The 55,911-nt window shown below is 69.9% G+C and carries 55 protein-coding genes (2 of these 55 only partly in view); 28 read left to right on the top strand and 27 right to left on the bottom strand.

Going from position 1 to position 55,911, the window contains the following annotated elements:
- Positions 1-147, top strand: the 3' end of a protein-coding gene (locus VGJ24_RS11380) for a sugar kinase (RefSeq protein WP_331500705.1). Its footprint begins 786 nt before the window's first position; 147 of the gene's 933 nt are visible here — the last part of the coding sequence; its start codon lies off the left edge, out of view; it ends in the stop codon at positions 145-147.
- Between the two features lie 46 nt (positions 148-193).
- Positions 194-268, top strand: coding sequence for a 50S ribosomal protein bL37 (locus VGJ24_RS19605; RefSeq protein ID WP_396408713.1), 75 nt, complete (start codon positions 194-196; stop codon positions 266-268).
- Positions 269-286: 18 nt separating this feature from the next.
- On the opposite strand, the gene rsrA is transcribed toward VGJ24_RS19605, so the two are convergent.
- From rsrA to VGJ24_RS11355, 5 genes are all read right to left on the bottom strand, one after another.
- Entirely contained in the window at positions 287-541 is a 255-nt protein-coding gene (gene rsrA, locus VGJ24_RS11375) for a mycothiol system anti-sigma-R factor (protein WP_331500703.1), read from the bottom strand.
- On the bottom strand, positions 538-1,203 hold the full coding sequence (locus tag VGJ24_RS11370; RefSeq protein ID WP_331500702.1) for a sigma-70 family RNA polymerase sigma factor: 666 nt from the start codon (positions 1,201-1,203) through the stop codon (positions 538-540). The genes rsrA and VGJ24_RS11370 overlap by 4 nt, the downstream gene beginning before the upstream one ends.
- A 71-nt stretch (positions 1,204-1,274) precedes the next feature.
- Positions 1,275-1,913: an alpha/beta family hydrolase gene (locus VGJ24_RS11365; protein ID WP_331500701.1), complete on the bottom strand. Its 639-nt coding sequence runs from the start codon at positions 1,911-1,913 to the stop codon at positions 1,275-1,277.
- Between the two features lie 7 nt (positions 1,914-1,920).
- Positions 1,921-2,694 (bottom strand): SOS response-associated peptidase, encoded by a 774-nt coding sequence (locus tag VGJ24_RS11360; protein WP_331500700.1) that lies wholly within the window; start codon positions 2,692-2,694, stop codon positions 1,921-1,923.
- A 92-nt stretch (positions 2,695-2,786) separates the two neighbouring features.
- Positions 2,787-3,521 carry a hypothetical protein gene (locus VGJ24_RS11355; RefSeq protein ID WP_331500699.1) on the bottom strand — a complete coding sequence of 245 codons (735 nt, stop codon included), beginning with the start codon at positions 3,519-3,521 and terminating at the stop codon, positions 2,787-2,789.
- 175 nt (positions 3,522-3,696) lie between these two features.
- On the opposite strand from VGJ24_RS11355, the gene VGJ24_RS11350 reads away from it, so the two are divergent.
- The 4 genes from VGJ24_RS11350 to rsgA all read left to right on the top strand — a co-directional run bounded on the left by VGJ24_RS11350 (position 3,697) and on the right by rsgA (position 9,026).
- On the top strand, positions 3,697-6,039 hold the full coding sequence (locus tag VGJ24_RS11350) for a sigma-70 family RNA polymerase sigma factor (protein WP_331500698.1): 2,343 nt from the start codon (positions 3,697-3,699) through the stop codon (positions 6,037-6,039).
- 155 nt (positions 6,040-6,194) lie between these two features.
- On the top strand, positions 6,195-6,725 hold the full coding sequence (locus VGJ24_RS11345; protein WP_331500697.1) for a DoxX family protein: 531 nt from the start codon (positions 6,195-6,197) through the stop codon (positions 6,723-6,725).
- A 34-nt stretch (positions 6,726-6,759) separates the two neighbouring features.
- Positions 6,760-8,040 carry a 3-phosphoshikimate 1-carboxyvinyltransferase gene (aroA, locus tag VGJ24_RS11340; protein ID WP_331500696.1) on the top strand — a complete coding sequence of 427 codons (1,281 nt, stop codon included), beginning with the start codon at positions 6,760-6,762 and terminating at the stop codon, positions 8,038-8,040.
- Positions 8,037-9,026: a ribosome small subunit-dependent GTPase A gene (rsgA, locus tag VGJ24_RS11335; RefSeq protein WP_331500695.1), complete on the top strand. Its 990-nt coding sequence runs from the start codon at positions 8,037-8,039 to the stop codon at positions 9,024-9,026. Before aroA ends, rsgA begins: the two co-directional genes overlap by 4 nt.
- A gap of 14 nt (positions 9,027-9,040) precedes the next feature.
- On the opposite strand, the gene VGJ24_RS11330 is transcribed toward rsgA, so the two are convergent.
- Positions 9,041-9,517, bottom strand: a complete 477-nt coding sequence (locus VGJ24_RS11330) for a DUF2231 domain-containing protein (RefSeq protein WP_331500694.1) — start codon at positions 9,515-9,517, stop codon at positions 9,041-9,043.
- 70 nt (positions 9,518-9,587) lie between these two features.
- Between VGJ24_RS11330 and hisN the strand changes: the two genes are divergently transcribed.
- Complete coding sequence (gene hisN / locus VGJ24_RS11325) at positions 9,588-10,478, top strand: histidinol-phosphatase (protein WP_331500693.1); 891 nt, start codon at positions 9,588-9,590, stop codon at positions 10,476-10,478.
- Positions 10,479-10,514: 36 nt separating this feature from the next.
- Positions 10,515-10,946 carry a CBS domain-containing protein gene (locus tag VGJ24_RS11320; protein WP_331500692.1) on the top strand — a complete coding sequence of 144 codons (432 nt, stop codon included), beginning with the start codon at positions 10,515-10,517 and terminating at the stop codon, positions 10,944-10,946.
- Positions 10,947-10,955: 9 nt separating this feature from the next.
- Here VGJ24_RS11320 and VGJ24_RS11315 read toward each other — a convergent pair whose 3' ends face one another.
- Positions 10,956-11,129: a hypothetical protein gene (locus VGJ24_RS11315; RefSeq protein WP_331500691.1), complete on the bottom strand. Its 174-nt coding sequence runs from the start codon at positions 11,127-11,129 to the stop codon at positions 10,956-10,958.
- A 63-nt stretch (positions 11,130-11,192) separates the two neighbouring features.
- Here VGJ24_RS11315 and VGJ24_RS11310 point away from each other — a divergent pair, with 63 nt between their 5' ends.
- Together VGJ24_RS11310 and VGJ24_RS11305 are read left to right on the top strand one after the other, a co-directional pair.
- On the top strand, positions 11,193-11,561 hold the full coding sequence (locus VGJ24_RS11310) for an FKBP-type peptidyl-prolyl cis-trans isomerase (RefSeq protein WP_331500690.1): 369 nt from the start codon (positions 11,193-11,195) through the stop codon (positions 11,559-11,561).
- A 51-nt stretch (positions 11,562-11,612) separates the two neighbouring features.
- Positions 11,613-12,107, top strand: coding sequence for a heavy metal-responsive transcriptional regulator (locus tag VGJ24_RS11305; RefSeq protein ID WP_331500689.1), 495 nt, complete (start codon positions 11,613-11,615; stop codon positions 12,105-12,107).
- 31 nt (positions 12,108-12,138) lie between these two features.
- Here the strand turns inward: VGJ24_RS11305 and VGJ24_RS11300 are convergent, their stop codons facing one another.
- Positions 12,139-12,372 (bottom strand): RNA-binding S4 domain-containing protein, encoded by a 234-nt coding sequence (locus VGJ24_RS11300; RefSeq protein WP_414691058.1) that lies wholly within the window; start codon positions 12,370-12,372, stop codon positions 12,139-12,141.
- Positions 12,372-13,655 (bottom strand): DUF445 domain-containing protein, encoded by a 1,284-nt coding sequence (locus tag VGJ24_RS11295; protein ID WP_331500688.1) that lies wholly within the window; start codon positions 13,653-13,655, stop codon positions 12,372-12,374. Before VGJ24_RS11295 ends, VGJ24_RS11300 begins: the two co-directional genes overlap by 1 nt.
- A 42-nt stretch (positions 13,656-13,697) precedes the next feature.
- Here VGJ24_RS11295 and VGJ24_RS11290 point away from each other — a divergent pair, with 42 nt between their 5' ends.
- From VGJ24_RS11290 to VGJ24_RS11280, 3 genes are all read left to right on the top strand, one after another.
- Entirely contained in the window at positions 13,698-14,096 is a 399-nt protein-coding gene (locus VGJ24_RS11290) for an adenylyltransferase/cytidyltransferase family protein (RefSeq protein WP_331500687.1), read from the top strand.
- Positions 14,097-14,192: 96 nt separating this feature from the next.
- Positions 14,193-15,731: an MXAN_6640 family putative metalloprotease gene (locus tag VGJ24_RS11285; RefSeq protein WP_331500686.1), complete on the top strand. Its 1,539-nt coding sequence runs from the start codon at positions 14,193-14,195 to the stop codon at positions 15,729-15,731.
- 269 nt (positions 15,732-16,000) lie between these two features.
- On the top strand, positions 16,001-17,770 hold the full coding sequence (locus tag VGJ24_RS11280) for an ABC transporter substrate-binding protein (protein WP_331500685.1): 1,770 nt from the start codon (positions 16,001-16,003) through the stop codon (positions 17,768-17,770).
- A gap of 136 nt (positions 17,771-17,906) precedes the next feature.
- Here the strand turns inward: VGJ24_RS11280 and VGJ24_RS11275 are convergent, their stop codons facing one another.
- Positions 17,907-18,308 (bottom strand): VOC family protein, encoded by a 402-nt coding sequence (locus VGJ24_RS11275; RefSeq protein ID WP_331500684.1) that lies wholly within the window; start codon positions 18,306-18,308, stop codon positions 17,907-17,909.
- Positions 18,309-18,424: 116 nt separating this feature from the next.
- Here VGJ24_RS11275 and VGJ24_RS11270 point away from each other — a divergent pair, with 116 nt between their 5' ends.
- The gene (locus tag VGJ24_RS11270) at positions 18,425-19,435 is read left to right on the top strand and encodes an ABC transporter permease (protein ID WP_331500683.1); all 1,011 of its coding nucleotides are present in this window, start codon (positions 18,425-18,427) and stop codon (positions 19,433-19,435) included.
- Positions 19,436-19,506: 71 nt separating this feature from the next.
- Here VGJ24_RS11270 and VGJ24_RS11265 read toward each other — a convergent pair whose 3' ends face one another.
- Positions 19,507-21,102 carry an HD domain-containing phosphohydrolase gene (locus VGJ24_RS11265; protein ID WP_331500682.1) on the bottom strand — a complete coding sequence of 532 codons (1,596 nt, stop codon included), beginning with the start codon at positions 21,100-21,102 and terminating at the stop codon, positions 19,507-19,509.
- A 130-nt stretch (positions 21,103-21,232) separates the two neighbouring features.
- Between VGJ24_RS11265 and VGJ24_RS11260 the strand changes: the two genes are divergently transcribed.
- The gene (locus tag VGJ24_RS11260) at positions 21,233-22,828 is read left to right on the top strand and encodes a hypothetical protein (RefSeq protein WP_331500680.1); all 1,596 of its coding nucleotides are present in this window, start codon (positions 21,233-21,235) and stop codon (positions 22,826-22,828) included.
- A 7-nt stretch (positions 22,829-22,835) separates the two neighbouring features.
- Here the strand turns inward: VGJ24_RS11260 and VGJ24_RS11255 are convergent, their stop codons facing one another.
- Positions 22,836-24,281, bottom strand: coding sequence for an LCP family protein (locus VGJ24_RS11255; protein WP_331500679.1), 1,446 nt, complete (start codon positions 24,279-24,281; stop codon positions 22,836-22,838).
- Between the two features lie 774 nt (positions 24,282-25,055).
- On the opposite strand from VGJ24_RS11255, the gene VGJ24_RS11250 reads away from it, so the two are divergent.
- The 3 genes from VGJ24_RS11250 to VGJ24_RS11240 all read left to right on the top strand — a co-directional run bounded on the left by VGJ24_RS11250 (position 25,056) and on the right by VGJ24_RS11240 (position 27,640).
- Entirely contained in the window at positions 25,056-25,556 is a 501-nt protein-coding gene (locus VGJ24_RS11250; protein ID WP_331500678.1) for a SigE family RNA polymerase sigma factor, read from the top strand.
- A complete protein-coding gene (locus VGJ24_RS11245) occupies positions 25,553-26,155 on the top strand; it encodes an META domain-containing protein (protein WP_331500677.1) in 603 nt (200 codons plus the stop codon). The genes VGJ24_RS11250 and VGJ24_RS11245 overlap by 4 nt, the downstream gene beginning before the upstream one ends.
- Positions 26,156-26,221: 66 nt before the next feature.
- Entirely contained in the window at positions 26,222-27,640 is a 1,419-nt protein-coding gene (locus tag VGJ24_RS11240; RefSeq protein ID WP_331500676.1) for a hypothetical protein, read from the top strand.
- Here VGJ24_RS11240 and VGJ24_RS11235 read toward each other — a convergent pair.
- Genes VGJ24_RS11235 through VGJ24_RS11205 form a run of 7 tightly spaced genes read right to left on the bottom strand, consistent with a single transcriptional unit; the run spans position 27,625 to position 35,818 of the window.
- Positions 27,625-28,581 (bottom strand): LD-carboxypeptidase, encoded by a 957-nt coding sequence (locus VGJ24_RS11235; RefSeq protein WP_331500675.1) that lies wholly within the window; start codon positions 28,579-28,581, stop codon positions 27,625-27,627. The two genes, VGJ24_RS11240 and VGJ24_RS11235, sit on opposite strands and share 16 nt — an antisense overlap.
- The gene (locus VGJ24_RS11230; protein WP_331500674.1) at positions 28,578-29,600 is read right to left on the bottom strand and encodes an ABC transporter ATP-binding protein; all 1,023 of its coding nucleotides are present in this window, start codon (positions 29,598-29,600) and stop codon (positions 28,578-28,580) included. Before VGJ24_RS11230 ends, VGJ24_RS11235 begins: the two co-directional genes overlap by 4 nt.
- Positions 29,593-30,633 carry an ABC transporter ATP-binding protein gene (locus VGJ24_RS11225; protein ID WP_331500673.1) on the bottom strand — a complete coding sequence of 347 codons (1,041 nt, stop codon included), beginning with the start codon at positions 30,631-30,633 and terminating at the stop codon, positions 29,593-29,595. Before VGJ24_RS11225 ends, VGJ24_RS11230 begins: the two co-directional genes overlap by 8 nt.
- On the bottom strand, positions 30,630-31,547 hold the full coding sequence (locus VGJ24_RS11220; RefSeq protein ID WP_331500672.1) for an ABC transporter permease: 918 nt from the start codon (positions 31,545-31,547) through the stop codon (positions 30,630-30,632). Before VGJ24_RS11220 ends, VGJ24_RS11225 begins: the two co-directional genes overlap by 4 nt.
- Complete coding sequence (locus VGJ24_RS11215; protein ID WP_331500671.1) at positions 31,544-32,590, bottom strand: ABC transporter permease; 1,047 nt, start codon at positions 32,588-32,590, stop codon at positions 31,544-31,546. The genes VGJ24_RS11220 and VGJ24_RS11215 overlap by 4 nt, the downstream gene beginning before the upstream one ends.
- Before the next feature lie 7 nt (positions 32,591-32,597).
- Positions 32,598-34,469 (bottom strand): peptide ABC transporter substrate-binding protein, encoded by a 1,872-nt coding sequence (locus tag VGJ24_RS11210; RefSeq protein WP_331500670.1) that lies wholly within the window; start codon positions 34,467-34,469, stop codon positions 32,598-32,600.
- Positions 34,466-35,818, bottom strand: a complete 1,353-nt coding sequence (locus tag VGJ24_RS11205; protein ID WP_331500669.1) for a hypothetical protein — start codon at positions 35,816-35,818, stop codon at positions 34,466-34,468. Before VGJ24_RS11205 ends, VGJ24_RS11210 begins: the two co-directional genes overlap by 4 nt.
- A 77-nt stretch (positions 35,819-35,895) precedes the next feature.
- Between VGJ24_RS11205 and VGJ24_RS11200 the strand changes: the two genes are divergently transcribed.
- The 4 genes from VGJ24_RS11200 to VGJ24_RS11185 all read left to right on the top strand — a co-directional run bounded on the left by VGJ24_RS11200 (position 35,896) and on the right by VGJ24_RS11185 (position 39,907).
- Positions 35,896-36,828: a MurR/RpiR family transcriptional regulator gene (locus tag VGJ24_RS11200; protein WP_331500668.1), complete on the top strand. Its 933-nt coding sequence runs from the start codon at positions 35,896-35,898 to the stop codon at positions 36,826-36,828.
- Positions 36,825-37,844, top strand: coding sequence for a hypothetical protein (locus VGJ24_RS11195; protein WP_331500667.1), 1,020 nt, complete (start codon positions 36,825-36,827; stop codon positions 37,842-37,844). Before VGJ24_RS11200 ends, VGJ24_RS11195 begins: the two co-directional genes overlap by 4 nt.
- Positions 37,845-37,901: 57 nt before the next feature.
- A complete protein-coding gene (locus tag VGJ24_RS11190; protein ID WP_331500666.1) occupies positions 37,902-39,500 on the top strand; it encodes an N-acyl-D-amino-acid deacylase family protein in 1,599 nt (532 codons plus the stop codon).
- 107 nt (positions 39,501-39,607) lie between these two features.
- Entirely contained in the window at positions 39,608-39,907 is a 300-nt protein-coding gene (locus tag VGJ24_RS11185; RefSeq protein WP_331500665.1) for a hypothetical protein, read from the top strand.
- On the opposite strand, the gene VGJ24_RS11180 is transcribed toward VGJ24_RS11185, so the two are convergent.
- On the bottom strand, positions 39,891-41,198 hold the full coding sequence (locus tag VGJ24_RS11180; RefSeq protein WP_331500664.1) for a phage holin family protein: 1,308 nt from the start codon (positions 41,196-41,198) through the stop codon (positions 39,891-39,893). The two genes, VGJ24_RS11185 and VGJ24_RS11180, sit on opposite strands and share 17 nt — an antisense overlap.
- 200 nt (positions 41,199-41,398) lie before the next feature.
- On the opposite strand from VGJ24_RS11180, the gene VGJ24_RS11175 reads away from it, so the two are divergent.
- Entirely contained in the window at positions 41,399-41,836 is a 438-nt protein-coding gene (locus tag VGJ24_RS11175) for a DUF6325 family protein (RefSeq protein WP_331500663.1), read from the top strand.
- A 164-nt stretch (positions 41,837-42,000) separates the two neighbouring features.
- Positions 42,001-42,153: an SHOCT domain-containing protein gene (locus tag VGJ24_RS11170; RefSeq protein ID WP_331500662.1), complete on the top strand. Its 153-nt coding sequence runs from the start codon at positions 42,001-42,003 to the stop codon at positions 42,151-42,153.
- A gap of 2 nt (positions 42,154-42,155) precedes the next feature.
- Here the strand turns inward: VGJ24_RS11170 and VGJ24_RS11165 are convergent, their stop codons facing one another.
- The 4 genes from VGJ24_RS11165 to VGJ24_RS11150 all read right to left on the bottom strand — a co-directional run bounded on the left by VGJ24_RS11165 (position 42,156) and on the right by VGJ24_RS11150 (position 47,481).
- Positions 42,156-42,473, bottom strand: a complete 318-nt coding sequence (locus tag VGJ24_RS11165) for an STAS domain-containing protein (RefSeq protein WP_331500661.1) — start codon at positions 42,471-42,473, stop codon at positions 42,156-42,158.
- A gap of 127 nt (positions 42,474-42,600) precedes the next feature.
- Positions 42,601-44,109 (bottom strand): cardiolipin synthase, encoded by a 1,509-nt coding sequence (gene cls, locus VGJ24_RS11160; RefSeq protein ID WP_331500660.1) that lies wholly within the window; start codon positions 44,107-44,109, stop codon positions 42,601-42,603.
- Between the two features lie 239 nt (positions 44,110-44,348).
- Positions 44,349-44,654, bottom strand: a complete 306-nt coding sequence (locus VGJ24_RS11155) for a hypothetical protein (RefSeq protein WP_331500659.1) — start codon at positions 44,652-44,654, stop codon at positions 44,349-44,351.
- Between the two features lie 136 nt (positions 44,655-44,790).
- On the bottom strand, positions 44,791-47,481 hold the full coding sequence (locus VGJ24_RS11150; RefSeq protein WP_331500658.1) for a LuxR C-terminal-related transcriptional regulator: 2,691 nt from the start codon (positions 47,479-47,481) through the stop codon (positions 44,791-44,793).
- Between the two features lie 232 nt (positions 47,482-47,713).
- Here VGJ24_RS11150 and VGJ24_RS11145 point away from each other — a divergent pair, with 232 nt between their 5' ends.
- Together VGJ24_RS11145 and VGJ24_RS11140 are read left to right on the top strand one after the other, a co-directional pair.
- Positions 47,714-48,499 (top strand): MBL fold metallo-hydrolase, encoded by a 786-nt coding sequence (locus VGJ24_RS11145; protein WP_331500657.1) that lies wholly within the window; start codon positions 47,714-47,716, stop codon positions 48,497-48,499.
- A 35-nt stretch (positions 48,500-48,534) separates the two neighbouring features.
- Entirely contained in the window at positions 48,535-49,527 is a 993-nt protein-coding gene (locus VGJ24_RS11140; protein ID WP_331500656.1) for a cation diffusion facilitator family transporter, read from the top strand.
- On the opposite strand, the gene VGJ24_RS11135 is transcribed toward VGJ24_RS11140, so the two are convergent.
- Together VGJ24_RS11135 and VGJ24_RS11130 are read right to left on the bottom strand one after the other, a co-directional pair.
- On the bottom strand, positions 49,487-50,530 hold the full coding sequence (locus VGJ24_RS11135; protein WP_331500654.1) for an AI-2E family transporter: 1,044 nt from the start codon (positions 50,528-50,530) through the stop codon (positions 49,487-49,489). The two genes, VGJ24_RS11140 and VGJ24_RS11135, sit on opposite strands and share 41 nt — an antisense overlap.
- Entirely contained in the window at positions 50,527-52,584 is a 2,058-nt protein-coding gene (locus VGJ24_RS11130) for a phage holin family protein (protein ID WP_331500653.1), read from the bottom strand. The genes VGJ24_RS11135 and VGJ24_RS11130 overlap by 4 nt, the downstream gene beginning before the upstream one ends.
- A gap of 234 nt (positions 52,585-52,818) precedes the next feature.
- On the opposite strand from VGJ24_RS11130, the gene VGJ24_RS11125 reads away from it, so the two are divergent.
- Complete coding sequence (locus VGJ24_RS11125) at positions 52,819-54,129, top strand: hypothetical protein (protein ID WP_331500652.1); 1,311 nt, start codon at positions 52,819-52,821, stop codon at positions 54,127-54,129.
- Positions 54,130-54,150: 21 nt separating this feature from the next.
- Positions 54,151-55,173: an RDD family protein gene (locus tag VGJ24_RS11120; RefSeq protein WP_331500651.1), complete on the top strand. Its 1,023-nt coding sequence runs from the start codon at positions 54,151-54,153 to the stop codon at positions 55,171-55,173.
- On the opposite strand, the gene VGJ24_RS11115 is transcribed toward VGJ24_RS11120, so the two are convergent.
- A protein-coding gene (locus VGJ24_RS11115; RefSeq protein ID WP_331500649.1) for an arylsulfatase crosses the window boundary here: on the bottom strand, positions 55,127-55,911 show its end. Its footprint extends 1,582 nt past the window's final position; the window shows 785 of its 2,367 coding nt (coding positions 1,583-2,367); its start codon lies off the right edge, out of view — the gene reads right to left on this strand; the stop codon is at positions 55,127-55,129. The two genes, VGJ24_RS11120 and VGJ24_RS11115, sit on opposite strands and share 47 nt — an antisense overlap.

Here is a 55,911-nt window from a genome sequence, read left to right as displayed (position 1 = left end):
GCACTGATGGCAGGGTTGCCCCCCGAGGAGTGCCTGGTCCGTGCCGTGGCCTGCGGGAGTCTCTCCACGCGAGCCGTCGGTGGGACCGCCGGTCAGCCGACCCTCCAGGAGCTACCGGCCGGATTTCGTGCGGCGCCGCCCACCTGAGACGATGGAGGTCTGCCCCGCTGGGGCCGACGACCAGGAGGACACCATGGGCAAGACCGGACGCAAGCGCCGGGGCCGCAAGAAGAAGGCCGCGAACCACGGCAAGCGCCCCAACGCATAAGCGAGGACGGGTCCGGGGCTAACTCTCGGTGTAGGACACCTGGATCTGCTGGATCTGCACGCGGACCCGCTGTCGCAGGCTCTCGGGGGCATGCTCCATGCACGATCGCTGGACCAGCGCCTTCACCGTGCGCTGCAGGTCGTAGCTGTGCAGGCAGGGCGCGCACTCCTCGAGGTGGGCCTTGACCTCGGCCACCTCTCCCTTGTCCAGCTCGTTGTCGAGCAAGCAGACGATGCGCTCCAGGAAGTTGGCGCAGGTCTCGTCGCTGGTCATGACTCCGATCCCCCTCCGGTGGCGTCGTGCCCGACCGGCAGGAGCGGCTGGGCCCGCGCGTAGTCCGAGAGCATGTCTCGCAGCTGACGGCGACCGCGGTGGAGCCGAGACATCACGGTGCCGATCGGCGTCCCCATGATCTCAGCGATCTCCTTGTACGCGAACCCCTCCACGTCGGCGAGGTAGACCGCGAGGCGGAACTCCTCGGGCAGCCGCTGGAGGGCGTCCTTCACCTGCGAGTCGGGCAGATGCTCCAGCGCCTCGCTCTCGGCGGACTTCAGGCCGGCGGAGGTGTGCGATTCGGCGCGCGCGAGCTGCCAGTCCTCGACGTCCTCGGACATGGCCTGCTGCGGCTGGCGCTGCTTCTTGCGGTAGTTGTTGATGAAGGTGTTGGTGAGGATCCGGTACAGCCAGGCCTTGAGATTGGTGCCCGGCCGGAACTGGTGGAAGGAGGCGTAGGCCTTCGCGAAGGTCTCCTGGACCAGGTCCTCGGCGTCGGACGGGTTGCGGGTCATCCGCATCGCCGCGCCGTACAGCTGGTCGAGGAAGGGCAGGGCGTCGCGCTCGAAACGGGCGACGCGCTCGGCGTCGGTCTCGGTCTCGACATCGACCTCGGGCGCCTCGTCGGGGGCGAGGGAGGAAGGATCAGAGTGTTCGGTCATTGACTCCCAGGTTACCGGGGCGTGGGCACGATCCATGAGGGCAAGCACGTTGAATGAACACGTCCGTGAGGTCAGGGATTCCCCATGACCTCACGCACGAGCCACTCCAGCACTGCCTCCACCACCACGGCGAGGGCCTCGGGCTGCGACAGGGGGCCGCTCGCGGGCACTCTCAGCCCATGGTCGGCGGCGGGCACGACGGTCAGGTCGGTGCCTTCGGGGAACTCATCGGGCCGCCCCATGGAGTCGCGTTCGCCCTGCACGACGAGGGTGGGGACGCCTGCCCCGGTCAGCTCATCGACGCGCGACTTCTCGGGCCGGCCGGGCGGGTGGAGCGGGAACGCGAGCGCCAGGCAGCCCACCGCTCCGAGATGCGTGGCGCAGCGGGCGGCGGACCGGGCCCCGGCCGAGCGGCCGCCGACCACGAGCGGAGACCTCGGCCGCAGGGCGCGTACGGCGGACGTGAGGCCGACGTCGAGCGTGGGAGGCGCGGACGCGACCTTCTTGCCGGCCACCCGCCACGGTTGCTCGAACAGGGCCACCGTGACGCCGTGGTGTGGCAGTGCGGCCGCGAGCGCCACCAGGTCGCGCGCCTCGACGCCGTTCCCGGCGCCGTGGCTGAGGACCAGGGTCGCCGTCGCGGCGCGGGCGGGGTGCAGGTCGAGCCGCCCCTCGCCGTACGGCGTGGAGACCGGCCGGGAGCGGGTCACGCCCCGCTCACAGCAGGGCGTCCTCGGCCGGGATGGGCTCGACCAGCTCGGGACCGTTGTTGCGCACATTGTTGACGTCGGTCGAGACCGGGAAGGCCTCGAGCCGTCCGGGTGACGCCGGCACGAGCAGCGAGAGCAGGTCGTCGCGTGCGGAGACGCTCGGGTCGAGCCAGGCCGACCACCGGTCGCGCTCGACCATCAGCGGCATCCGGTCGTGGATGTGGCCGACGGCGTCCTCGGCCTCCGTGGTCAGCACGGTGCAGGTCCAGCGGAACCGGTCGGGGTCGTCCTCGGCCCGGTCGGGGTCGCGCCAGATCTCGTACAGCCCGGCCATGGCCAGCACCCCGCCGTCCTGCGGATGGATGTAGAACGGCTGCTTGAGGGGCCGGCCGGACTTCCCCTTCACCTGGGTGGGGTACCACTCGAAGTACCCGTCGGCCGGGAGCAGGCAGCGACGCGAGGCGAACGCCCGCTTGTACGCCGGCTTCTCGGCGACCGTCTCCATTCGCGCGTTGATCATCCGGTTGCCGATGGCGGGGTCCTTCGCCCATGAGGGGATCAGGCCCCAGCTGAGCACCCGGAGCTGGCGCTCGGGAGGCTCGGGCTCGGGGTCGTCACGGGAGGACGGCGACCGCTCCATCACGGCGTACACGGGCTTGGTCGGGGCGACGTTGAAGTCGGGTGCGAGGGCCTCGTCGACCCGGTTGCCGCTCGCGGTGGAGATCTCGAACTCCTCGACGAGGTCCTCCGGCTTCCGGCTCGAGGCGTAGCGACCGCACATGCCGTCAGCCTAGAGCGAGGACGTCGGGGCCCGGCGAAGCCGGGACGCGACGGCCACCGGGATCGCCGCAGCGAGCTTGTTCGCCTGACGTCTCAGAGTGCCTGGTCGCGGGACAGCTCGTCGAGCAGGCTGGACGCCTGGTCGGCCGCCAGGGGCAGGCTCTCGCCCCAGATACGTACGCCGCCGTGGGCGCGCTCCCCTACGTCGAGCAGGCTGCGCAGCAAGGACATGCGACGCGGCAGGCCCTGGTCGCGGGCCGCAAGGATCACGATCCGGCGTGGGCCGATCCGGCAGACCGTCTCGTCGGTGGCGAACACCGAGCGGGCGGACTCCCCGATCCGCGACATCCGCAGGTCGAGGCCGAACACTTCGTCGGCGATCCCGGAGAAACGCGGGGCCGCTGCCTCCACCACGACGAGCGCGTAGCGCTCGCGGAGGGTGGCCGGCCCGCGGGTGTCCCCCCGGTACAGCTCCGTGAGCCGGCCACGGAGATGGGCCATGCTGGCCAGCCCGGTGAGCGGGTCGGCGCACGAGAGCTGGTGCAAGTAGGCGAGCGTCGCCTCGCTCCAGCCGAGCGCCACCGCACACGCATCGGTGAACGCGGGCTCGGTGCCGAGCACCACCTCATAGGTCGTCCTCAGATCCGCCAGGGTCTCCTCGAGTGAGACGCCTTGGCTGCCCTGCAACCTGCCCACGACTTCACAGGCATCCGTGGCTGTGCGACCGGCGATCAGGGCCTCACCCACGGCCTCGAACCGCGCCGGCACATCCGCGCGTACCTGCTCGAAGAGCTCCGGATGGTCCGACGCGGAGGAAGGCCCAGGCACGACTTTGTCCCGAAATGCCCAGAACCCCATGTCGCCTCCCTCCGCATCGTCGTCCAGCGCTCTCCGCCCATTGAGACGGCGCGCGGGTATCAGCATGATGGCGATTTGAAGGAATTTTCTCGGAGTTCCGCCCATACTGTCGTCACAGGTCTCGGTTTTACCCGTTGGAGTTGGTGTGAGCGTCTCGCTGCAGGTCGAGGGACCCGGCGACGCCGAACTCATCTCGGCGGTGCGGGGCGGGGACGTCGACGCCTACGGCGAGCTGTTCGCGCGCCACGTCGACGCCGCGCGGCGGTTGGCCCGGCAGCTAACCGGTCCGGCCGATGCCGACGACCTCGTCTCGGACGCGTTCACCAAGGTCCTGACCGTCCTCCAGCGCGGTGGAGGCCCCGACCTGGCCTTCCGCGCGTACCTGCTGACCGCCGTACGCCGCCTCCACGTCGACAAGATCCGCGCCGGCTCACGGCTGCGCCCGGTCGACGACCTCACGCCGTTCGACCCGGGCCTGCCGTTCCACGACACCGCCGTGGCCGGCTTCGAGAACGCCGCCGCCGCGAAGGCCTTCGCCTCGCTCCCGGAGCGCTGGCAGATGGTGCTGTGGCACACCGAGGTCGAGCAGCAGAAGCCCGCGGACATCGCCCCCCTGCTCGGGATGAGTGCCAACTCCGTCTCTGCCCTGGCCTACCGGGCCCGCGAGGGACTGCGGCAGGCGTTCCTCAGCCAGCACGCGACCGACCCGGACGACGTCGACTGCGCCTGGACCCGGGACCACCTCGGCGCCTATGTCCGCTCCGGGCTGTCCCGCCGCGACGCGAGTCGCGTCGACGACCACCTGGCGTCGTGCCGCGCCTGCGCCGCGGTCTACCTCGAGCTCACCGAGGTCAACTCCGGCCTGGCCGGGATCCTGGCGCCGCTGCTCCTGGGGTCCGCGGGTGCCGGGTACGTCTCGTCGGGTGGCGCCGGCACGGGCTTCCTGTCGACCGGGTTCAGCGCCGCGCGGACCTGGGCCGTCTCGCACGCGTCGGTCACCGCCATCGGCGGCATTCTCGTAACGGCGACCGCGGTCCTCTCGATCTACGGGGCGACCCACTTCCACAGCAAGGACGCCGCCGACCTGGGCTCGCCACAGGGGCTGAACCAGCCCCCCGCCGCGTCGACCCTGCCGACCAACGGTGGGGACGGCAAGTCGGGCCAGCACAACGGCCAGTCGCGCGGCCCCGACGCCGCCAAGACGACGCTTCCGCCCCCGACCAGCCAGGCGCCGTCCGTGACCCCCACGTCGACGCCGCCGTCGACCGAGCCCACCGACACGACGTCCAGCCCCAGCGAGCCGACCACCGGCCCGACCAGCCCGACGACCGGCCCGACCAGCCCGACGACCGGGCCGACCGGGCCGACTGACCCCGGTGGCGACCAGATCACATTCACCTCGACGCCGCCGACGAACCCGAAGTTCGGCGACACGTACGACGTGAGCGCGACCAGCGGCTCGGGACATAAGGTCTCGTTCTCGGTCGACCCCACCGTCAACCACCTCGGACCCGCCTGCTCGATCTCCGGCTCCACCGTCACGTTCAAGCATGCCGGTAAGTGCGCGATCTCCGCGGAAACGGGATCGAGCAAGATCGCGCGGGCACAGGCGACACAGTCGGTCAACGTGCCCAGGCAGGCGCAGCAGGTGACGATCACCTCGTCCGCACCCACCTCACCGACCTTCGGTGACACCTACCGGGTGTCCGCCTCCAGCGACTCAGGTGCCCCGGTCGCCGTCTCGGTCGAGACCACCACCAACAAGCTCGGCCCGGCCTGCACCGTCACCGGCTCCACCGTCAGCTTCGACCACGCCGGGAAGTGCACCATCACCGCCAACGCCGGCAACGACGACTACCTGCCCGCCAGCGACACCCAGGGCGTCGGCGTCCCGCAGGAGGCGCAGCAGGTGACGATCACCTCGACCGCCCCCGCCGACGCCGTGGTCGGCGGACCCAGCTACACCGCCACCGCCGACGGCGGTGCCTCCGGCAACGACGTGGTCTTCAGCCCCGGCTCACCCCTGGTGTGCTCCGTCGCCGTCGACGGCACCGTCACCTTCGACCACCCCGGCACCTGCATCGTCGATGCCGATCAGTCGGGTGACGACGACTACGACGTCGCCGCGCAGCAACAGCAGAAGTTCGACGTCGGCAAGGGCACCCCCCACCTGGACTTCACCCTGCCTGCCAGCGGCAAGGTCGGCGGCAGCGACCTGCTCACCGCCAAGAGCAGCGACTCGGACGGCACAATCACGTACTCCGTCGACCACCAGAGCCAGGTCTGCACCCTGAACCAGGCGCACACCACGGTTCGGTACCACCAGGTCGGCGCCTGCACCGTCACCGCCACCTTGGCTCCCACGGACGACTACACCGGCGCCACCGCCGTCCAGACCGTCAACGTCACGGGGGTGCTTTCGGTGAGCGCGGTCGTGGACGCGAACCCCACCATCGGCGCTCTCTTCGGAACCATCATGTCGTGGTGACGGTGGGCGCACTGGCGACCGACTCAACCGAGCCCCGAGTGCGGGCGTGACGTTCACGGCGACATCCACGGACGGGGAGACGGCCTCCGACCAGGTTCGCATCGACTCCTGGCCCTGGGAGTCATAGCGCGACTCGGATCGGGTAAGAAGGTCACATGACCGTGATCCGGCTGATCGCCCGCCCCATGCTTGCCTCCATGTTCGTGGTGGGTGGGATCGACTCCCTCACCCATGCGTCGGCCAAGGTGTCGAAGGCGGAGAAGGTCACCGACCGGGTGCCCACCCTCGCGGACAAGATCGCCCCCGGCCTGCCGGTGCCGACCGACCCCGCGACGCTCGTGCGGATCAATGGGGCCGTGCAGATATTGGCCGGGCTCACGCTGGCGACGGGGCGGATGCCGCGGCTCTCCGCGCTGGTGCTGGCTGCCTCGCTGGCCCCCACGACGTACGCCGGTCACCCGTTCTGGGAGGAGAAGGACAAGGCCGCCCGGGCGGCCCAGCGGACCCAGTTCTTCAAGAACGCCTCGATCATGGGCGGACTCCTGCTGGCGAGCGTCGACACCGCCGGCAAGCCCGGGGTCGCCTGGCGGGCCCGCCGTGCGGCGCACGACGTACGCCGTGAGGCCCGGCAGCTGGCCAAGCAGGCACACGCCGAGGCCCGGGTCGCCAAGGCCCACCTGAGCTGACCTCGCGTTCGCGGCTGCTCGGTACGCTGCGCCGGTGACCAGCGCGCCGCCGACGACCGAGCCGTGGGCCGCGCCGCATGCCCGCGGACCGGTGCAGGCGGCGGTCTCGCTGCCCGGGAGCAAGTCGCTGACCAACCGCGCCCTGGTGCTCGCGGCGCTGGCCGAAGGCCCCTCGGTCGTACGTCGCGCGCTGCGGTCCCGGGACACCCTGCTGATGGCCGGAGCGCTCACCGCTCTCGGTGCCCGGGTCGAGACGGCCACCGACGACTGGACGGTCGAGCCCGCCCCGCTCGTCGGCGGTGGGTCGGTGGACTGCGGCCTCGCCGGGACCGTGACCAGGTTCGTCCCGCCGGTGGCCGGACTGGCGGACGGACCGGTCGCCTTCGACGGCGACCCGGGCATGCGAACCCGCCCGGTCGGAGAGGTGCTGACCGCGCTGCGCGCTCTCGGCGTCCGGATCGACGGCGACCGTCTGCCGTTCACCGTCCACGGCACGGGCAGCCTGCGCGGCGGCCGGGTAGTGCTCGACGCCTCCGGGTCCAGCCAGTTCGTCTCGGCCCTCCTCCTGGCCGGCGCGCGCTTCGAGGAGGGCCTGGACCTCCTGCACGACGGCAAGGCATTGCCGTCCCAGCCCCACATCGACATGACGGTCGCGATGCTGCGCGGGCACGGCGTCGAGGTCGACGACGGCGAGCCCGCGCGGTGGCGGGTGGCGCCCGGGCCGATCCTTGCGGTCGACCAGTCGATCGAGCCCGACCTGTCGAACGCCGCCGCGTTCCTGGCCCTGGCGGCGACCACCGGGGGCCGGGTCACGGTCCGCGACTGGCCGGCGCAGACCACCCAGGCCGGCGACGCGATCCGCGACCTGCTCGGTCGGATGGGCTGCAGCGTCTTGCGCGACGAGCTCGGACTGACGGTCACCGGGTCCGATCGGATCAAGGGCATCGACGTCGACCTCCACGAGGTCGGGGAGCTGACCCCGGTGGTCGCTGCGCTCTGCGCCCTGGCCGACGGACCGTCGTACCTCCGGGGGATCGCGCACATCCGCGGGCACGAGACCGACCGGATCGCGGCTCTGGCCACCGAGCTTCGTGGGCTGGGCGCGGACGTGACGGAGCTAGCCGACGGCCTCGAGCTGCGCCCGGCGACGTTGCACGGGGGGCTGTTCCGGAGCTACGCAGACCACCGGATGGCCCATGCCGCGGCCGTCCTGGGCTCGGCGGTCGAGGGCGTGCGGGTCGACGACGTGGCGGCAACGAGCAAGACGTTCCCCGACTTCCCCGCGGTCTGGTCGGCCCTGCTGGACGCCCGATGAGCGGCCGGTACGACGAGAACGACCACGAGCACTACGAGCGCCCGCGCCGTCACACCCGCCCACGCACCAAGGAACGACCGCGGTACGACGACGCCGTCGACGGGGTGGTCACGACGGTCGACCGCGGGCGGCTCACGCTCCAGGTCGACGGGGTCACCGTGTGGGCGGTCAAGGCACGGCCGCTGGGCCGTAAGGGCGTCGTCGTCGGCGACCGGGTGCGGGTCGTGGGCGACGTCTCCGGCGTCGACGGCGCCCTGGCCCGGATCGTCGAGGTGCAGGACCGGGCGACCGTGCTCCGCCGTACCGCCGACGACGACGACCCGGTCGAGCGGGTCGTGGTCGCGAACGCCGATCAGCTCGTCGTCGTCACGGCCCTTGCCGATCCGGAGCCCCGGCCACGGCTGATCGACCGGGCGCTGGTGGCGGCGTACGACGCGGGCATGAAGCCGCTCCTGTGCCTGACCAAGTCCGACCTGGCCGACCCCGAGACGCTGCTGGTGACCTACCGCTCGCTCGGCGTGCCCTGGGTGGTGACCCAGCGCGGTGCCGACCTGACCGAGCTGCGCGAGCGACTCGCCGAGCGGACGAGCGTGCTGATCGGGCACAGCGGGGTCGGGAAGTCGACCCTGGTGAACGCGCTGGTGCCGGACGCCGACCGGGAGATCGGACAGGTGAACGCGGTGACCGGACGCGGGCGGCACACCTCGACCTCGGCGATCATGCTGGCCCTGCCGGACAACGACGGGTGGATCATCGACACACCCGGGATCCGGTCGTTCGGGCTCGCGCACGTGCGGCCCGAGGACCTGATCGAGGCGTTCCCCGACCTCGACGAGATGACCGAGGACTGTCCGCGCGGGTGTACCCACGGGGCCGACGAGCCCGAGTGCGGACTGGACGAGGCGGTCGCCCGGGGCGAGGCGGACCCGGAGCGGGTCGAGTCGTTCCGTCGGCTGCTCGAGGCGCGGTCGGGTCCGGAGTACTGAACGGGTGCGGCGGGTCAGCCGCCCCAGACGGTCTTCGCGCCGGAGTCGCCGGTCAGGAAGACGCAGACCAGGACGGTGATCGCGCCGGCCACGAGGAGCAACTGGATCGCCCAGGCGACGACGCCGGTGCGCCCGTCCCGGGTCTTGCCGTCGGCGGAGACCGGCGACGGCCCGCCGAGCTGCCAGGCGGCGAGGGCGGTCGGGACCAGGAACGCCAGCATGACCCAGCGCAGGAACCGGCCCCGCGCGGCGTGGGTCGCCAGCTCGGGGAGCGTCTGCAGGTGCCGCTGGTTCTCCAGGTCCTGACCGGACCGGACGGCGATGATCCCCGCGAGGGCGGCGATCACCGCGCTGGCCACGAGCGGCCAGCGGAGCCACCAGCGCCATTGCGGGACCGCGGCGTACAGGATGCCGACGATGCCGGCGAGCGGGGCGAAGACCACCACGACGTGGATGATGAGGGGGTGCAGCGGGAGACCGTTGAACTCCATGCCCTAGATATACGCCATCAGGCACGGTTCGGTTCGGGGCCGTCCGGTGGGATCGGTTTAGCCTGTGCCCATGCCGCCAGGTCAACCAGCGCCCGACTACACCGACGACCTCCGCCTCGCTCACGTGCTGGCCGACGACGCGGACTCCATCACCACCTCCCGCTTCAAGGCGCTCGACCTGCACGTGATGAACAAGCCCGACCTGACGCCGGTCACCGACGCGGACCAGGCCGTCGAGGAGTCGATCCGACGCACGCTCTCGCGGGCCCGGTCGCGCGACGCGATCACCGGTGAGGAGCAGGGCAGCTCCGGGCACAGCCAGCGGCGCTGGGTGATCGATCCGATCGACGGCACCAAGAACTTCGTCCGCGGGGTCCCGGTGTGGGCCACCCTGGTCGCGCTGGCCGTCGACGACGAGGTGGTGCTGTCGGTGGTCTCGGCGCCCCAGCTCCAGCGGCGCTGGTGGGCGTCGTCCGGCAATGGCGCCTGGACCGGGCGCTCGCTGCTCAAGGCGGTCCGCTGCACCGTGTCCGACGTTCGCCGTCTGGAGGACGCCTCGCTGTCGTACTCCTCCCTGCACGGCTGGGACGAGCGCGGCCGGCTCGAGGACTTCCTCTCGCTGATGCGTCGCTGCTGGCGCACCCGGGCGTACGGCGACTTCTGGTCCTACATGATGCTCGCCGAAGGGGCCGTCGACATCGCCACCGAGCCCGAGCTCCAGGTCTACGACATGGCGGCGCTCGACGTGATCGTCCGCGAGGCCGGCGGGACGTTCACCTCCCTGGACGGCACCCCCGGGCCGTTCGGCGGCAGCTCGCTGGCCACCAACGGTCACCTCCACGACGCGGTGCTGTCGTTCCTCGGCTCCCTGCCCGATGGCGACCACGACCCCGACTCACCGCCGCGCGAGCCCGGCTCGGTCCATGAGCTGCACTCGCGACGCACCCGCGAAGAGGACTAGCCTGGGGTAGAACCGAGCGACTCCCGAGGAGTGGTCATGCGGATCAGCGACGTTCTCTCGAGCAAGCCCAGCGGCCAGGTCGTCACCATCTCTCCGGACGCCACGGTGCGAGACCTGCTCGCACTCTTGGCCGAGCACAACATCGGTGCGGTCGTGGTCAGTAACGATGGTCGCGCGGTGGACGGCATCGTGAGCGAGCGCGACGTCGTACGTCGGCTCCACCAGGACGATGCCGTCCTCGACGGGTCCGTGAGCTCGATCATGACCAGCGACGTGCGCACGTGTGAGCCGCACACGTCGGTCGACGATCTCCGCGTGATGATGACCGAACGCCGGATCCGGCACGTGCCGGTGGTGTCCGACGGCTCCTTGACCGGGATCATCAGCATCGGCGACGTCGTGAAGTCGTCGCTGGACCAGCTGCAGTTCGAGCGGGACCAGCTCGACAGCTACGTGCACCAGACCTGAGGCACGGGGTCAGGCCCAGCGGGTCCACATCTCGTCGCGAGAAGGGGGCTGGCAGTCGTCACAGGTGCAAGGGCTCGGGAGCTGGGCCGCCTCGGGATGTTCCTCGGCCAGACCGCGGGTGTCCGGCTCGCTGTGACCCGACTCGGTGGTCGGGGTGGGGAGCTTCTGCATCGTCGCCGGCATACGTCCACGCTAGGGGCGACCACCGACAGTCCCGGTCCGGATCGGGGCCCGTAAGGTCACGGTATGGACAAGCCCGAGATCGACTTCCCCGACGGCGCGCCGCCCGACGACCTCGAGATCACCGACCTCGTCGACGGCGACGGTCCGGAGGCCACCTCCGGCGCCACGGTGAAGGTGCACTACGTCGGCGTCGCCCACTCGACCGGCGAGGAGTTCGACGCGTCGTACAACCGGGGTGCTCCGCTCGAGTTCCGCCTCGGCATCGGCCAGGTCATCCAGGGCTGGGACAAAGGGGTGGAGGGCATGCGGGTCGGGGGTCGGCGCCGGCTGGTGATCCCGCCGCACCTGGCGTACGGCGACCGCGGCGCGGGTGCGGTGATCAAGCCCGGCGAGACGCTGATCTTCGTCTGCGACCTGGTCGACGTCGACTGAATCCAGAACGCCCTTGACCTTGGAGTCGGGTCCAGGGTTTAGCGTCGTGGTGTGACGACGACGTACACGGTCTCCCAGCTGGCCGCCGAGGTCGGCAGCAGCCCCGACACGCTGCGCTACTACGAGAAGGTCGGCCTGCTCCCGGCGCCCAGGCGGACGCCGGCGGGCTACCGGCAGTACGACGACGGCGCGCGCGACCGGATGGCGTTCATCCGTGGCGCGCAGCGACTCGGACTGACCCTGGCCGACGTCCGCGACCTGCTCGCGGTGCGTGACACCGGCGACTGCCCGTGCGAGCCGGCCGAGCAGCACCTGACGAGGCGGCTGGCTGAGGTCGATGCCGAGATCACGCGACTCGAGGCGCTGCGCGACCAGATGCGGGCGATGTTGGCCGGGATCGCGGCCGGCACCTGCCCCGACCCGGACCCCGACACCACCTGGTGCGCCTGCGGAAAGGAGGTGAGCGGCATGGCCGACGAGAGCCACGACTGCCCGTGCGGTCCCGACTGTCAGTGCACGCCCGGCTGCGGCTGCGGCTGCTGCTGAGCCGGGCCGACCTCCCGAGGGCCCCGGGAGGTCACCCGCCGGTCGAGCGCATCGACACCACGGCCCGGCGGCCGGCGCACTCCACGACGTCGCCGGAGAGCAGCTGCCGTCCGCGCCGCGTCTCGACGTCGCCGTTCACCCGGACCAGTCCCTGGGCGATCAGGCCCTTCGCGTCGGCGCCGGTGTCGACCATGTCGGCCAGCTTGAGGAACTGGCCGAGCCGGATCGACTCGTCGCGCACGATCACCACCACTGCCTCGCTCATCACCGCACCACCACCGTCACCGCATGGATCACCAGTCCCACCAGACCTCCCACGATCGTGCCGTTGATCCGGATGAACTGCAGGTCTCGACCTACGTGCAGCTCGATCCGTCGTGCCGCCTCGCGACCGTCCCACCGCTCGACGGTGTGGGTGATCACGGCCGTGAGCTCGGCTCCGTAACGCTCGACCGCGAACACCGACAGGTCCGCGGCGGCGCCGTCGAGACGCCCCCGCAGCTCCGCATCCTCTCGCAGCCGGACGCCGAACGCCGTCAGCTCGCGCGCCAGGCGATCCCGCACCGCGCCGTCCGGGTCGAGCAGCGACGCCTGCAGGGCGCGCCGGAGCGCGTTCCACAGCGCGATGCTGGACTGCACCACCTGAGGATGGTCGAGCACCCGGTCCTTGAGACGCTCGGTGCGCTCGCGGGTCTCGGGGTCGTGCTGCAGGTCCTCGGCGAGCCGCGTCAGCATCGAGTCGAAGGCGAGCCGCGCACGATGGGCCGGATCGGCGCGGATCTCGGCGAGCCAGGTGACCAGCTCGGCGGTGACCCGGCGGGTCACCGCGTCGTTGAGGCGGGGCGGCGCCCACCACGGCGCCCGCTGCTCCAGCACCTCGGCCACCGTGTCCGGATGCTCGAGCAGCCACCCGTGCAGCTCGTCGAGGGCCAGGTCGACGACCCCCTCGTGCACACCGTCGCGCACCACCTCGGCCAGCAGCCCACCGGCCAGGGGTGCCAGCGGCTCCTCGCGGAACCGCGGGATCAGCGCCTCGGTGACCAGGTCGGAGACGTGCTCGTCGCGCACCTTGCCCAGTCCGATCGAGGCGACCTCCGAGACCTCGTCGACCACGCGGCGTACGTGCTCGGGGTCGGCCAGCCAGGCGCCGACGCGCTCCGAGATCGCCGCCGACGCGACGCGTTCGCGGATGACGCCCTCCTGGAGGAAGTTCTCGCCGACGAACTCCTCGAGGCTCCGGCCGAGGTCGTCCTTGCGCTTCGGGATGAGCGCGGTGTGCGGGATCGGCAGCCCGAGCGGGTGCTTGAAGATCGCGGTCACCGCGAACCAGTCCGCGATGGCACCGACCATCGACGCTTCGGCCCCTGCGTTCACGAAGCCGAGCACGCCGTCCTCACCCAGCGTCACGAGGTACACGACGGCCGCCAGCAGGAGCAGACAGACCGCCAGCGTCCGCATCTGGCGCAGCCCGCGTCGCCGTCGGGCGTCGGCGGCCGGGTCGGGTGTGATCATCGCGATCGGGGCCGGAGGCGTCATGGTCGTGGTCATCGGGTCGATTCTCCTCGATCGCGTGATGCCACAATGCGCCCCATGCCGCGCACCGTGATCACCTTCGGCACTTTCGACGTCTTCCACGTCGGGCACCTGCGCGTGATCGAGCGCGCCGCCTCGCTCGGTGACCGCCTCGTGGTCGGGGTGTCCGCGGACGCCCTCAACCTGCGCAAGAAGGGCCGCGAGCCGGTCTTCAGCGAGTCGGAGCGACTGGAGATCGTCGCGGCCCTGCGGATGGTCGACGAGGTGTTCGTGGAGGAGAGCCTGGAGCTCAAGCGCGAGTACCTCGAGCGGTACGCCGCCGACGTACTGGTGATGGGCGACGACTGGCGCGGGAAGTTCGACGAGTTCGGTGACATCTGCGAGGTCGTCTACCTCCCGCGTACGCCGGCCATCTCGACCACCGCGTTGATCGAGAAGATCTCCTCCACGGGCTGACTCGCCTCGCCGTCCGAGATCCTCGGTTTAGGGTGGACGGGTCTCGGGGCGACCTCCCGCTGACCCGACCCACGTCACCTCCAGGGAGCCTCACTCATGCGCCGTACCGTCGCCGCCGTGGTGGTGGCCCTCAGCACGGCCCTGTCCCTCTCGGCATCGCCGGGGACCGCCCTGGCCGGCTCGACCGGCACTCCGAACGCCGTGGACGGGTCCACGACCACCTCGGCGCGCGCTCTGGCGGTCCGGGCGCTGCACACCGCCACGCAGGTGCTGGCCGGTCGGGCGACCCGCACCGACCCTTCGATGGCGCTGCTCCGGCTCCGGCTCACCATGCACGCCCTGACGCCCGCCGACCGTCGCCACGCCGTCGCGATCCTGGCCCGACCGACCGACCACCCCGACCTCTACGGGCAGACCTACCGGGTCAAGGCCAAGAAGAAGTGCGCCGGCCACATCTGCATCCACTGGGTGCCGACGAGCCGCGACGCCCCGCCGAGCAGGACGTGGGTCGACAAGCAGCTCACGATGCTGAACAACGTCTGGACGTTCGAGGTGAAGAAGCTCGGCTACCGCCGCCCCGTCTCCGACGGCACCCGCGGTGGCGGCTCGGGGAAGTTCGACGTCTACCTCAAGGAGCTGTACCACCAGGGTCTGTACGGCCTGACCGTGGCGGAGCAGCGCACGTCGTCCAACAACCGCCTCTACTCGTCGTACCTGCTGATCGACAACGACTTCAAGCGGTCTCAGTTCCACGCCGACCCGATGCAGGTCGCGCGGGTCACCGCGGCCCATGAGTTCTTCCACGCCACCCAGTACGGGTACGACGCGGGCGAGGACCCGTGGCTGATGGAGTCGACCGCGACCTGGATGGAGGACCAGTTCGACGACTCCAGCAACGACAACCGGCAGTACCTCCCCTGGAGCCAGCTGCGCAAGCCGGGGACGCCGCTGGACACCTTCACCAACGGCGGCTTCGAGCAATACGGCAACTGGGTCTTCTTCGAGTACCTCAGCGAGCGCTACGGACGCCGGATCGTCAGGTCGGTCTGGAAGCATGCCGCCGCCTTCGGCCGCGGCGGGCACCAGTTCTCGGCCGAGGCGATCCACTCCGCACTGCACAGCCACGGCGGGATGACGACGGTGTTCGGGAGGTACGCCAGCGGGAACACCGTGCCCCGCCGCGCGTATGCCGAGGGCAAGGCGTACCCGGCCGCGGGGTCGGCTCGGCAGGTGACACTCACGCGGGCATCGCCCCGGACACCCTGGACGACGTACGCCGTGCGGCACCTGGCATCGGTCAACCTCAGGGCCACTCCGGGTGCCGACCTGTCCGGCCCGAGGTGGCGGCTACGGCTGACGGTGGACGGCCCTCAGCGGGCGACGAGTCCGGCCGTGGTCGTGCTGGTCACGCGGAAGCACCACCCGGCGACCCGGATGATCGTCCACTTGACCAAGCAGGGGCGCGGGAAGGTCTCGGTGCCGTTCAGCCGCGCCGGCACGCGCGTCGTCACGGTCACGCTGGTCAACGCGTCCACGACGTTCACCTGCCACACGAACGGCGGCTACTCCTGCAACGGGACGTCGAAGGCCCCGCACCCGTCGTTCGCGGTGAAGCTGGTCGCCTACAAACGCTGACTCGTCGGGCGCGATGAGTGGCGTCCGGAGCGGACCGCGGCGCGATTCGTGACAATTCCGAGATCTGGCCGTGACCGGTTCTTTATCCGTGACCTTTCTGTGACATTTCGCAGTCGATATCCATTCGTTATCCACCTGATATTGGACGGCGATGAAGGGCTGGTTCTCTTGCATGCGGGGCCGATGGCCGCGCCGACCGCGCGCGCCCGCCCCGGTGCACCGCTCGGCGAGTCGTCGCCGGGTCGAACATTCAGCGAAAGGCTGAGTACATGAGACTGAAGATTCCGTTGGTCGCCCTGTCCTCGGTGGGGCTCCTCGCTCTCGCCGCGTGCGGCGGAAGCGGCGGTAGCTCGACGCCGGAGGGCGCCCCGTCGAACTTCCACCCCGGCGCAACCGGCAACAACCAGGATGCGAGCGCCAAGGGTCCGGTGACGATCGCCGGTGCTCAGAAGGGCGGCATCGTCACGGTGCTGACCCAACCGGGTGTGCAGACGACCATCGACCCCAGCGAGATCTACTACGTCGACACCTCGTCCATCATGAGTGGTCTGGTCACCCGGTCGTTGACGCAGTACAAGTACGACCCCTCGACCAAGCAGATGATCCTGGTGCCCGACCTGGCCACCGACCTGGGTCAGCACAACGACAACTTCACCAAGTGGACGTTCAAGATCCGCCCCGGGGTGAAGTGGCAGAACGGCAAGCCGGTCACCGCCCAGGACGTCGCCTGGGGCATGACGCGGTGCATGGACGCCGCGACGTTCCCGACCGGCCCCTGCCAGTACTACTCGAACGTGTACTTCAAGGGCGGCGCGGCCTACAAGGGCCCCTACACCTCGGGCCAGAAGACCTTCAAGGGCATCAAGGTCAGCGGCGACACGATCACCATCTCGATGGCCAAGCCCTTCCCGGACATGCCGTACTGGGGCACGTTCCCGGCCAACGGCCCGATCCCGGCCGGCAAGGTCTCGGACCCCAAGACCTACAAGAACAAGCCCTGGTCGACCGGTCCGTACATGATCAAGAGCTTCAACCCGGGCAAGGAGCTGGTGCTGGAGAAGAACCCGTACTGGAGCGCCTCGACCGACCCGGCTCGCACGCAGTACCCCGACGGGTATGACTTCAAGCTCCAGCAGCCGTCGGAGAAGATCGACCAGATCATGCTCGCCGACAGTGGCTCTGGGCAGACCACGCTGACCTACGACGACCTGCTCGCCCCTGACTTCCAGCAGATGAAGCAGAAGGCGCCGGACCGTCTGACGCTGGGTGGCTCGCCGTGCACCTACTACTGGGCGCCCGACAACCGGAAGATCACCAACAAGAAGGTGCGCGAGGCTCTCTCGTGGGCCTACCCCTACAAGAACGCGATCCTCGCTGCGGGTCTGATCCCGAACGTGAACGCGATCGCGTCGACCAACCTGATGCCTCCTGGCGTCCCGGGACGTACGGCGTACAACGTGACCGGTCGCCAGGGGTTCAACTCCGACCCGGCCAAGTCCAAGGCGCTGCTGAAGTCGGCGAACGCCATGGGTTACGAGATCAAGTTCCTGTTCCGCACCGACGACCCGATCTCGGTGAAGACGAAGGACGCTCTCGTCAAGGGCCTCACCGAGGGGGGCTTCAAGGCCACCCCGGTGCCGACCACGACGGCGAACTACCCCGCAGCACGTGACAACACGTCCGAGGACATCAACGTCCGCTCGGCCGGTTGGTGCTCGGACTGGCCGTCCGGCTCCACCTGGATGCCGCCCGTGCTCGGGTCGACCAACCCGGACAAGAGCCACTCGTTCGGGGCCAACTACGCGGCGTTCAGCAACAAGGCCGCCGACAACCAGATGGACGCCATCCAGACGTTGCCTCTGGAGAAGCAGGCGGACGCGTGGAACGCGCTCGACAAGCAGATCGCGACGAAGTACTTCCCGCTGTTCACCACCTACTACACCGGCATCGCCCAGGCCCACGGGTCGAAGATCAACGGCGACAACGATGACAACACGCTCGGCATGCCGACGTGGAAGGACATCTGGGTCTCCCAGTGATCTGCGGTGTCTGAGCAGCACAGATAAACCCACCCCAGGACGGCGGGGTACGGAATTTCCGTACCCCGCCGTCTGCCTGCCCGAACGCGCTCGGAGAAGGCATTTTCTCAGCTATTTATCAGACACATTTCAGCGGCTATTTCGCGGCGTTTTCCGCTCGGTGTGAGCCCGCGGTCCGTTCGAAACCGACCAGGCCGAGGAGGTTGTCCTCGGAGTCGGTGACGAAGGCCTGCCACTCGGTCGTGCCGGCCGGTCCGAGGGCGTCGTCCTCGTGGGTGAAGATCGCGTGCGGCTCGGAGACGATCTCCGCGCGCCCGCGCAGGGCGTCCACGGCACGCCGTACGTCGGGGACCTCGAGGTAGAGCATCGAGGATGGAGCGTTGCCGTCGAGGAGCAGCCGGACGCCCTCGAGGTCGAAGAACAACAAGCCGGGCGGGTCGAACCGGCCGCTGGGCTCTGCTCCCAGGAGCTCGGAGTAGAACGCCGCGGCGCGGTCGAGGTCGGTGGCTCTCAGGGCCACCTGGACGAGTCTGGACATCGGGCCTCCTCGGTCCGAACATGCTGGCACCACCCGCGCGATCGTGACCACCTCGGCCGTACGTCGTAGCCTGGCGCGGGCTCCGCACGGCGGGGCGAGGGCCGAAGGGAGGCTCGATGACGGGGTTCATCGTGCGTCGGATCTTCAGCTCGCTCCTGGTCGTCGTGCTGACGTCGATATTCGTGTTCGTGCTGTTCTTCAAGGGGCTCGGCGACACCCCCGCGGTGAACTACTGCGACCAGCTCCACAACGGCCAGTGCTCCCCCCAGACGCTGGCCGCGATCAAGCACCAGATGGGCTTCGACAAGTCGGTGGTCGCCAACTACGGCATCTGGGCCAAGGGCGTGTTCGTGGGCCGCACGAGGGTCTACGTCGACGGGAAGTACTACGACTGCCCGGCACCCTGTCTCGGCATCTCGATCATGACCGGAAACACGGTCTGGCACGACCTCAAGCAGAAGTACCCCGCGACCGTCACCGTCGCCGTCGGTGGGGCCACGATCTACTTGACGTGCGGCGTCGTCATGGGTGCCTTCGCCGCCCGATGGCGCGGCACCGTCATCGACCGGGCGCTGGTCGGTAGCTCGCTGGTGGTGTCGGCGATCCCGGACTACCTGATCATCTTGACGGCGTGGCTGTTCTTCTCGCTGCGATGGCAGGTCTTCCCGAACGTCGGCTACTACCCGATCACGGAGAACCCGCTGAAGACGATCAGCTGGATGATGTTGCCCTGGCTCGTCCTCGCCGTCACCAGCCTGACCGACTACGCCCGGTTCACGCGGGGGCAGGTGGTCGAGACCCTCGGTGAGGACTTCATCCGCACCGCGCGCGCCAAGGGCGTCCGGCCGGCCAAGGTGCTCTTCCGGCACGCGCTGCGCGCCGCCATCGTCCCGGTGATCACGATCTTCGGGCTGGACTTCGCCGGCCTGTTGTCCGGCACGATCTTCATCGAGCAGATCTTCGGGATCGACGGCATCGGCCACTGGGGCCTGCAGGCACTGACCACCCCGATCGACCTCAACGTGATCAGCACGACCGTGCTGGTCGGGGCGATCCTGGTGGTGGTGGCCAACCTCGTGGTCGACATCGTCTACGGGTTCCTCGATCCGCGCGTCACGGTCGCCTGACCCCGGATCAGAGATCCAAGAGCCTGTCGTCGCGGGCGAGATACGCGTCGAGCGCTGACGAGGCCCTCAGCTCATGAGTCGAACTCCCCATCCTCGACAACGGACATCAGCCCGTAACGGACGGCGAGCAGGCTCGCCCGCGCCCGATTGGAGACGCCGAGCTTGGTGTAGACGTGGTCGACGTGGTTGTCGACGGTGCGCCGCGAGATGGTCAGCCGCTCGGCGATCCGGCGGTTGGACAGACCCCGTGCCAGCAGGCGAAGGACCTCGACCTCGCGCGTCGTCAGCCCGGCCGGCCAGTCCTTGCGACGTCGTACGGCGTGCCCGGCCGCGGTCAGCACCGCGTCGGCCGCCTCCCCGTCGACGCGCCCGGCCCGCACCTCCTCGCGCAGCCACGCTGCCGCGTCGACCGGTGCGAAGGCCGATCGGTGCGGGCGCACCTCGAGCTTGCCGTGGTAGGCGTCGGCGGCCGCCAGCACCCGACCGGAGACGGTCAGCGCATCGCCCCGGAGCCCACGGGGGTAGCCGGAGCCGTCGAGCCGCTCGTGGTGCTGCACTCCGATCTCGCCCAGGGCCGCGAGCACGGGGCAGGAGGCCAGCATCCGTTCGGTGAGGTACGGATGGAGGCGCACCCGCTCGGTCTCGGAGGCGGTCAGCGCCCCGGGCTTGTCCCACACCCCGTTGGAGACCCCGAGCCGGCCGAGGTCGTGGAGAAGGGCGGCGCGACGGAGCCGGCGCACCTCCACGCTTGCGAGACCCAGCGCCTCACCGGCGCCGGAGGCGAGGTCCGCGACGCCGCGCGAGTGGCCGAGGGTGTAGGGCGACTTGATGTCGATGAAGTCGGCGAAGGCCGTCAGTGCCAGGTCGAGCTCACCGTCGGTGAGCGTGCGCTCCAGGCCGGGCTCACCGGCGATCACGGCGTCCCACGTGGTCGCGTCGTCGAGGTCGCGGAAGAGGTGGTCCACGTCCCGCGCGACGAGATCGACGAGCTCCGGGTCGAACTGGGTTCCCGAGCGCAGTCGGGCCACCTCGACGGCGCGCTGGGCGCCCTCGCTGCGGTGGTACACCTCGAGGACGTCGGCCAGGTTGACGATCCGTGACGTCAGGCAGATCTCGTCGCCACGCGCGCCGTACGGCGATCCCTTGCCGTCCCACCGCTCGAAGGTCTGCATCACCGTCGTCCGCACGCCGTCGTCGAGCCCGACCGCCTCGGCCAACCGATCGGCCGCGAACCAGTGGTTCGCCAGCATCTCCCCCATGTCGCGCCGCCCGTGTCCCGTGAAGGCGACGACCGTCCGCGCCCGCTCTCCCAGGGAGCGTCCGCGCCCGAGGTGGGCGCTCAGCATCGACACCACCGGGCGCGCGCCGTACAGGTCGTAGTGCCGGAAGCCGTCCTTGAGCGCCAGATCGTCCCCGAACCACTTGGCCTGCTCGTAGGCGTCGATGTGACAGCCGACCCAGGCGATCAGGGAGCCGAAGTAGAGGTCGGTCCGCTCTGCCTCACCCAGCCCGACCCGGTCACCGAGCCGCAACGCGATCAGGCACTGGCGCATGGCGTGCTCCATCGGCTGCCCCATGCCGAGGTCTGCCCCGAGCGACAACACCGCCAGCAGCTCGGCCAGTCGTACGCCGGAGGGCCGGTCCGGGTGCGACGACGCGGTCGCCATGGGCCGAGTGTAGGGGCGCGTACGGCGAGCGCACGGTGTGCGCACGGTGTGCCCACCGGTCGATCGGTAGCATCGAACGTCCCGGGATCGCCCCGGGACGACATCGATCCGGGAGTCGCTTCCACCGCGCATGCAGGCAGCCCAGGCACCAGCCCAGATCGTGCTCCGCCGCCTCCTCCGGGTCGGGGTCGTCCTGCTGTTCGTCAGTGTCCCGTTCGCGTTCGCGTTCGTCGCGCTCCGCTACGCGCCACCGGCGCACATCGAGATCGCGGGCCAGCCGGTCGCGGTGAAGCCGGTACTGGGCCAGGACACCAGCCGGCTGCAGGGCGGCGCGCTGATCCGGCCCGAGCACGCCCACGTCGGCCTCCTCGGCACGAACGTGGGCGTGGACGTCAGCGCTGACTGGAACCGGCTGATCCCCAGCGACAAGCAGACCCGGCAGTACCTGATCGCGCTGTGGGACGACCCGCAGCCGGAGATCCAACGCATCAAGGACGCCGCGCGTGGCTATGTCGTGACCTGGAGCCTGATCGGTTTCCTGTCCGGTGCCCTCGTGTCCGGCGGCGTGGCCGTGCTGCTGCGCGAACGCCGGCGCCGGCTGGCCGGCTACACCCCGGAGGAGCGCGACCTCGTCACCTCGTACAACCGGCGACTGCGGGTTGGTCTGGTGGCTGCCGGCGTCGCGGGCGCCCTCGTGCTCGACGCCGTCGGGCTCGCGACGTACCTCCATCGCGACCACCACGTCGTCGTCAGCAACCCGCTCTTCGCCGGCACCACCCTCGAGGGCACGGAGGTGAACGGCCTGATGGAGGAGGTGCTTCCGTTCCTGTCCATCCTCCGGCCGCGCGACACGTTCTACGACACGGTGGCGCGCAACCTCGAGGAGGCCCTCGACAACCGCGACGACCTGCGTCCGCACGGCGACAGCATGACGTTCGTCCTGGCCGAGGACTTCGAGGACGTCAACGGCATGGCCCGACAGGTCGGCCTCGCGGCGAAGCTCGTGGACGCGGACTTCATTGCGCTCAGTGGTGACCTCACGTTCGCCGGGAAGCCCATCGAGAGCTACATCATCGACACCGTCGACTACTACTCCGAGGACCGGCCGGTCTACTTCGCGCCGGGTCTTCACGACACCGAGGCGATCGTTCACGCCGCCGAGGAGCGGGGGTGGCACGTCGCGGACGGCCGTACGCGGACGATCGGCGGACTCACGATGCTCGCCGCCCCCGACCCGCGCGTCTCCCTGGTCGGTGACTTCGGTATCGGTGACGTGCTGCGCGACCCGGACGTCGACCTCGACAAGTTCATCAGTGACACCACGTCCGAGGCGTGCGCGACCCGACCCGACTTCGTCCTGCTCCACGACCACATCCTCGGACAGGAGATCGCGGCGTCCGGCTGTCAACGGGTGGCGGTGCTCGACGGCCGCTCGTACCAGTTCCTGGGACCGCGGCGCATTGCCACGACGGACGGCGGACATGCCTACGAGCTCACCAACGGCAGCGCTGGCGGGCACGTCAGCACCGACCCCGACCCGGGCAACATCCAGCACCCGGCGCGGTTCGTGATCCTCACGTACTCACCGACCCACCGGCGCATCGGCTACGCGGTGGTGACCGTGTTCCCGGACGCCTCGGTCACGGTCACCTCGCGGATCCCGCTGCACACGCCGTACGCCGCGGCGCCCGACGCCGGCTCGGCCGGCGCCGCCGACGGTCGGTGAACGACGCTCAGTAGGACTGGCCCGGGTTGTAGGCGCAGGCGTCCTGGTCGACCTGGGTCGGGGACTCCGCGTGGTGTCGGTGCCTGGCCGGTGGCGCGAGCGCCTGCTGCACGACCTGGTGCATGTAGTCGAAGTCGGGTGCGCCCGGGTTGAACGTGGTCGACGAGCGGAAGAGCACCGACCTCGCCTTGTGGTCCTTGGCCTTGAGAGCGAGCTGGACGAACGCCGGCAGCAGCTCCTTCGGGATGTCGGTGGTGACGACCCTGCCGCCCGCCGCGGCCAGGGCCTGGTACCGCCGGAGCAGGTTCACCGGGTTGGCCTCGTCGATGATCGCGTTCACCACGCAGCGCTGGCGTGACATCCGCTGGTAGTCGTCGGCGCCGTACCGACCCCGCGCGTACCAAAGAGCGTGGAAGCCGTCGAGGTGCTGGTCCGGGCCCGGCTCGATGTAACCGGTCGGCGGGATCCCCGCGTCGGTCTGGCCGTTGATCGCGACGGGGACGTTCACGTTCACCGTGATCCCGCCCATCGCGTCCACCAGCTGGCGGAAGCCGGTGAAGTCGACGAGCACGTAGTAGTCGACCGGCAGCCCGGTGGCGCCCTCGACCGCCTGCTTGATCGCGTCGGCGCCCTCGTCGGCGGACCTGCCGAGGATGTGTGGGTACAGGATCGGGATCTCGCGGTAGACCGCGTTCAGCATCCAGCTGCCCGGGTCGCCGGGACCGGTGAAGCCGTTCGGGTAGACGGTGTTCAGCGGGCTGTTCTCCGGGAACGGCACGTCCATCAGGTTGCGGGGCAGGCCGAAGGTCACCGTCCGGCCGGTGCGAGTGTCCAGCGAGGCCAGCATCATCGTGTCCGTCCGCGTGCCGTCCCGGTACGGCCCGGAGTCGCCGCCGAGCAGCAGCACGTTGACCCGGCTACGGCCGTTCCACGGGTCCTCGGGGGTCACGTCGGTCGGCCGGGTGGCCGTCTGGTTGTGCGTGAAGACCTCGTTCACGACGTGCGCCTGCGCGAACGCGTCGCGGACGACGAGCCCGACCGGCGCGACGACGACGAGGCAGAGGGCGCCCACCAGTGCGCTGCCCCCCATCAGGTGCCAGCGTGGCTCGGCCGGCCGCGGCCGGAGCACGACGAACGTGCCCACCACGACCGCCACCCAGAGCACCAGACAGACCGCGGTCTCGATGGCGGCGCGGGTCAGCCGTGACGGGCTGAAGGCGAGGTCGAGCGCGGCCGAGAGGTTGTGCGGGGCCTCCAGCCCGACCCAGACCACCCCGACGAGGCTGACCAGGAAGACCAGCGCGCCGAGCCGCTGTCGCCGGTTGTGCAGGAAACCGCTGCCGGGCACGGCCGCGGACAGCACCGTCCAGCCGAGCGCGTGCCAGACCGACGGGCACCGGTGGGGGCCGGCCCGACGGCGCCCGGGCTTGACGCCGTACGGCGGCATCGACATGCGTGGGCTCCTCGGGGGCGCGCGACCGAGACCTGCACCACCGGTTGGTGCAGCAGGGATATTGAACCGGATCGTGCCGACCGATGGGGAGCACGCCACGACTTCGGCGTGAGTGTGTTTTCGCGCGACGAGGGCGGGCCCCACCGATGGTGGGACCCACCCCCTGGGATCTACGTGACGCGAGCGCGGGCGACTCGCGCCCGCCGTTCGGCCCGGGCCGCCTGTCGGCTCAGGCGTTGGGCATGGACTGCCGCTCGAGCCGACCGGCGGCTCAGGCGGCGGGCACGGGCCAGGCGAAGACCCGTACGCCGTTCCTCGGCGTCCGCCACTCGGGCGGAGATCATGACGCGGGCGAAACTGTCATGCACCAGGTACAAATGTGCTCCTCTCGTGATGTGAATTGTTGATCCGGCCGACTGCCCACGCGGGCGTGCGAAGTCGGGCCGTGTGTGTCGCGTCCGACGCCGGGACGGGCCGACACCGGCGAGCCTGGCTGGGCTCGGCCGGGTGCCACCGATGGGCTGCAACGGGCGCGAGGACTGGGACTCAGGCGTCGATTTGCATCTCGCGCGGATTCCTGATAATTTCGAAATGGAATATCTTTGAATTCATTTCCGAGTTCACTCATGAATGCTACAGATATTCGGTTATCACGTCTAGTTGCTTTGCATTTTTCTGCGCATTGCCTGCTGTCCGTGCCTCATCGGCCCCGCTGGCGGGAACCTCGAGCCCTCGTCGTCGCGTCTACCCAGGGAGGGCCCGGGAGGTGGACGAGTGGACGTCGAGGAGGAGTTCACGTCGTACGTCGCCGCGCGCTGGGCGCGCCTGGTGCGCTCGGCGGTCCTGCTCGGCTGCTCTCCGGCCGAGGCGGAGGACGTCGTGCAGTCGGCGTTGGAGCGCTGCCTCCTGCACTGGCGCCGGGTCACTGCGGCGCACGACCGCGACGCCTACGTCCACCGGGTCCTGATCAACACCTTCACGTCGTCCCGTCGGCGCCGGTGGACCGGTGAGCGCTCGACCGACCCGCTCCCGGACCGGGTGGTCGATGACGAGACGACCTCGGTGGACGACGCCGACGCCGTGATGCGCGCGCTCGACCGCCTTACCGCGGACCAGCGCGCGGCCGTGGTGCTGCGCTACTACACCCACCTCGGCGAGCAGCAGATGGCGACCGTGCTCGGCGTCGCCCGCGGCACCGTGAAGAGCCGACTCGCCCGCGCCCTCGAGGTCCTCGCCGAGGACCCGGCACTCGCAGAGCTACGAGGAGCACCATGAGCGACCCGACCCTGACCGACCTGCTCGAGACCGCAGGTGACCGGCACGAGGTGGGGCCAGCGCCCCTCGAGCAGATGCTTCGCGACGTACGCCGTCGACGTCGGGGACGAGCGGTCCTCGGTGGTGCCGGTCTGACGCTCGCCACCGTCGCCACCGCCATCCTGGTGCCCGTACTGATGCGGGCGGACGACGCGGCCTCTCCCCCGCAGCCGGCGAGCTCGAGCTCCACGCATCCCCCGGTGATCTCGCCGCCCCGGCAACAGGTCGACCTGAAGGGCACCTGGGTCGTCGCCGCGCTGGTCGGCCGGAACGGCCGGTCGGCCCTGCCCGCGCACGGGCCGAACAAGGTGCGGCTGGCCTTCCACGACGGGCGGCTGACCGGGACCGACGGCTGCAACGGCCTCTCGGGACGCTACGTCCTGCGCGGTGACCGGCTCCACGTCAGGAAGGATCTGTCCACGACGCAGGTCCTCTGCGTCCCACCGCCGCCGCCGTTGTCCTCGCGGCTGCTCGACGTGCGCTCCGTGACGAAGGACCAGGGCGGCACCTACCTCGTGGACGCCGCCGGCCACGTCGTGATCGCCCTGGCCCGACCCTGATCCCAGGGTGGTCCCAGGGGGACGAAGTCCTGTGTGTGTCGAACACATGTTCGATACCATCTGTGTATGGGAACACTCGGGCCCGACACCCTCGGTCAGGATCTGGCCGGGCTGTCGCCCGATGCCCTGTTGACGCTGGCCGAGGACTCGGTGGTACGCCGTCGGGCTGCGGAGGTCGATGAGCTGCGGGTGGTGGCGGCGTGGGCAGACGTGCACTCCACCGACCCGCGGCACGATCCCGGCACGGGTCGTCGGGTGTGGGCCGAGGACCGGTTGGTGCATCCCGGTGGTGAGGGCACGCCGGGGGTGAGGGAGTTCTCGATCCCCGCGCTCGCCCTGGCGCGTGAGGTCGGGGTGTCGGCGTGTGAGCGTGACCTGGCCGACGTGCTGGACCTGATCCACCGGTTGCCGCGCGTCTGGGCGCGCACCCAGGAGCTGGTCTGTCCGGTGTGGCTGGCCCGCAAGGTGGCCCGCCTGTCGCGGCGGCTGCCGGCCGATCGGGTGGACCTCGTCGACGCCGCCGTGGCCGAGGCGATCGGCGGTGAAGCGCCGGGTCGGGTGCTCGCGATCGGCGAGGCGAAGGTGATCGAGGCCGACCGAGTGGCCCACGCCGCACGAGTGGAGGCCCAGCGCCGGCGTCGCTACGTCGGCCTGTCCCGGGTCGACGAGTTCGGGCTGCGCCATGTGATTGCCCGGGTCACCGCCGGCGACGCGGTCTGGATCGACGCCATGGTCGACCGGGTCGCCGACCTGATCGTCGACCGCCACCAACAGGCGGGTCGCGACGAGCTCCGTGCGATCGCGTTGGGCTGGCTGGCCCGCCCCGCCGAGGTCCTCCAACTGCTCCTCGCAGCGCAGGCCGGCAGCGATGAGGTGACCCGGGCAACCGCGATGCCTGCGGACCTCCTCGAGACCCTCACGCACGCCGAGCCCGAGCGGTTCCGTCCCCGGGTCGACCTCCACGTGCACCTCTCCGACCTCTCCATCGCGGGGCTCTCCGCGCCGGTCGCCCGGGTCGAAGGCGTCGGGCCGCTCCTGGCCGACTCCCAGCTCTTCGCCGGCTGCCGGATCCGCGTCACACCGGTCGTGGTCGACTGCTACGAACACCCCACCGGACTCGCCGATCGGGTCCGCCTCGGCTTCCCTGGCGACTACTTCTCCTACGCCACTGCCGTGCCCGGCCTGGCCGGCGCCGCCGACCTCGACCACCCCACCCCCTACGACCCGAACGGTCCACCCGGCCAGACCGGCACCCACAACTCCGGCCCACTCGGCCGACGACACCACCGCTGGAAGACCCACGCGGGCTACACCAGCCGACAGTGCGGCCGCAACCGCTACGTCTGGCGAACCCCCCACCACCGCCACTACCTTGTCGACCAGCACGGCACCCACCGACTCGACGCCCAGCAAGGCACCATGCTCTTCGACGCCCCACCCGGCCTGGACCTCTACTTCGCCGACCTCACCTACGAACCCGCCTGATCCGTCAGCGGCGGCTCGAGGAAGGTCACCGTGCGGGCATCGGCGTCGAGCCGGGCTCGTACGCCGATCGGCCAGGTCTGGACGTGGCCGCCGTGGCCCATGTTGGCGCCGGTGATGACCGGGATGCCCAGGTCACCGAGCCGGTCGTCCAGCACGGCCTGGATCCCCGCGTCGTCGCCGGAGTTGGTGAAGGTGCCGGCGATCACCGCGGCCGCGCGGTCGAAGTAGCCCGCCCGGCGGAGGTGGGTCAGCATGATGTCGGTGCGCGGCGGGTCCTCCTGCTCGTCCTCCACGAGCACGATCCCCGACGGTGGCGTCCATGCAGTCGTGGTCCCGACCGAACCGGTGAGCAGTGAGAGGTTGCCGCCGGCGGTAAGGCCTTCGGCGGTGCCGCCGACCAGGGTCTTCCCATCGGGGAAGACGAGCGGTCCGTAGCGGTCCGGCGACGCGAGACAGGACCACAGCGAGGAGAACGAGTAGGACTCGCGGAACTCGCTCTCGGCGACCATCGGTCCCATCACCGAGGCCCAGCCGAGCCGGCTCGCCAGGGCTTCCAGCAGCCCGGTCACGTCGGAGTACCCGACGACGACCTTGGGCGACACTGCGTCGAGATCCGACCAGTCCAGCACCTCGATCATGCGCTGCGAGCCGTAGCCGCCGCACACGGTCATCACGCCGGCGATCGAGTCGTCCAGGAGGGCCGCGCGCAGGTCGGCGGCGCGCTCGGCGTCGGTGCCGGAGAGGAACGGCTGGGCCGTGCCACGGGCACGGGCCGTGGGGTACTCCACCGGCTCGAGGCCGCAGAAGCGCAGCACGTCGATGCCCTCGTCGATCCGCTCCAGGTTCGACGGGCTCGACGGCGTCAGCAGCGCGACCCGGTCGCCGGGGCGCAGCCGCGGCGGCCGGGACAACGTCGTACGCAACGGCTGGTGGTCGGTCACGTCGTCACCTCAGCTCGGTCGTGCGGCACGGCTGCCGGTGGTGCGGCGTCCGCGTGGACGCAGGCGACCTGTCGCTCGTCGAGAGCGGGCGCGAGGACCGGTACGTCGTTCAGGCAGAGCTGTGCCCGGTCCTCGGGCAACGTCGCCCGCAACGGGCAGCGCGGATGGAAGCGGCAGCCGGCCGGGATCGCGGTCGGGTCGGGCGGCTCGCCGCGCAGCACGGTCTTGGCGTCCAGGTCCGACGTCGACGGTACGGCGTCCAGCAGCGCGCGCGTGTACGGGTGCTGCGGCCGGAGCAGGACCTCCTCGACCGTGCCCACCTCGACGATCCGGCCGAGGTACATCACCGCGACCCGGTCGGCGATGTTCCACGCCAGTCCGAGGTCGTGACTGACCACGAGGGCGGCCAACCCGAGCTCGTCGCGGAGGCTCAGGAAGAGCTTGAGGATCTCCCCGCGCACCGATGCGTCGAGCGACGACACCGGCTCGTCGGCGACGAGCACCTCCGGGCCGAGCGTCAGGGCGCCCGCGATCACGACGCGTTGCTGCTGACCGCCGGAGAGCTGGTGGGGGTAGCGGTCGAAGAAGTGCTCCGGCGGCCGCATGCCCACCTGCTCGAGTGCCTCGCCCACCCGTCGGGTCAGCCCGGCGCGCTGGCCGTGCAGCCGGAGTCCCTCGGCGACGGCATCGTGGATGTTCTGCCGCGGGTTGAGCGCGCCGTACGGGTCCTGGAGCACCAGCTGGACGTGGCGCCGGAACTCGCGCAGTCCCGAGCGAGTACGGCGCAGCGGCTTGCCGGCGTACCGGACCTCGCCGCGGTTCGGCTCGATCAGGCCCACCATGGCCCGCGCCAGGGTCGACTTGCCGCAGCCCGACTCTCCGATCAGGGCGAGCACCTCGCCCCGGCCGAGGGCCAGGTTGACACCGTCGACGGCTCGCGCTGCGGGTTGCCGGCGGCGCGCCGGGAAGGTGACCGCGAGGTCACGGGCCTCGAGGACCGGCTCGGTCGGGTCAGCCATCGCCGACAGCCTCGTCGTAGCCCGTGACGTGAACGCAGGCGGCGGCACGGTCACCGCGCCGTACGAGGGGAATCACGCCCGACCGGCATCGGTCCTCCACCTCCGGGCAACGGGGCGCGAACGGGCAGCCGTCGATCTCCTCGCGCAGGTCGGGCGGGTCCCCGGGCAGCCCCCCCGGCGCGAGGCGCGAACCCGGGTCACCGAGCGTCGGGAAGGCGCCGGCCAGTGCTCGGGCGTACGGGTGCAGGGGCGATGCGATCACCTGCCGCGAGGGCCCGGTCTCGACCAGCCGGCCGGCGTACATCACCGCGATCCGGTCGCAGGTCGAGGCCAGCACGGACAGGTCGTGGCTGATCATGATCAGCGAGATCCCCCGCTCCCGCACCAGGTCGGTCAGCAGGCTGAGGATCTGCGCCTGGACGATCACGTCGAGTGCGGTCGTCGGCTCGTCGGCGATCAGCAGGTGGGGGTCGCAGGCGAGCGCCATCGCCATCATCACCCGCTGCCGCTGACCTCCGGACAGCTCGTGGGGGTAGCTCGCGATCCGGCGCGACGGCACGCCGACGCTGTCGAGCAGGTCGCGGGCCCGGGCGCGGGCGGCCTTCTCGCCCACCTTCTCGTGCAGCAGGATCGGCTCGACGATCTGCTCGCCGATCGTGCGCACCGGGTTGAGTGCGCTCATCGCGCCCTGGAACACCACCGAGGCCTCGGCCCACCGGACCGAGCGCATCCGTCCCCAGTTGGCGGCGAGCAGGTCCTCGTCGCGGAAGCGGATCTCACCGGTCACCGTCGTCTCCGCGGGCAGCAGGCGCAGCAGGCTCATCGCCACCGTGGTCTTGCCGGAGCCGGACTCCCCCGCCATCCCGAGCGTCTCCCCCGGCGCCAGGGCGAAGTCGACCCCCCGCGCGGCGTACACCGGGACCTTGCCGGAGTGGTAGGTGACGGTCAGGTCGCGTACGTCGAGCAGCGGCTCCACCGGCTGGTCGGTACGGCGCTCCGCGGCCGGCGGGATCTGCGAGGCAGGGGCGGTCATCGAGGCTGCACCCGCGCGTTGAGGGCGTGCTCGACCGCCCGGCCGACCAGCGTGAACCCCAGGACGATGACCAGGATGGCGATACCGGGTGGGATGAGGTACCACCACGCGCCCGCGGTGACCGCGCCCTGCATGAACGCGTTGTTCAGCAGCGAGCCCCACGAGACCGAGGTGGGATCGCCCAGCCCGAGGAAGGTCAGCGTCGCCTCCGCAAGGATCGCGCTCGCCACGGTGAGCGTGCTCGAGACCAGGATCAGCGGCATCACGTTGGGCAGCACCTGCCGCGTGATCAGCTGCGTGTCGGTCGCGCCCAGCGCACGGGACCGCTCGATGAACGGACGCGCCTCGACGGCGAGGGTCTGGGCGCGCACGAGGCGCGCCGTACCGGTCCACGAGGTGACGCCGATCGCGATCGTGATCGAGGCGGCCCCCTGGCCGAGGACGGCCGCCAGCGCGATCGCCAGCGGCAGGCCCGGCAGGGCGATGAACCAGTCGGTGACGTGCATGAGGAGGCGCCCGGTCCGGCCCTGGTAGTGCCCGGCCACCAGGCCGATGCTCGATCCGAGGACCATCGTCAGGAGTGTGGCCATCACACCGATCGCCAGCGAGGTGCGCGAGCCCCAGATCACCAGCAGCAGCACCGAGCGGCCGGCCGGGTCGGTGCCGAGCGGATAGCCCTGCTGCGGGGGCGCGAGCAGCGGCCCGGTCGCCTGGGTGACGGACAGGTCGCTGGGGTGGATGTAGAGGGGCGCGGTGAGCGCCATCAGCACGAACCCCAGCATCACCAGGACGCCGAACAGGCCGCTCGGCATCCGCAGCACGGTCAGCGTGAAGCGCCAGATCGGCACCAGACGCGACGGCGCCTTCTCCTCGACCGGGGTCGTGTCCGGGGGCCGCTCCTGGGTGGCGCTCACTGTCGCCTCACCCTCGGGTCGAGTGCGCGGTAGAGCAGGTCGGCGATCAGGTTGCACACGATCACCGCCGCGCTGAAGACGATGAACGTGCCCTCGAGGAGCTGCAGGTCCGGGATGCGGAGCGCGGTGAAGGTCAGGTAGCCGAGTCCCGGCCAGGAGTAGACGACCTCGACGGTGATCGCGCCGCCGATCATGCCGCCGATCTGGAGGAAGATGACCGTGACCGACGGCAGCAGGGCATTGGGTACGGCGTGCCTGCGGCGTACCACCTCGTCGCGCAGGCCCTTGGCCCGCGCGGTCAGCAGGTAGGGGTTGCCGCGCTCGTCGATGATCGACGACCGCATGATCGTGACGTACTGCGCGAAGATCACCGCCACCAGCGTCAGGCACGGGAGCACGAGGTGCCAGGCGACGTCGGTGATGTGGGACAACCCGCCCGCGCCGTCGTGGGTCTGCATGCCGCCGGCCGGGAAGATCGCCGGGATGCCGGCCACCGTGCCGCTGCCGAAGACGACGAGGAGGATCAACCCGAGCCAGAACGTCGGCACGGACCACAGCGCCAGCGAGACCGCGCTCGCGCTCCGGTCGAGGACGCTGCCCGGGTGCCACCCGGCCCGGATGCCGAGCCAGATCCCGAGCCAGATGGAGATCAGGGTCGAGGTGCCCATCAGGAGCAGCGTCGGCCACAGCCGGTCGGCGATCAGGGTCGAGACGGGCTGGTGGTACTCGTAGGAGTAGCCGAGGTTCCCCGACAGAGTGTGGCCGACGAACGTCAGGAACCGTTCCCACAGGGGCTGGTCGAGGCCCAGGTCGTGACGCAGCTGGTTCATCTGCGCGTCCGAGGTCGGCCGTCCGCGGGTCAGCGCCGAGACCGGGTCGGACGGCATCAGGCTGAAGATGATGAACCCGACCACCAGCAGCATGAAGAAGCTGACGATCGCGGCCCCGACCTTGCGAGCCAGGTAGATCCAGAAGTCCGACCGCTCGGGCCCCTCCTCGGGGCCCGAGACGGTCGGTGCTTCCAGCTGGACGCCGACGCTCACCGGCGGCTCACTCGCGCTCGCTCGCCGTACGCCGGCGCAGCAGGAACACCACGCCACCGATCACGAGCACGACCAGCACACCGAGGCCGATCCACTTGATGGCGTTGGAGCTCTGCTCGCTCGCCTTCTCGCTGGCCGTGGCCGCGCCCGCCACCGGCTCGGCCTTCCACCAGCTGGTGAAGCCGTGCTGCAGCGGGTAGAACCCGTTGGCCGCCTTGGTCCCCTGCAGGTAGTTCGTCACCTGGTCGGTGCGCAGGGCGCTGAGCCCGTTCTTGTAGAACAGGATCACGTCCGCGTTGCCGGCATACAGGATGGCCTGCATCTGCGCGATCGTGGCCGCCCGCTGCTGCGCTTCGAACTGCGTCTGCTGCTGCTGGAACAGCCGGTCGTACTGCTTGTTGCAGAAGAACGCGTCGGTGTTCCCGTTCTGTCCGTTCTCATCCGGCAAGGTGCCACAGGTCTGGATGGAGAGCAGGTACGTCGGGTCGGGACCCGTGCTCCACCCGTCCATCAGGATGTCCCAGTCCCCCTTGGCCAGGTTGTTGTTCAGCTGGTCGAAGCTCATCGCGTTCACGTCGAGCTTGATCCCGATCGCGGTCATCCACTCCTTGAGGTACGGCGCGATCGCGGCGTCGGTCGCGTCGTCGGAGTGGATGCCCAGGCGGAACTGCAACGGCTTGCCGTCCGGCGCCACCCGCACGCCGTTCGAGCCCATCTTGTAACCGGCCTGGTCGAGGACCTGCTTGGCACGAGCCGGGTCGTAGGCCTGCGCCTCCGACGGCGACGGCGTCCAGAAGAACTGCGGGTAGCCGGGCGGCAGGTAACCGGCTCCGACGACGCCGTTGCCACCCAGGACCTTGGCGACCAGCTCCGGCCGGTTGATGCCCAGGGCGATCGCCTGACGAACCCGGCTGTCCTTGAGGATGGGGTTGCCCGTTCCCAGCGGCTTTCCGTTGCGGGTCCGCGCTCCGGGGTTGATCTCGATGGCCGTCCAGCCGCTGGACTGCGTCTGGTACGTCATCACGTTCGACCTGCTCGACATCGCCTTGAACTGCGCCGGGGTCAGGCCGCCGATCTGGTCGAGCTCACCGCTGGTGAGCGCGGCCGCCGCGGCGTCGCTGTTGGAGTAGTAGTTGGTGACGACCTTGTCGTAGTGCGGGGCTCCGAGGAAGAAGTCCTTGTTGGCGGTCATCTCGGCGAACTGGTTGGTCTTGAAGTCGGTCAGGACGAACGGGCCGTACCCGACGACCGGGAAGTCCATGTTCCGGTAGTTCTTCAGGCCCGCCACGTGACTCTTCCAGATGTGCTCGGGCACGATCGGGATGCCCGACACCGGGATGCTCAGGTAGAGCATGTTCGCCTGCGGCTGCTTGGTCGTGATCACCAGCGTGTTGTCGTCCGGCGCGGTGACGGACTTGAAGTTCTCGACCAACGAGCCGTTCGACGTCGCCGCGGTCACGTCGTGCATGATCAGGTTGAACGTCCAGGCGGCGTCCTTCGCGGTCAGCGGCTGGCCGTCCGACCACTTCAGACCGGGGTGGATCTTGAAGGTCCAGGTGCGCTGGTCCGACGACGTCGTCCACGAGTCGGCGAGGTACGGGATGGGCTCGCCGTTGTTGTCGAGCATGGTGAGCGCGGGGTAGATCGCGCCGATCACGTTCAGCTCGCCGTCGTAGTAGCTCAGGAACGGGTTGAACGTCGTCATCTGCGTGTCGGCCGGCACCGTCAGCGTGGTGTCGGAGGTGGAGGCTGCCTGGGCGCTGGAGCCGGTGAGCTGTCCGGCCATCAGCGTGGCCGCGGCCAGGCCGGCGACCGCGAGCGCCGCGACCTTCCTCCGGCGACCGAGCCTTCGGGTGGATCCTCGTGCGGACATGGTCATGGATCACTCCTTTCTGGCCGGGACCGTGCATCGTCGACGGTCCGGGTGAGATCCAGCGGCCACCCCCGAGAAGGCGGGGGGGTTCGTTCCCCGAGCGCGAGGGAGCCGTCGGGCCGGAGGAGGACCTCCGGGGCCGACGGTCGTCCGTTGTAGCGGGAGGAGAAGGAGGCGCCGTACGCCCCCGCCTCGTGCAGGACCACGAGGTCTCCTCGGTGGAGCGACGGCAAGGCATGCACCCCGAACGTGTCGGTCGACTCGCAGACCGCGCCCTGCACCACGACGTCGCCGACCTCGGCCTCGCCGTGGTCGCCGAGCGCGGTGATCGGATGGCGGCTCCCGTAGAGGGCGGGGCGGATCAGCTCAGTGAGGCCGGCATCGAGGATCACCTGGCCCTCGTCCCCCCGTCGCCGGGTGTGGAGGACGCCGGCCACCAGCCATCCGGCGGCGCCGACGACGACCCGACCGGGCTCGATCGCGGTGGTGGACGGCAGGTCGAGGCCGGCGCGCTCCAGCTCGGCGGTCAGGGCCGCGGCGAAGTCTGCCGGGGACGGATCGGTGCCGTGGGCGGGGAACCCGCCACCGAAGTCGACCGTGTCGGGTGTGCCGGGCCCGTCGTACACCTCCCGCACGCGGGCCAGCAACCGTACGGCGCGGCATCCCGCGAGCGCCCAGGACGAGACCTCGCGCAGGTGGGAGCCCATGTGGACGTGGATCCCGAGCAGGCGGAGCCCGCCACGCCAGAGCGGCGCTGCGGCCAGGGCCTCGAGATCAGGTGCGCTGAGACCGAACTTGCTCGCGGCGAGCCCGACCGCCAGTCCCGGAGCGGTCTCCGGCTGCACGTCCGGGTTGAGCCGGAGGAGCACCGGTAGGTCGAGGTCGCGTCGGGCCTCGTCGCGGCGCAAGCGGTGCAGCTCGGCGAGGCGGGCCAGCTCGTCGGCGGACTCGACCGCGACCCAGCGCAACGGCGTGCCCGCCACCGCCTCGTCGACGACCGCGAGGAGGTCGGCGTCGGTCTTGCCGACGCCCTCGAGCGTGGTGTGCTGCGACGGGACGCCGGCTGCGCGGGCACTCGCCCACTCACCGCCGGAGACGACGTTGGCGCCCCAACCGCGGGCGGCGAGGACCTCGGTGACCGCCGGGAGGTCGTTGGCCTTGAGGGAGTACTGCCGGATCCACGGCTCGGGGAAGGCCGCCTCCACCGCGGCGGCGGCCGCGTCCACGGCGGCCGTGTCGACGACGTACAACGGGGTCCCGAACGTGTGCGCGGCCCGCGTCAGCTGCTCGCGGAGGCCCGCGTCGGGCGCGGTCGACCCGTCGTACACGCGGTTCGGCGTCGTCTCGGTGACCACGCGCGGCAGTACAGCACCATTCAGAACACGGGGTCAACGCTCTTACCTGAATGAAATGAATCAGTTACTCTGCCGCCATGCCGACGGCTCCCCTGGGCGTCACCGAACGGGTACGCCGCAGTCTCGGGGAGCTCAGCAGGTCCGAGCGGAAGGTGGCCCGGGCCCTCCTCTCCGGGCCTCCCACCACCGGCTTGGAGTCGGTCAGCCAGCTCGCCTCGCGCGCGGAGGTGAGTGGACCGACCGTCAGCAGGTTCGTCTCACGGCTGGGGTTCGACAACTACGCCGCGTTCCAGCAGGCGCTGCGCGACGACCTGTCCGCGCGAGTGCTGTCACCGGTGGAGGTCTACCGCAGCCACCTCGCCGAGTCCGACCACGCCCCGCTCGCCCAGGCCGGCAACGCACTCGCCGACGCGGTGACCGGGACGCTCGCCCAGCTCAGCCCGCTCGACTTCGAGCGCGCGGGTGCGCTCATCGCCGACGAGCGACACCGCGTGCTGGTCACCGGCGGCTGGACCAGTCACCTGCTCGCAGCCATGCTCACCTCACTCCTGCGCCCCTTTCGCCAGGGCGTCCACCACGTGCCGTCGCTCGCGGCCGAGCGAGCGGCCGCCCTCGCCGAGCTCTCGCGGCGCGACACGGTCGTCCTGTTCGACTACCGGCGCTACGAGCTCGACACGTTCGAGTTCGCCCGGCTGGCGCGCGACCGCGGAGCCCGGCTGGTGCTGCTCACCGACCCGTGGCTCTCGCCGATCGCCGATCTCGCCGACGCGGTGCTGCCGGCCCAGGTCGACGGGCCCTCGCCGTTCGAGAGCCTGACGCCCACGGTCGCGCTGGTCGAGACTCTTGCCACCGATGTCGCGCGCCGGCTCGGGGCCGCGGGCAACGACCGCATGGAGGCGTACGGCTCGATCGCCGACCAGTGGGTCCGCCCGTACGGCGCGCACTCGGAGGAAGGCTCGGAGCAGGACGCCCGGGCCGGACGACACGACACGAAGGACGAGGACACATGACGGGAACCGCCGCACAGGTCGCACACGTCGGTCTGGGCGCGATCGGACGTGAGGTCGTCCGGCTCGTGCTCCGCCGATCGGACCTGGACCTGGTGGCGGTGTGCGACATCAGTCCCGACCTGGTCGGGACCGGCATCGGCTCGGTCCTGGACACCGAGGCGCCCGACCACGTCAGCGTCGTCAAGAGCCTCGGCGACGCCTCGCTCGACGTCGCCGCGGGTGACCTGGTGGTCACGCACACGACGTCCTCGTCGCTGACGCGGTGCCTGCCGGAGCTGCTCGCGGCCGTCGAGGCGGGGGCGCACGTGGTCTCCTCGTGCGAGGAGCTGTCCTACCCGTGGGTGCAGGCACCGGAGGCGGCCGCGCGGCTCGACGACGCGGCCCGGACGGCCGGGGTCTCCGTCGTCGGGACCGGTGTGAACCCGGGCTTCGCGATGGACTACCTCCCGGTCGTGCTCTCCGGCGCCACGAAGCGCGTGGACGCGGTGCGCGTCCTCCGCGTGCAGGACGCCGGCCGACGACGTGAGCCGCTTCAGGCCAAGGTCGGCGCCGGCATCACCACCGAGGAGTTCGAACGACGTGTCGCAGCGGCCTCGATGGGTCACGTGGGGCTGACCGAGTCCGCGCAGGCCGTCGCCGCCGCGCTGGGCTGGGACGCCTCCGACACCACCGAGACCATCGAGCCGGTGGTGGCCGAGATGCCCACGCCCTCGGCGTTCGGCACGATCGAGCCGGGTCGGATCGCGGGCATCGACCAGGTCGCCGTGGTGCGCGTCGACGGCGTCGAGCGGGTCCACCTGCGGCTGCGGATGGCGGTCGGGATCGGGCCGTCCCAGGACGACATCCGGCTGACCGGCGAGCCGGACCTCCACCTGTCCGTCCCCGGCGGGCTCCACGGGGATCTGGCTACGGCCGCCGCACTCGTGAACACGATCGGCAGCATCCGGCACGCCGAGCCCGGCCTTCGGGTGATGAGCGACCTCCGTCCGCCTCGGCCCGCGCCGGAGCGCCGATGAGACCCACGGTCGCCGTCACGCTCGGTGACGACTTGCCCCGCAACCCGAAAGGACCCCATGTACGACCTGATCGTCCGCGGCGGGCTCGTCCACGACGGGCGTGGCAGCGACGCACGTGCCACCGACATCGCGGTGGCCGGCGACCGAGTGGTGGTCGTCGGCGACCTCCCGGCCGATGAACCGTCGGCGGCGGTTCTGGACGCCGCCGGGCTCGTCGTGTGCCCGGGTTTCATCAACCCGCTGTCGCACTCGTACCTCTCGGTGCTGGAGGACGGGACCTCCCTGGGCGAGCTGGTGCAGGGCGTGACCACGCAGATCTTCGGCGAGGGCGAGTCGCTGGGGCCGGTGCCGGCTGCCGGCCGCGCCGACCTCGAGCGCGAGGCCGCGACGTACGGCGTGGAGGTGACGTGGAACCGCCTCTCCCAGTACCTCTCCACCGTCGAGCGGTCCGGCTGCACGCAGAACGTCGCGTCCCTGATCGGCGCGGAGACGATGCGCGTCCTCGGCGTCGGGTACGACGACCGCCCGGCCGACGCGGCCGAGCTCGACACCATGCGCGAGGTCGTGGCCGAGGAGATGGCCGACGGCGCGCTCGGCATAGGGTCGTCCCTGATCTACGCACCGGGGAGCTACGCCGACACCGAGGAGCTGGTTGCGCTCTGCGAGGTCGCGGGCCGCTACGGCGGCACGTATGCCTCCCACGTCCGCGACGAGGGATCGGGCCTGCTGTCGGCGATCGACGAGCTGCTGGAGATCGTGCGTCGCTCGGGCGTCCAGGGCGAGATGTGGCACCTGAAGGCCGCCGGCCAGCCGCAGTGGCCGCTGATGGAGCACGCCCTCGCCAAGCTCCAGGACGCGCGCGACCAGGGCGTGCCGATCGGCGCCGACGTCTACCCGTACACCCGCAGCGGCACCGGACTCTCCTCGACGATCCCCGGCCGATGGCACGAAGGCGGTGCCGACGCCCTCTACGACCGCCTCGCCGATCCCGACGTACGCAGGGAGATCCGGGCGGACCTGGTCGCCCTCGGGCGGTACGGCGACACCCCCAACGCCGGCGACGTCCTCCTGCTGCGGCTCCGCCATCCCGACAACACGCAGTGGCAAGGGCACACACTCGCCGAGATCGCTGCCGATCGCGGCCAGGACCCGGTGGACACGGCACTCGACGTGATCGCCGGCGAACGGACCTCGGTGTTCACGGCGTTCCGCTCCATGAGCGAGGACAACCTGCGGAGGCAGCTCGCAGTGCCGTGGGTCGGCGTCTGCTCCGACGCCGCGTCGATCGCCCCGGTCGGCCGCAGCCTGGACTCCCCCACCCACCCCCGCGCCTACGGGTCCTTCGCGCGCGTCCTCGGCCGCTACACCCGCGAGCTCGGCGTCCTCACCCTGCCGGAGGCGATCCGGCGGATGACGTCTCTCCCCGCGTCGACCTTCGGCCTCACCGACCGCGGCGTGCTCGAGCCCGGGTACGCCGCCGACCTCGTCGTCCTCGACCCGGACCGGGTCGCCGACCGCGCCACGTTCGCCGAGCCCCACCAGCTCTCGGTCGGCGTCCGAGACGTCGTCGTGAATGGCGTGGTCGCTCTGCGCGACGGCGAGCCGACGGAAGCGCGGCCGGGCCGGGCACTCAGGCGGGGCCGCGGGGCCGTCTGAGTGGGGCCTCTCGGCGATCGCGCGTAGGGTCGAGGCCTGGTGTGTGACCTGATGCTCGCAGGCACCCAGGCCGGCGCCTGACCGACGACGACTCTCCCGGAGTGCCCATGTCGCAGACCATCACGTACCGAGGGCCACAGGTCCTGGTCGGTGCGCTCGCTCATCTGCTGCGTGAGGAGGGGGTCGAGTTCGAGCGGCCTCGGGATGTCCGCACCGGGGTGGCCGAGGCGGTCGAGGTCGTCTTGACGGTGAGAGCACCCGATACGGCGCGCGAGCGGACTCTGGGCGACATGGTCGATGCCGCCGTCACCAGGTTCACCAACCGCTTCGGGGACGATTCCACGTCCGTGGAGGTCGCCGAGAGCGACGACCATCCCTCGCGCCAACGACCTAGCGGTCAGCCTTGAGCGGCCGCAGGACGAACTCGAGCAGCGTGGTGATGATCGAGATCACCAGGGCGCCGAGCACCGCGTCAGCGAAGTCGCCGACGTGGAGGCTCTGGGTGATCACGGCCGTCAATGCCAACAGGACGCCGTTCACCACGAGCGCGAACACACCCAGGGTCAGGGCGGACAGTGGGAGCGCGACCAGGTGCAACAGCGGACCGAGGAGCGCGTTCACGAGGCCGAACAACAGGGACACGGCCAGATAACCGGTCAGCCCACCCCGGATGTCGATGCCGGGCACGATCACCGTCGCGACCGCCACTCCGACCGTCAGCACGGCCCAGTTCACGGCGACGCGCACAAGCAACACCACGTCTGCCCGGAGCAACCCCGACGTAAGGGCCCCCTCGTCGGCTTCCGGTGGTGGCCTCGCCGGGTCCAGGAGGTGGAACCGGGTCTTGAGAGTCACGGCCCACAACGCGTTCGACTCGTCGAACTCCGCCCCCACCGCGGCACTGACGACGATCACGCCGGACACGATCAGCAGCCACCCGATGAGCACGATGGTGATGCCGAAGAGCCCGAACTCCTTGGTGTACCTCTCCATGAGATCGGGCATGTAGACCGCCGTGGCTATCCCGTAGACCGCGGTGCCGGCGCCGGCGAGCCCTCCCGCCACCAGGAGCCGTCGCCAGTGGACGCGCCGGTTCAGGAGCAGGTACGGAATCGACGTCCAGAGCACCAACCCGGTGACTGCAGACACCAGCAACATCACCAAGCCGTCGAGCGGGAGGTGCCTGGCCACGCTCCTCACGGCGTACAGGAAGAACACCTCCGCCAGCAGGGTGAGGAGTCCGAGGGCGGCGAACAGCCCGCTGCGGGCACCCTCGCGCGGCCGTTCCCACGCGGCTCGGTACATCGCTTGCAGCCTGCGAGTGAACGAGACGCCGGAGAACAGCAGCAGCAGCGCACTGAAGAGACCGACGCTGCTCGACGCCCCTTCAGGGGCGCTGAAGAGCTGATGGACGGCGTCGGCCGTGTCGCCCGTGAGACCGAACCTGGTGATGACGCTGCGCGCGATCACATCCTCCTTGCCGACCGGCGCGAGGGTCGAGATGAGGATCAGCAACGGAATGAGAGCCGTGAACGCCTGGGACGACAGCACGATGCAACGGTCGATCCCTGCCATGCCCAGGAAGCGGCGGACGCACCGTCCCGCGAACGACTCGGCCACGCGGCGCGAGAGCGCGACGAGGTCGTCGACGGGGACGTCCAGGTTGCGGAAGTGCCAGCGCGAGCCCTGCCATGCCATCTCGAACAGCGGCCTTTCTGGTGGCCCGGTCAACATCGTGCACAAACCCCGCTCGACCTCGCCTCACCCGGCACAGACGAACGGCCTCCGAGAACGCATTCTCCTCAACGGAGGATGAGGACTCCTCGATCGGCACGTCCTAGCGTCGGAGGAGTCCAGTGGCGACGGCCCGTGTATCGAGAACGGATGGCGGCGGAACGATGGCAGACGACAACGAGTTCGGCCCGGTTGACTACCTGGTCGTTGAGTTCCCCGGGAACAAGATGACCGGCGAGGGCTTCCCGATCCTGCTCGATCTGGTGGATCGCGGGATCATCCATATCCTTGACCTCGTGTTCGTGTCCAAGGACGCAGACGGCAAGATGACCGTTATCAACGTCGCCGACTTCGACGGCGACGGAAGCCTCGACCTCGCGGTCTTCGAGGGTGCGTCGTCCGGCCTGCTGGACTCCGACGACATCGCGGACGCCGGGAGCGTCCTCGAACCGAACAGCTCGGCAGGCATCCTCCTGTACGAGAACACCTGGGCCGCTCCGTTCGTTGCCGCGCTGCGTCGTGGCGGCGCGGAGCTCGTCGCCAGTGGGCGCATCCCGGCCGACAGCCTGGTGTCGTCACTCGAGGGCGCGGAGTCCCGCTGAGGCCTGTCACCACGACCTCACGATCCAGAGAGAGAAGGAAGCAAGAAATGCCAGGACTACTCCGGGGTGTCGCCCGAACCGCAGTGATCGCGGGAACCGCCACCTCCGTCTCCAACCGGGTCTCTCGCCGGCAGGCGAACCGATGGGCGGCCCAAGAGGAGCCGGTGCAAGCGGCCCCCGCCCCGGCGGCCCCCGCGGCCGCTCCACAGGCCCCACCCGACCCGATCGCTCAGTTGACGCAGCTCGGTGAGCTGCATGCCCAAGGCATCCTGACCGACGAGGAGTTCGCCGTGCAGAAGGCGAAGATCCTGGGCTAGCCTCAGCCGGTGTCGGCGACGTGCTCGAGCTCGACGAAGCGTCCCAGGCGCGAGAGGCGCAGCATCCGCCGTACCGCGGGACGGCACCCACGCAGGCGCAGGTGGTGACCGGCCCTGCTGGCATCGAGTGCCGCGAACGCCAGCACCCGGGCCGCGGTGAGGTCGATGCTGGGCACCTCGGTCAGATCGATCACCAGATCCCGCTTGGTGCCGTACACGTGTGCATAGATCGCGTCGCGGACCTTCATGGTGCTCCGGACGTCGAAGTCGCCGCGGAGGATCAAGGTCTGTCCGTCTGCCTCGATCTCCATCGAGGTCATGAGCGTGGTCTCCTTGCGTGCAGAGGGCTGAAGCCTGCACCCGTGACGTCCAAGGTGTCGGGGCTACCGGTACGTCGCCTCCCCCATCGGGGATGAATGTGCGCCGGGCGGTAGAGGGCCGACTTCGCTACTGCAGTGCCGCGGTCAGGCGCATCACGTTGTCCAGGTAGCGCGACATGTACGAACGCCGCGTCCACTCCTCGAGCGTCAGCTCGCGCGACGTTTCCCGGTACACGTCCTCGACCTCCCGCATGCGGGTCACGATGTCGGACCCCAGGATCATCAGCGAGACCTCGTAGTTCAACCCGAACGAGCGCATGTCCATGTTGCTCGATCCGAGGACCGCGATGTCCTCGTCGACGGTGAAGTGCTTGGAGTGCAACACGTACGGCGGGGGGTACAGGTAGATCCGTACCCCGGCCTCCAAGAGCGCACGGTAGTAGGAGCACTGGGCGTGGTACACCATGAACTGGTCGCCCTCCTCGCTCACGAACAGCTCCACGTCCACACCGCGCTGGGCCGCTGTGGTCACGGCGTACAGGAGCGACTCGTCGGGCACGAAGTAGGGGCTGGTCAGGGAGATCCGGTGCTGCGCCGAGTAGATCAGGGTGGTGAACGCACGCAGGTTGTTCTCGGCGACGAAGCCGGGTCCGCTCGGGATCACCTGGCAGACGAGGTCGCCAGGGCCGCCGGCATCCCAGGGGACGGGCTCCAGCTCCGTGGCCAGCATCTCCCGGGACTCGCTGTACCAGTCGCTGGCAAAGATGACGTTGAGGGCCGCCACCACAGGTCCCTGGACCCGGCACATGAGCTCGACCCACTCGCGGCCGGCCTGGTGGTTCTTCGGCTTGTTGTATCCGGGCTCCACCAGGTTCTGCGAACCGACGAACGCGGTGTGTCCGTCGACCACCATGATCTTGCGGTGGTTGCGGAGGTCGGGCCGCCGGAACTCCCCTTTCAGGATGTGGATGGGCAGCATGGGATGCCACTGGATCTCGGTGCCGGCAAGACGTTCGAGCATCGCCTGGTAGCCCGGGATGCCCCGGGATCCCAGATGGTCGAAGAGCAACCGCACCGCCACGCCACGCTCGGTGGCCGCCACGAGGGCATCGAAGAGCGGCTGGGTCACTTCGTCCCAGGCGGTGATGTAGAACTCCACGTGCACGAAGCGTCGGGCCTGGTCGACCTCCGCCACCATTGCCGCGATGGACCCGCGGTAGTCCGGCAGCAGCTCCACGCTGTTCCCGCCCAGAGCCGGGAGCGCCCCGAGGTTCCGATTGAGCGTTGCCACGGAGCCGACGTACGACGGAGCGGTGGCGTCCTGGAGCGTGGCCACGTCAGCGGTGCGCTTCCGGATGAGCGCGTTCACCTCGGCCTGCTGGGCATGTCGGCGACGGCCCACCCGATTGCTGCCGAGCAGGAGGAAGAGTGCGATCCCGGGCACGGGGATCAGCAGGATCAGCAGAATCCAGGCCATCGCGGAGGACGGCTTCCGGTTGCTCGGGATGATCCCCAGGACGGCCAGACGCAGCGCGATGTCGACGACCACCACGCCGACGGCGATCACCACGGGTACGGAGTCGAGCCACCTCGGTGTGGCGAAGGCGGGGACGACTCCCGCTGAGGCGCCGGTCACCTCCCCGACCGCTCAGGCCTCGATCGCGAACACACCTTCAACCGTCAACCCCTTCTCCTGGATGAGAAGAAGGAGATCCGCCAGATCGCGACCCGAGGCCCCTACCCGCAGGATCGTGCACACGTCGGACCTGGACACCGCTGGGGGAGTCAGGGCCGACCGGATGACCGGCCCCATCCCACCCTTGATGGTGAGCTCGTAGACCGTAGGAGCCGCCACAGCATCCCGCCCTCTCGTCGTCACTGCTCGGGACCGTCCGTCGCCTGGGAGTCTCCTGCGGGCTCGTCAGCCTCAGGAGGCGATTCTCGGTCGAAGCTCCCGTCGGCGGCGACCTGACGGACCTCGACGACTTCCAGCCCCAGAGATCGGAGTCGATGGAGAAAACCGTAGAGTGCGGCCTGGTCGGTGAAGCGTCCGCTCAGGACCGTACGCATCTCCTGCCGTGCCACCTCGATGTCGTCGAGCTCGCGCAGAGCGACATCGGGCACCACGCCGGTGATGCGCACTTCGTACATTCTGTCTGTGGTCATCCTGTCGACAGCCATCGCCCATCGCGGTCTTCGCCGGCCCCGTGTGCCATCGTGGTCCGCTTGTCGGTCACGTCTCCGGCCCTCCTCCATGCCATCGTGACGGGCCCGGCATTTCCTCATCCCATTGGGATGAATGCCCGCATTTGATGGATCAGGCAGGCAGCAGGTTGAGCTCGCGTGCCCGTCTCACGGCCGCGTTCCGCCGGGGTACGCCGAGCTTTCTCAGGATGTTGCGCACATGGGTCCGGACGGTGTTCACCGAGACGAACATCGTCTCGGCGATCTCCTCGGTCGTGAGCAGCTCGGCCAGGTGTCCCAGGACCTCGAGCTCCTTCTCGGTGAGGCGCTCCACGACCAGTGTCGCGGGAGAGTCAGCCGCTGCATGCACCCTGGGATCCGTGCGCCCGTTCCTCACGGTCTTCGCGGAACGGCGTACCGATGCGGAGTTCGCAGCGAGCGACGCGTCATCGGGAAGCAGACCCGCCAGCGCCGACGGGGCCTCGTGGAACTGCCGACGCAAGCCCTCGGGGGCGGCCAGTCTCAAGGAGCGCTCGATCGCCGCTCTGGCCTTGCCCGGCGCGTCGTTGCGAAGCTGGCGCGTGGCCTCGGCCAACCAGGCCGCCATCTGCACACCGGGACGACCGCCCTGCCCGATGACGTGTGACAACGCTTCCGTGACCGCCTCGTCGTCGTCTTCGACCAGCCCGACGTCGGCGGCGATCAACGCCACCTCGGCCGGGAAAGCCTCCTCGAGTTCTCGCGTCTCCGAGACGACACCCGCCACGTCTTCCTTCGCCACCCGCAGACGCAGGGCCTCGAGCCGCAACTGCGCCGCGAGCCACTCGCTCCCGTCGGCGATGCCCTCGGTCGTCTTCTCGACGATGGAGATCGCACCGTCCAGGTCGCCACGTGCGGCCTGCATGCGGGATCGCGTCAGAGCCAGCATCGCGCCGGGTACCCGATCTCCCAGGAAGGCGTCGGACATGGCCGCCAGCTTCGCGTGCTTGGCCGCCCCGATCAGGTCGTAGCGCTCCATGTCCACCCAGGCCAGTGCGACCTGCGGAGCGGCCGACCGGTCGCGCAGGCGGATTCCCACACTGTCGGCAGTCGCGACGGCTCGGTCGGCGAACGACACGGCCTCGGAGAGCTGGTCTCGCAGGCAGGCGATCAGAGCGAGGTAACCCTGGCACTCGACCAGAAGCGGCTCCGACCCGAGGGACAGCGCCGACTCGCTTCCGTCGGTGAAGAGCTCGTGCGCGTCGCTGAGCCGGCCCCGGCGCAGAGCCGCGATCCCCTTGCTGGCGGACACGAGGGCCGAGAGCTCGTGCTGGGCGTCGGCCCGGGTCTGTCGGCGTCCATCGGTGAGAGCCTCCTCGGCCTCCTCGGCGAGCTCGAACGCCTTGTGCGCGTCGTCGGAGCCGCGCGCGTGGATGCTCTGGAGCACGGCAACCGCCAGGGAGAGTGCTCCCCCCTGCCCATCACCGGCGGACGGCGCCGCGGGGGACACCTGAGCCAGCTCGGTGGTGACGCGTTCGGAGTCGCCCTGGCCCATCGCGAGTGCGGCCCTCACGACGAATGCAGCCGGATCCCCGAGCTCGTCGGGGATCGGCATCAGCGCCTTAGCGAGAGTGTCGTCCGCGCCGCCCGTCAGGAGCTGGGCGAAGGCCAGCTCGTCCACGACCGTTCCGGCCGCGTCCGCCCAGGCGCCGATCTCCGCGTAGTGGCCGACGCTCGCGGCGACGAGTCCCTCCTGGGCGAACCACTCCGCGGCCACTCTCTGCAGCCGCTCCATCTCCTCCGGCGCCTCATAGGCCAGCTCGGCCCGCAGCAGGTCTCGGAAGAACGGGTGGTACCGGTAGAACCCGGGATGGTCCGGCACGGGCTCGACGAAGGCGTTGACCCGCGCCAGGAACGACAGCATCCGGGGCGCGGCCCGCCCACCCAGCGCCTCGGCGAGGCCGGGCTGGATGACGACCGGGATGCTCGTGCTCAGCAGCAGGCGGCGGTTCTCCGGCGTCTGTGCGGCGAGCACCTCGCCCATCAGGTACTCCCCGATGTCGCCGCTGTCACCGCTCACCTGGGCGACCGCGACGTCCGGGTCCCCGCTCTTGCCCAGGAATCTGGAGGCGAATCGCAAACCGGCGACCCATCCATGCGTGCGCTGGTTCAGCGTGTGGACCGACGCAGCCGTGAGCGCCAGGCCCGCATTCCTCATCAACTCCTCGACCTCGGCGTCGGTGAAGGCGAGATCGACCATGCGGATCTCGGTGAGCCGGTCCTCCAACCGGTACCGGTACAGCGGAAGGATCGGGTCGACTCTGGTGACGATCACGATGTGCAGGCGGCGCCCGGAGTGTCGGAGCAGGTAGTCGAGGTCGTTGGCGACGTCTCGGGACGCCATCTCGTACCCATCCAGGACCAGGGTGACCGACGTGTCGGCTCGCGCCACCACCATCGCGAGCGCGGTGAGGAGCTGCCGGTCCACCGCGGCGGTGCCAGCCGGGAAGGAGCGCGAGGGTACGGCGACTCCGAGCCGCGCCAGTCCGCCCAGTACCCCGGGCCAGAACGCCTCGTCCTCCCGCTCGAACGTGACCCACTCCGACTGCCCGTCCGAGGCCCGGAAGCTCAGCCAGTCGGCCACGAGCGACGTCTTCCCACTGCCGGCGGGGCCACTGACCAGGATCAACGGGGAGGTCGCGCCGCCGTCCAGGAGCCGGAACAGCCGGGGCCGGCGGATGTAGTCGGCGGGCACATCGGGAATCCCGAACCAGGTCGTCGGAGCGAGCGCGCCGAAGGACCCTCCGACACCCGAGGTCGGGACGTCGTCCGGACTTCCCTCCATCTGTGTGCCTCCCTTGCCGCGTCTCCCGCGCGGCGCACAGTGCCTCGAACAGGGTCCGGGATCAGGGCACTGCTCGGCACGCTACTCGCATGCCGCATCGGGCGCATGTCTCATCCGCGCCGGGTGAGACGGAGGTGCACCGGTCTCACTGGTCGTCCTCATCGGGGGACGCGCCTCGCTGCCGTGACGAGCACACTCGCAGCGTGCCAGGCGTCGCGCGAGAGGGTCCCAGGTGAGCACCACCATCACCTGGCTCGGTCACTCCACGGTCGTCCTCGATGTCGACGGCGTCCGGATCGTCGCGGACCCGCTCCTGCGCCGTCATGCGGGACTCCTTCGGCGCCGCGGCGGCCGCCCCGTGCCCGCGCAGTGGGCCGGCGCCGACGCGGTGGTCCTGTCACACCTCCACCACGACCATGCCGAGCTCAAGTCTCTCCGCATGCTCCCTCCCGCCGCGCCCATCATCACCGGAGCGCCGAACGTCCCGTGGCTGCGAAAGCGCAATCTCAGCGCCATCGCTCCAGCCGAGGGAGAGTGGATCGACGTGAGCGGCGGTGCCGGCGTGGAGGTCGCCCTGACCCCCGCCGTGCATTCCTCACGACCGATGCCGCATCGACCGAACGCAGCCAACGGGCATCTGGTGCGTACGCGCTCCTCCGCGGTCTGGCTGGCCGGCGACACCGAGCTCTTCGACGGCCTGAACGGGCTTGCCGAGCTGGCCGGCAGGCCCATCGATCTGGCCGTCGTTCCGGTGTCCGGCTGGGGACCCCGACTCTCGGGAGGACACATGGGGCCGGCCCAGGCCGCGGAGGCGTGCCTGCGCGTGGGCGCCAGGTACGCCGTACCCGTGCACTGGGGCACGCTGCACGCTCCGGGCGGGGGGACATACCCGCGGGACTGGATGGACATCCCGGGGCCCGCGTTCGCGCAGGCACTCGGACGCGTGGCACCACGGTGTACGCCACGCGTGCTGGAGATCGGTGTCCCGACCTCCCTCGAGCTCCCCCGCCAGGGCTGAGCACCGCTCCCACCCCGGCTCGCTAGCCTGCCGCCATGGCGGGAGACGGTGGCACGAAGGCGGTCGTGGCTGCCTTGCTGGCGAACGCGGGCATCGCGATCACCAAGTTCGTGGCCTTCTTCCTGACCGGGATCAGCTCCATGCTCGCCGAGGCCATCCACTCGGTCGCCGACACCGGCAACCAAGGGTTGCTGTTGCTCGGAGGAAAGAAGTCGCGGCGAGAGGCGACGGAGGAGCACCCGTTCGGCTATGGCCGCGAGCGCTACATCTACGCCTTCGTCGTGTCGATCGTGCTCTTCTCCGTCGGTGGTCTGTTCGCCATCTACGAGGCCTACCACAAGTTCCACGAGATCCGTTCGGGTCACCACGAGGATGCCGGGCGATGGTGGTGGGTCCCGCTCCTCGTACTGGGAATCGCGATCGTGCTGGAGAGCCTGTCGTTCCGCACCGCGATCACCGAGACCAGCAAGGTCAAGGGTCAGGTCTCCTTCGCCCAGTTCGTCAGGCGCGCGAAGAAGCCCGAGCTACCCGTCATCCTGCTCGAGGATCTCGCCGCCCTGCTGGGTCTGGTCTTCGCCCTCCTCGCCGTGTCCTTGTCGTTGCTGACCGACAACTACTACTTCGACGCAGCGGGGACGGTGATGATCGGCCTCCTGCTCGTGGTCGTCGCCGTCGTCCTCGCCATCGAGACCAAGAGCCTGCTGCTCGGCGAGTCGGCGACGCCCGAGGCCCAGCAGCGGATCGTGTCCGCCCTCGCCGCGACTCCCGGCGTCGTGCGGGTCATCCACATGAAGACGCTCCACCTCGGCCCCGAGGAGCTGCTCGTGGCAGCCAAGATCGCGGTCGTCGAGGGCAGTACGGCGGAGCAGGTCGCCGGGGCGATCGACGCGGCCGAGAGGAGCATCCGCGCCGCAGAGCCCGCGGCGACGTCGATCTACCTCGAGCCCGACATCTACCGGGCCGACCGCGGGCCGGCCGAGCGCCCGGTCAGGTCGGTGCCGCCGGGTGGTGATCCGGGCGGCCACTGATCACCGGATCGAGCCATCGCGCGTCGGGGTCCGCCTCTACCAGGATGGCCTTGAACAGCAGGCTCATCGGGACGGCCATCAGCGCGCCCAACGGTCCGAGCACCCAGGTCCAGAAGATCAGCGACAGGAACGTCAGCGAGGTCGACAGGCCCACGGCCTGGCCGACGTAGCGCGGCTGGATGATCGACTGGATCACCAGGTTGAGCAGCGAGTAGACCACGATCACGGCCAGCATCAGGCCGGGTCCACTGTCCAGCAGGGCGACCAGGGCGGGCGGGATCAACCCGATCACGAAGCCGATGTTCGGGATGAAGTTGGTGACAAAGGCCAGCACGCCCCAGACGAACGCCCCCGGCACCCCCATCGCATACAGCAGCACGGTGTCCAACACCGCGACGATGAGACCGAAGACCGCGGAGACACCGAGGTAGCTGCGGGTCCCGCGGGCGAAGGAGGACATCGCCTCGACCAGGTGGGGCCGGTGGGTCCGGGTGACCTCGGTGAGGCGGCCGACGTACGCCGAGTCCACGGCCAGGAAGATGAGCAGCGTGGCGAGGAAGAACAGGTCGGTGAGCACCCCGGCAATGCCCTCCAGGAACGAGGTCACGACCCCCACGAGCTTCGTGGGGTCGAGCGCACTCTGCATCGTGTCGCGCTGACCACTGCTGACGCCGCGAGCCTGGAACCAGCCGCCGACGTCGTTGAGGTGGCTGTTGAACTCCGGTGCGTACTTCGGCAGCAGGGACGCCAGCTGTCCCGCCGAGATCACCAGGGCGAGAGTGAAGAGCACGATCAGCAGGTACGCCGCCCCGAGCACCGCCGTGGTGGCCACCCAGGTCGGCGCCCTGCCCTCGAGGTACACCCGGATCGGGTGGAACACGATGGTGAGGGCCAGGGCCACCATCGTTGGGGCGACGATCCCGGCGGCGGCCCTGATACCCCCGACCACGATCACGAGGGCGGCGGCTCCGACCAGCAGCCGGAGCGTGCGCGACTGGTTCATGTAGTGCTCCTCACGAGCTCAGCACGATGCCCCAACGATTCCAGGATGTCGACCAGGTGGCCGTGCAGCTGCTCTCCGCCGACGATGGGAACGGTCGGCCGCAGCAGATCGGGCGGGGCCACCACGAAGCCGCGATCCTGCCAGCCGCCCAGGCCGCCGTGGCAGCCCACGAGCGGCTCGAAGGCGGCCACGTCGAGCGTGTCCGGGTCCACGCTGCTGTTCACGTACAGATCCGGTGCCTCCTTCATCAGCGCTGCCGACAGCAGCATCGCCGCGGCGTGCGCACCGAACGGGATCATCGGGTCGATCCCTTGGATGACCCCGGTCGCGAGATCGTGCCGGCCCTCGGCGCCGATGGCGACCGGACCGTCCTTGCCCAGCGCGGCCACGAACCCGATACCAGGATGTCCGGCCAGACCGGGCACGAGATCGGGCCAGCGTGCCTCCAGGTCCTCCAGGGTGAGCCGCTCGGGTCCTGGGACGTAGACCAGCCCCAGGTTTCCGCTCCCGAGCACGACCAGCTCGACATCGGGCTCGGCCGCCGACGGCTGCATCTTCTCCTCGACCCGGCGAGAGGCCGCCTTCTGCACCGTCGACCCGCCCGAGCTCGCGAGATCCTCCAGCACCGAGTCCACCCGTCCCCACCCCTCGATGCTGCCCTCGACGCCCCTCGTCGTCGATGCGGTCAGGGTCCGGCACAGCTCACTCAGGTCGGTGCCGTAGCGCGCGGCGAACGGCTCCCCCTGGCTCTGGCCGTGATCGCTGAGCAGCACGAAGTGATATCGGCGCGGGGCACGGCGTTCGATCCTCTCGAGCACGGCGAGCACATGGTCCAGGCCCGTGAGAGCCGCGAGCGACTCGATCCTGGTGGCGCCCGCGTGGTGAGCGATCTCGTCGTAGTCGACGTAGTCGACGTAGATGCTGCGCGCACCGCGCATCATCTCCTCGCACACCAACGTGGTGTTCAGGTCACGGAGCAACCCGTTGCTGAAGGCACGCAGCCCGGCAAAGGTCCATGAGCGATGCACCCGGGGGTAGATGTCGAGCCGCTTCTGCTTGACCGCCTGGAAGCGCTCACGGACGATCTCGGCGACCGTGCGGGCGAGGCTGCGGGAGAGTCCGTCGGGTCGCAGCAGAAAACGCGCGAACACCTGGCGCGTACGACGTGAACCTCGGCTGACCTCCAGCCTGCTCATGGTCATGGCGGCCCTCGGCGCGTCACCGGTGAAGATGTTGGAGATCGATATCCCGTCGTCGGCCAGCAGGCCGTAACCGCTGCTGGCCCGCAGCTCGATGACCGCCGCGTCGTCGGGACGGTTGGCCACGAGGAGGCGGCCGAGCTCCCGGTCGTACCACCGGAACGCCGGGATGCCGGCTGAGGTGCCCATCAGGATCGCCTGCTGGCTCGCGGGCGTCGTGCAGGGCAGCTGCACCGTCCACTCGTGGGCGAGCTGCGCACCCGTGTCCACCCATCGACGCAGGGTCGGCATCGTGCCCGAGGTGAGCGCCCAGTTGATGACCGGGAACGAGACTCCGTCGAGCTGCAGGAACACCACGCCGTCCACATCGGGGTCGTCGATGACGACCGGCTTGATCCGAGCCAGGCTGGCCACGAATGACTCATCGGTGCCGGCGCTGAAGATCCAGGCGAGCAACGTCCCGAAGGCCGCCGTCATCCAGGCCACGGCGATCGCGGTCCAGAACGAGTTGAAGGACACGCCAGGGACCAGCGACAACGCGATCTGAACGACGATGGCCTGGCCGAAGAGCGTGGCCAGGGCGACCGCGATCCAGCCGATCACCGCGCTGAGCTCGACCAGCACCGGCCGGACGATCATGCCGACGAGGCCGGTGGCCGCCGCTGCGACCAGCAGCGGACCCCAGGACGTGTAGCTGAAGCCCGGCAACAGCTTCGCGGTCAGTAGAAGTGCGAGGAAAGTGATCAACCAGGACGCGAGAAGACGGACCACATCGCCCCAACGGACGCGGATCGCGATCTTCCGCGACGATGTCTCTGGGCCCTGCGACGTCTGGGAGCGTGCTCCCTGGTTCATGACAGCTCCCATCCTCTCGGCGGACATTCTCGGCACCCCGGCACCCGAGCGCATGCTCCGCCACGGACGATCACGGAAGAACTCGGCCGATCAGTACGCCACCGCCCGGACGGGACGCCTCGACCCGACGGTCGGTGGCGCGCATTGACCGGCGTTCCGGAGCCGGGTTCGTCCGTACCGGGTGATGGCGGGCGGAGCCGGGGAACCTACGTTCGACACGCGGGAGGAGATCCGATGGATGAGTCCATAGCAGCGCAGCCTGAGACCGAGAGCCCCTCTCGTGGCAGGGCCGTCGCGGCGGCTCTGTGCCTCATCCTCGCGGCAATCCTGACGGTGCCGGCCTCGTTCTCGTACTGGGGACAGCGCACCATCAACGACGGCCAGCGGTACGTCGACACGGTCGGACCGCTGGTGGACTCGCCCGAGGTGCAGGCGGCGATCGCCACCAAGGTGACCGACGCCATCGAGTCGCAGGTGAACGTCGAAGCCCTCCTCAACCAGGTGTTCGCCGACATCATCAAGAGCAGGCCACGTCTGCAGGCCCTCGTCGGTCCGCTCTCGGGTGCGGTGAACGGGCTGATCGAGACCCAGGTACGCGCGTTCATCGCGTCCGATGCCTTCGCGGAGTTCTGGGTCGCGGCGAACACGAGGGCGCAGGAGGCACTCGTCCGCCTGCTGAAGGGCGACACATCGGGGGCCGTGTCCGTCCAGGGTGGCGCGCTGGTCCTCGACCTCTCCGACGTCATCGACCAGGTCAAACAGCGTCTGGTCGATCGCGGGCTCACGATCGTCCAGCACGCCCCGCCGATTCCCGCGGCGAACCAGGAGATCGTGCTGCTGGAGGCGCCTCAGCTGAAGCAGGTGCGCACGATCTACGCGATCGCGAACCCGGTGGCCAAGTGGCTGCTGGTGGTCGTCGCGCTGATGTACCTGGGCGCACTCCTGCTGTCCCGGCGCAGGCCGAGGATGACGATCATCATCGGGGCAGCGCTCGCGGCCAACGCCCTGCTGGTGGCGCTCCTGCTCTCGATCAGCCGGCAGCTGTTCGTCAACCAGCTATCGGGGACGGTGTTCGGTCCGGCGAGCACGGTCTTCTTCAACCAGCTGTTCTCGTACCTCGAGCGCGGTCAGCACGTCATGCTCTGGCTCGGGGTGATCCTGGCGTTCGTGGGCTGGTTCACCAGCAGCACCAAGTTCGGCACCGCCACCCGCACGACCGTCAGCAGCGGCCTCGAGTCCGTCGGTGCTTCTCTGGCCGACGGACCCGCAGCGGCCACCGGGCGTTGGGTGGCGCCCAATGCTGTGTGGCTCAGGATCGTCATCGGTGTGCTGGGGCTCATCACCCTGCTCTGGGGGAACCAGGCGTCGGATCCACGGCTGTTCTGGTCGGTCGTCCTCGTGGTCGTGCTCCTCGCAGCCCTGCAGGTCCTGGTAGGCACCGGCAAGGCGGCCTCACCGGTCGAGCCTCCGGAGTCGAAGGTCGATCGACCGGACACGGGCGGTGGGAACCCGCCCGATGAGGCGACCGCACCCATCCGGCCATGAGGCCGTGAGAGTCTTTCGCCCATGAGCGCGCCGGGCAAGGGCATTCTGGGCCGGGTCGCCGGTGTCGCGACCGGACGGGTCGTCGAGCTCGTCGATCCCGACCTGATCCTGGAGTACGTCGATCTCGACCTGTTGCTCGAGCGGATCGACGTCCAGAAGCTGGTCGACCGGATCGACCCGAACGTGCTGATGGACCGGATCGACATCCAGCGCCTGCTCAGTCGCGTCGACCTCGACGAGGTGCTCGCAGGCATCGACCTCGACCAGCTCTTGGCCAGGGTCGACCTCGAGGCCGTCGTCCAGCGATCGGGAGTGCCGGACATCATCATGGCGAGCACTGGCCGCTTCGCCGACTCCGCCGTCGATCTCGGCCGTCGGCAGGTGGTCGGGGTCGACGCCTTGATCGACCGCGGGATCGACCGGCTGCTGCGGCGGAGATCCGATCCGACGCGTCTCGCGCCCACGCATCTACGCCCCGACCACGCCGAATCCGGTTCATCGACCTCGGTGACCGGACACTATGCCGGGCCGATCGGACGCGCGCTCGCGGCCGCTCTCGACATCGTGGTGGTGACGATCACCTTCGCGCTGGGGTACTCGGTGACGAACCTCCTCACCAGCACCCTGCTGAACAGGTCCCTGAGTCCTGACCGCGCCCAGCCCCTGGCCATCGCCGCCCTGGCCGTATGGGCGTTTCTCTACGTCTTCGTCGCCCTGGCCGTGGCCGGTCGCACCTTCGGCAAGGCAGCCGTGGGACTCCGGGTGGTCCGAGCCGACGGTCTTCCGCTCTCGGCCCGTCAGGCCCTGGTACGCACCCTCGTACTCCCCTTCAGCTTTGTCTTTCTCGGGATCGGGCTGCTGATGATCCTGCTGCAACGCGAGCATCGCGCACTTCACGACCTGGTCGCCGGCACCGCGGTCGTCACGGACTGGGGTGACCGGAGCGCCGAGCTGTCCGCGCCACTCGCAGCGTTCCTGGCGCGCTCGAAGACCCGGGCTATTGACGGGCCATGGCGATCCGTAGGCGTTCGTCGGGGTCGATGAAGTGGTCGTTGTCGTCGTCGCCGAGGTCGATCTGGACCCAGTTGATCGCACCTGAGAAGCGGCTGGTCGCGGATGTGTAGTCCGGCGTGACGGTGGTGCCGGACTCGTAGCCGACGTCCGTGGTCTCGTCGGCCGAGAAGACCATCGGCTGGGTCATCTCCACCCGACCTCTGCCGACCTCGTTCCCGTCGTAGTAGAGGGTGACCTCGCCGCCCTTGGCCAGTCCGCCCCCGTCGTAGGCGAACTCCATGCGGAGCTGGCGGTGACCTGCCGGGATCGGTTCGTCGGCCACGATCGGGAACTCGTGGATGCCGAGCACGTTGTAGACGAACTTGGCCTTCCCGTCCTTGGCGTAGAAGGCCCACCCCCCGAAGCGGCCACCCTGGGCGATCAGGACACCCTCCGCCGGAGCGTCACCCATCTCGACGTCCGCGGTCACCGAGAACGACTTGTTCTTGATGCTGACCACGCTGTTCTCCGACAGCCGGCCCATGCCGGGGAACAGGAGCTGGGAGTCGCCTCGGATCAGGGTGGGCCGGCCCGCCAGGTCGGGGTTGAGCCGCTCACCCGATCGGTCGTCCAGAGGGAGGACGTTGTACTTCGCGGCTTCGATCAGCCACAGCCGTTGCAGGTTGGCCAGCCGCTCCGGTTGGTCCGCCGCCAGGTTGTGGGCCTGGCTGAAGTCGTTGCTGCCGTCGTAGAGCTCCCACACGTCGGCATCGAACGGGCCCATGTCCG

Source organism: Nocardioides sp. (assembly GCF_036493135.1).
GTDB lineage: Bacteria > Actinomycetota > Actinomycetes > Propionibacteriales > Nocardioidaceae > Nocardioides.
Note: the sequence above shows the minus strand (reverse complement) of the source record. Positions and strands in the feature narration are given on the sequence as shown.

Excerpts from the sequence above, each read along its gene's own strand:
- rsrA (WP_331500703.1), bottom strand. The coding sequence starts at position 541 with ATGACCAGCGACGAGACCTGCGCCAACTTCCTGGAGCGCATCGTCTGC.
- VGJ24_RS11370 (WP_331500702.1), bottom strand. The coding sequence starts at position 1,203 with ATGACCGAACACTCTGATCCTTCCTCCCTCGCCCCCGACGAGGCGCCC.
- VGJ24_RS11360 (WP_331500700.1), bottom strand. The coding sequence starts at position 2,694 with ATGTGCGGTCGCTACGCCTCGAGCCGGAAGCCGGAGGACCTCGTCGAG.
- VGJ24_RS11345 (WP_331500697.1), top strand. The coding sequence starts at position 6,195 with ATGACCGTGATCCGGCTGATCGCCCGCCCCATGCTTGCCTCCATGTTC.
- rsgA (WP_331500695.1), top strand. The coding sequence starts at position 8,037 with ATGAGCGGCCGGTACGACGAGAACGACCACGAGCACTACGAGCGCCCG.
- VGJ24_RS11330 (WP_331500694.1), bottom strand. The coding sequence starts at position 9,517 with ATGGAGTTCAACGGTCTCCCGCTGCACCCCCTCATCATCCACGTCGTG.
- hisN (WP_331500693.1), top strand. The coding sequence starts at position 9,588 with ATGCCGCCAGGTCAACCAGCGCCCGACTACACCGACGACCTCCGCCTC.
- VGJ24_RS11320 (WP_331500692.1), top strand. The coding sequence starts at position 10,515 with ATGCGGATCAGCGACGTTCTCTCGAGCAAGCCCAGCGGCCAGGTCGTC.
- VGJ24_RS11315 (WP_331500691.1), bottom strand. The coding sequence starts at position 11,129 with ATGCCGGCGACGATGCAGAAGCTCCCCACCCCGACCACCGAGTCGGGT.
- VGJ24_RS11310 (WP_331500690.1), top strand. The coding sequence starts at position 11,193 with ATGGACAAGCCCGAGATCGACTTCCCCGACGGCGCGCCGCCCGACGAC.
- VGJ24_RS11300 (WP_414691058.1), bottom strand. The coding sequence starts at position 12,372 with ATGAGCGAGGCAGTGGTGGTGATCGTGCGCGACGAGTCGATCCGGCTC.
- VGJ24_RS11295 (WP_331500688.1), bottom strand. The coding sequence starts at position 13,655 with ATGACCACGACCATGACGCCTCCGGCCCCGATCGCGATGATCACACCC.
- VGJ24_RS11290 (WP_331500687.1), top strand. The coding sequence starts at position 13,698 with ATGCCGCGCACCGTGATCACCTTCGGCACTTTCGACGTCTTCCACGTC.
- VGJ24_RS11285 (WP_331500686.1), top strand. The coding sequence starts at position 14,193 with ATGCGCCGTACCGTCGCCGCCGTGGTGGTGGCCCTCAGCACGGCCCTG.
- VGJ24_RS11280 (WP_331500685.1), top strand. The coding sequence starts at position 16,001 with ATGAGACTGAAGATTCCGTTGGTCGCCCTGTCCTCGGTGGGGCTCCTC.
- VGJ24_RS11275 (WP_331500684.1), bottom strand. The coding sequence starts at position 18,308 with ATGTCCAGACTCGTCCAGGTGGCCCTGAGAGCCACCGACCTCGACCGC.
- VGJ24_RS11270 (WP_331500683.1), top strand. The coding sequence starts at position 18,425 with ATGACGGGGTTCATCGTGCGTCGGATCTTCAGCTCGCTCCTGGTCGTC.
- VGJ24_RS11265 (WP_331500682.1), bottom strand. The coding sequence starts at position 21,102 with ATGGCGACCGCGTCGTCGCACCCGGACCGGCCCTCCGGCGTACGACTG.
- VGJ24_RS11260 (WP_331500680.1), top strand. The coding sequence starts at position 21,233 with ATGCAGGCAGCCCAGGCACCAGCCCAGATCGTGCTCCGCCGCCTCCTC.
- VGJ24_RS11255 (WP_331500679.1), bottom strand. The coding sequence starts at position 24,281 with ATGTCGATGCCGCCGTACGGCGTCAAGCCCGGGCGCCGTCGGGCCGGC.
- VGJ24_RS11245 (WP_331500677.1), top strand. The coding sequence starts at position 25,553 with ATGAGCGACCCGACCCTGACCGACCTGCTCGAGACCGCAGGTGACCGG.
- VGJ24_RS11240 (WP_331500676.1), top strand. The coding sequence starts at position 26,222 with ATGGGAACACTCGGGCCCGACACCCTCGGTCAGGATCTGGCCGGGCTG.
- VGJ24_RS11230 (WP_331500674.1), bottom strand. The coding sequence starts at position 29,600 with ATGGCTGACCCGACCGAGCCGGTCCTCGAGGCCCGTGACCTCGCGGTC.
- VGJ24_RS11225 (WP_331500673.1), bottom strand. The coding sequence starts at position 30,633 with ATGACCGCCCCTGCCTCGCAGATCCCGCCGGCCGCGGAGCGCCGTACC.
- VGJ24_RS11210 (WP_331500670.1), bottom strand. The coding sequence starts at position 34,469 with ATGACCATGTCCGCACGAGGATCCACCCGAAGGCTCGGTCGCCGGAGG.
- VGJ24_RS11200 (WP_331500668.1), top strand. The coding sequence starts at position 35,896 with ATGCCGACGGCTCCCCTGGGCGTCACCGAACGGGTACGCCGCAGTCTC.
- VGJ24_RS11195 (WP_331500667.1), top strand. The coding sequence starts at position 36,825 with ATGACGGGAACCGCCGCACAGGTCGCACACGTCGGTCTGGGCGCGATC.
- VGJ24_RS11190 (WP_331500666.1), top strand. The coding sequence starts at position 37,902 with ATGTACGACCTGATCGTCCGCGGCGGGCTCGTCCACGACGGGCGTGGC.
- VGJ24_RS11185 (WP_331500665.1), top strand. The coding sequence starts at position 39,608 with ATGTCGCAGACCATCACGTACCGAGGGCCACAGGTCCTGGTCGGTGCG.
- VGJ24_RS11180 (WP_331500664.1), bottom strand. The coding sequence starts at position 41,198 with ATGGCATGGCAGGGCTCGCGCTGGCACTTCCGCAACCTGGACGTCCCC.
- VGJ24_RS11175 (WP_331500663.1), top strand. The coding sequence starts at position 41,399 with ATGGCAGACGACAACGAGTTCGGCCCGGTTGACTACCTGGTCGTTGAG.
- VGJ24_RS11165 (WP_331500661.1), bottom strand. The coding sequence starts at position 42,473 with ATGACCTCGATGGAGATCGAGGCAGACGGACAGACCTTGATCCTCCGC.
- VGJ24_RS11155 (WP_331500659.1), bottom strand. The coding sequence starts at position 44,654 with ATGGCTGTCGACAGGATGACCACAGACAGAATGTACGAAGTGCGCATC.
- VGJ24_RS11150 (WP_331500658.1), bottom strand. The coding sequence starts at position 47,481 with ATGGAGGGAAGTCCGGACGACGTCCCGACCTCGGGTGTCGGAGGGTCC.
- VGJ24_RS11140 (WP_331500656.1), top strand. The coding sequence starts at position 48,535 with ATGGCGGGAGACGGTGGCACGAAGGCGGTCGTGGCTGCCTTGCTGGCG.
- VGJ24_RS11135 (WP_331500654.1), bottom strand. The coding sequence starts at position 50,530 with ATGAACCAGTCGCGCACGCTCCGGCTGCTGGTCGGAGCCGCCGCCCTC.
- VGJ24_RS11130 (WP_331500653.1), bottom strand. The coding sequence starts at position 52,584 with ATGAACCAGGGAGCACGCTCCCAGACGTCGCAGGGCCCAGAGACATCG.
- VGJ24_RS11125 (WP_331500652.1), top strand. The coding sequence starts at position 52,819 with ATGGATGAGTCCATAGCAGCGCAGCCTGAGACCGAGAGCCCCTCTCGT.
- VGJ24_RS11120 (WP_331500651.1), top strand. The coding sequence starts at position 54,151 with ATGAGCGCGCCGGGCAAGGGCATTCTGGGCCGGGTCGCCGGTGTCGCG.